Source organism: Sphingopyxis bauzanensis, from assembly GCF_002205675.1.
In the GTDB taxonomy this organism is placed as follows: Bacteria; Pseudomonadota; Alphaproteobacteria; order Sphingomonadales; family Sphingomonadaceae; genus Sphingopyxis; species Sphingopyxis bauzanensis.
The window spans coordinates 802,439-851,420 of the sequence record NZ_NISK01000003.1 but is presented as its reverse complement, the minus strand read 5'-3'; the positions used below and the strand labels follow the sequence as shown (position 1 = coordinate 851,420).

General features: G+C 62.4%; 42 protein-coding genes. 15 read left to right on the top strand and 27 right to left on the bottom strand.

What is annotated here, in order from left to right; genetic code table 11:
* Nucleotides 1-229 precede the first annotated feature (229 nt).
* From CDQ92_RS15410 to CDQ92_RS15390, 5 genes are all read right to left on the bottom strand, one after another.
* Nucleotides 230-1,159 (bottom strand): acyl-CoA thioesterase, encoded by a 930-nt coding sequence (locus CDQ92_RS15410; RefSeq protein WP_088442200.1) that lies wholly within the window; start codon nt 1,157-1,159, stop codon nt 230-232.
* A gap of 40 nt (nt 1,160-1,199) precedes the next feature.
* A complete protein-coding gene (nusG, locus tag CDQ92_RS15405; RefSeq protein ID WP_088442199.1) occupies nt 1,200-1,736 on the bottom strand; it encodes a transcription termination/antitermination protein NusG in 537 nt (178 codons plus the stop codon).
* Nucleotides 1,737-1,770: 34 nt separating this feature from the next.
* Nucleotides 1,771-1,968, bottom strand: a complete 198-nt coding sequence (secE, locus tag CDQ92_RS15400; RefSeq protein ID WP_088442198.1) for a preprotein translocase subunit SecE — start codon at nt 1,966-1,968, stop codon at nt 1,771-1,773.
* A 159-nt stretch (nt 1,969-2,127) separates the two neighbouring features.
* Complete coding sequence (locus CDQ92_RS15395; protein WP_158213872.1) at nt 2,128-3,480, bottom strand: MFS transporter; 1,353 nt, start codon at nt 3,478-3,480, stop codon at nt 2,128-2,130.
* 80 nt (nt 3,481-3,560) lie between these two features.
* A complete protein-coding gene (locus CDQ92_RS15390; RefSeq protein ID WP_158213871.1) occupies nt 3,561-4,196 on the bottom strand; it encodes a TetR/AcrR family transcriptional regulator in 636 nt (211 codons plus the stop codon).
* 109 nt (nt 4,197-4,305) lie between these two features.
* Here CDQ92_RS15390 and CDQ92_RS15385 point away from each other — a divergent pair, with 109 nt between their 5' ends.
* The 4 genes from CDQ92_RS15385 to CDQ92_RS15370 all read left to right on the top strand — a co-directional run bounded on the left by CDQ92_RS15385 (nt 4,306) and on the right by CDQ92_RS15370 (nt 11,148).
* Nucleotides 4,306-5,460 carry an efflux RND transporter periplasmic adaptor subunit gene (locus CDQ92_RS15385; RefSeq protein ID WP_088442195.1) on the top strand — a complete coding sequence of 385 codons (1,155 nt, stop codon included), beginning with the start codon at nt 4,306-4,308 and terminating at the stop codon, nt 5,458-5,460.
* A 6-nt stretch (nt 5,461-5,466) separates the two neighbouring features.
* Complete coding sequence (locus CDQ92_RS15380; protein ID WP_088442194.1) at nt 5,467-8,631, top strand: multidrug efflux RND transporter permease subunit; 3,165 nt, start codon at nt 5,467-5,469, stop codon at nt 8,629-8,631.
* Nucleotides 8,624-10,024: an efflux transporter outer membrane subunit gene (locus tag CDQ92_RS15375; RefSeq protein WP_088442193.1), complete on the top strand. Its 1,401-nt coding sequence runs from the start codon at nt 8,624-8,626 to the stop codon at nt 10,022-10,024. The genes CDQ92_RS15380 and CDQ92_RS15375 overlap by 8 nt, the downstream gene beginning before the upstream one ends.
* A gap of 62 nt (nt 10,025-10,086) precedes the next feature.
* Complete coding sequence (locus CDQ92_RS15370; RefSeq protein WP_088442315.1) at nt 10,087-11,148, top strand: DNA alkylation repair protein; 1,062 nt, start codon at nt 10,087-10,089, stop codon at nt 11,146-11,148.
* Nucleotides 11,149-11,289: 141 nt separating this feature from the next.
* On the opposite strand, the gene CDQ92_RS15365 is transcribed toward CDQ92_RS15370, so the two are convergent.
* From CDQ92_RS15365 to CDQ92_RS15355, 3 genes are all read right to left on the bottom strand, one after another.
* Nucleotides 11,290-13,326, bottom strand: a complete 2,037-nt coding sequence (locus CDQ92_RS15365; protein ID WP_373289578.1) for a transglycosylase domain-containing protein — start codon at nt 13,324-13,326, stop codon at nt 11,290-11,292.
* A gap of 99 nt (nt 13,327-13,425) precedes the next feature.
* Nucleotides 13,426-14,127, bottom strand: a complete 702-nt coding sequence (locus CDQ92_RS15360) for a UTRA domain-containing protein (protein WP_088442192.1) — start codon at nt 14,125-14,127, stop codon at nt 13,426-13,428.
* Nucleotides 14,127-15,476 carry a formimidoylglutamate deiminase gene (locus CDQ92_RS15355; protein WP_088442191.1) on the bottom strand — a complete coding sequence of 450 codons (1,350 nt, stop codon included), beginning with the start codon at nt 15,474-15,476 and terminating at the stop codon, nt 14,127-14,129. The genes CDQ92_RS15360 and CDQ92_RS15355 overlap by 1 nt, the downstream gene beginning before the upstream one ends.
* 29 nt (nt 15,477-15,505) lie before the next feature.
* On the opposite strand from CDQ92_RS15355, the gene hutI reads away from it, so the two are divergent.
* The 6 genes from hutI (at nt 15,506) to CDQ92_RS15325 (ending at nt 22,729) form a co-directional block, all read left to right on the top strand.
* The gene (hutI, locus tag CDQ92_RS15350) at nt 15,506-16,717 is read left to right on the top strand and encodes an imidazolonepropionase (protein ID WP_088442190.1); all 1,212 of its coding nucleotides are present in this window, start codon (nt 15,506-15,508) and stop codon (nt 16,715-16,717) included.
* Nucleotides 16,714-18,234, top strand: coding sequence for a histidine ammonia-lyase (gene hutH, locus CDQ92_RS15345; RefSeq protein WP_088442189.1), 1,521 nt, complete (start codon nt 16,714-16,716; stop codon nt 18,232-18,234). The genes hutI and hutH overlap by 4 nt, the downstream gene beginning before the upstream one ends.
* Nucleotides 18,234-19,037, top strand: a complete 804-nt coding sequence (hutG, locus tag CDQ92_RS15340; protein WP_088442188.1) for an N-formylglutamate deformylase — start codon at nt 18,234-18,236, stop codon at nt 19,035-19,037. Before hutH ends, hutG begins: the two co-directional genes overlap by 1 nt.
* The gene (gene hutU / locus CDQ92_RS15335) at nt 19,034-20,698 is read left to right on the top strand and encodes a urocanate hydratase (RefSeq protein ID WP_088442187.1); all 1,665 of its coding nucleotides are present in this window, start codon (nt 19,034-19,036) and stop codon (nt 20,696-20,698) included. Before hutG ends, hutU begins: the two co-directional genes overlap by 4 nt.
* A 101-nt stretch (nt 20,699-20,799) precedes the next feature.
* On the top strand, nt 20,800-21,549 hold the full coding sequence (locus CDQ92_RS15330) for a helix-turn-helix transcriptional regulator (RefSeq protein ID WP_229667016.1): 750 nt from the start codon (nt 20,800-20,802) through the stop codon (nt 21,547-21,549).
* Nucleotides 21,550-21,598: 49 nt separating this feature from the next.
* Nucleotides 21,599-22,729 carry an acyl-CoA dehydrogenase family protein gene (locus tag CDQ92_RS15325; RefSeq protein WP_088442185.1) on the top strand — a complete coding sequence of 377 codons (1,131 nt, stop codon included), beginning with the start codon at nt 21,599-21,601 and terminating at the stop codon, nt 22,727-22,729.
* Here CDQ92_RS15325 and CDQ92_RS15320 read toward each other — a convergent pair.
* The 5 genes from CDQ92_RS15320 to CDQ92_RS15300 all read right to left on the bottom strand — a co-directional run bounded on the left by CDQ92_RS15320 (nt 22,726) and on the right by CDQ92_RS15300 (nt 29,202).
* Nucleotides 22,726-23,763 carry an acyl-CoA dehydrogenase family protein gene (locus CDQ92_RS15320; protein ID WP_229667015.1) on the bottom strand — a complete coding sequence of 346 codons (1,038 nt, stop codon included), beginning with the start codon at nt 23,761-23,763 and terminating at the stop codon, nt 22,726-22,728. The genes CDQ92_RS15325 and CDQ92_RS15320 overlap by 4 nt on opposite strands.
* A gap of 70 nt (nt 23,764-23,833) precedes the next feature.
* Complete coding sequence (locus CDQ92_RS15315; protein WP_144035799.1) at nt 23,834-24,781, bottom strand: tetratricopeptide repeat protein; 948 nt, start codon at nt 24,779-24,781, stop codon at nt 23,834-23,836.
* Nucleotides 24,778-25,788, bottom strand: a complete 1,011-nt coding sequence (locus tag CDQ92_RS15310; protein ID WP_188682222.1) for a dipeptidase — start codon at nt 25,786-25,788, stop codon at nt 24,778-24,780. The genes CDQ92_RS15315 and CDQ92_RS15310 overlap by 4 nt, the downstream gene beginning before the upstream one ends.
* A gap of 154 nt (nt 25,789-25,942) precedes the next feature.
* On the bottom strand, nt 25,943-26,566 hold the full coding sequence (locus CDQ92_RS15305) for a helix-turn-helix domain-containing protein (RefSeq protein WP_088442311.1): 624 nt from the start codon (nt 26,564-26,566) through the stop codon (nt 25,943-25,945).
* Between the two features lie 194 nt (nt 26,567-26,760).
* Complete coding sequence (locus tag CDQ92_RS15300) at nt 26,761-29,202, bottom strand: TonB-dependent receptor plug domain-containing protein (protein WP_088442181.1); 2,442 nt, start codon at nt 29,200-29,202, stop codon at nt 26,761-26,763.
* A 122-nt stretch (nt 29,203-29,324) separates the two neighbouring features.
* Between CDQ92_RS15300 and CDQ92_RS15295 the strand changes: the two genes are divergently transcribed.
* From CDQ92_RS15295 to CDQ92_RS15285, 3 genes are read left to right on the top strand one after another with little or no spacing between them, the layout of a single operon-like run.
* Nucleotides 29,325-30,728: a metal-dependent hydrolase family protein gene (locus tag CDQ92_RS15295; protein WP_229667014.1), complete on the top strand. Its 1,404-nt coding sequence runs from the start codon at nt 29,325-29,327 to the stop codon at nt 30,726-30,728.
* A 47-nt stretch (nt 30,729-30,775) separates the two neighbouring features.
* Nucleotides 30,776-32,350, top strand: a complete 1,575-nt coding sequence (gene amaB / locus CDQ92_RS15290) for an L-piperidine-6-carboxylate dehydrogenase (protein ID WP_088442180.1) — start codon at nt 30,776-30,778, stop codon at nt 32,348-32,350.
* Between the two features lie 37 nt (nt 32,351-32,387).
* Entirely contained in the window at nt 32,388-33,380 is a 993-nt protein-coding gene (locus CDQ92_RS15285) for a tetratricopeptide repeat protein (protein ID WP_088442179.1), read from the top strand.
* A 339-nt stretch (nt 33,381-33,719) separates the two neighbouring features.
* On the opposite strand, the gene CDQ92_RS15280 is transcribed toward CDQ92_RS15285, so the two are convergent.
* Nucleotides 33,720-34,819, bottom strand: a protein-coding gene (locus CDQ92_RS15280) for an IS3 family transposase (RefSeq protein ID WP_373289577.1) whose coding sequence is annotated in 2 segments (ribosomal slippage) — nt 33,720-34,558 and nt 34,558-34,819 — 1,101 coding nt in all. Because the reading frame shifts where the segments join, the coding sequence is not laid out codon by codon here.
* A gap of 186 nt (nt 34,820-35,005) precedes the next feature.
* On the opposite strand from CDQ92_RS15280, the gene CDQ92_RS15275 reads away from it, so the two are divergent.
* The gene (locus CDQ92_RS15275; protein ID WP_229667013.1) at nt 35,006-35,860 is read left to right on the top strand and encodes a PDZ domain-containing protein; all 855 of its coding nucleotides are present in this window, start codon (nt 35,006-35,008) and stop codon (nt 35,858-35,860) included.
* A 173-nt stretch (nt 35,861-36,033) separates the two neighbouring features.
* Here CDQ92_RS15275 and CDQ92_RS15270 read toward each other — a convergent pair whose 3' ends face one another.
* From CDQ92_RS15270 to CDQ92_RS15210, 13 genes are all read right to left on the bottom strand, one after another.
* Nucleotides 36,034-36,399, bottom strand: coding sequence for a response regulator (locus tag CDQ92_RS15270; RefSeq protein ID WP_088442177.1), 366 nt, complete (start codon nt 36,397-36,399; stop codon nt 36,034-36,036).
* Nucleotides 36,400-36,619: 220 nt separating this feature from the next.
* Nucleotides 36,620-36,895, bottom strand: coding sequence for a hypothetical protein (locus tag CDQ92_RS15265; RefSeq protein ID WP_229667012.1), 276 nt, complete (start codon nt 36,893-36,895; stop codon nt 36,620-36,622).
* 413 nt (nt 36,896-37,308) lie between these two features.
* On the bottom strand, nt 37,309-37,461 hold the full coding sequence (gene ccoS, locus CDQ92_RS15260; RefSeq protein ID WP_088442176.1) for a cbb3-type cytochrome oxidase assembly protein CcoS: 153 nt from the start codon (nt 37,459-37,461) through the stop codon (nt 37,309-37,311).
* On the bottom strand, nt 37,458-39,593 hold the full coding sequence (locus CDQ92_RS15255; RefSeq protein WP_088442175.1) for a heavy metal translocating P-type ATPase: 2,136 nt from the start codon (nt 39,591-39,593) through the stop codon (nt 37,458-37,460). Before CDQ92_RS15255 ends, ccoS begins: the two co-directional genes overlap by 4 nt.
* Nucleotides 39,590-40,039 carry a FixH family protein gene (locus CDQ92_RS15250; protein WP_088442174.1) on the bottom strand — a complete coding sequence of 150 codons (450 nt, stop codon included), beginning with the start codon at nt 40,037-40,039 and terminating at the stop codon, nt 39,590-39,592. The genes CDQ92_RS15255 and CDQ92_RS15250 overlap by 4 nt, the downstream gene beginning before the upstream one ends.
* Complete coding sequence (gene ccoG, locus CDQ92_RS15245; protein ID WP_088442173.1) at nt 40,036-41,646, bottom strand: cytochrome c oxidase accessory protein CcoG; 1,611 nt, start codon at nt 41,644-41,646, stop codon at nt 40,036-40,038. The genes CDQ92_RS15250 and ccoG overlap by 4 nt, the downstream gene beginning before the upstream one ends.
* Nucleotides 41,633-42,544 (bottom strand): cytochrome-c oxidase, cbb3-type subunit III, encoded by a 912-nt coding sequence (gene ccoP / locus CDQ92_RS15240; protein WP_088442172.1) that lies wholly within the window; start codon nt 42,542-42,544, stop codon nt 41,633-41,635. Before ccoP ends, ccoG begins: the two co-directional genes overlap by 14 nt.
* Entirely contained in the window at nt 42,534-42,713 is a 180-nt protein-coding gene (locus CDQ92_RS15235; protein WP_088442171.1) for a cbb3-type cytochrome oxidase subunit 3, read from the bottom strand. Before CDQ92_RS15235 ends, ccoP begins: the two co-directional genes overlap by 11 nt.
* Entirely contained in the window at nt 42,710-43,462 is a 753-nt protein-coding gene (ccoO, locus tag CDQ92_RS15230) for a cytochrome-c oxidase, cbb3-type subunit II (protein ID WP_088442170.1), read from the bottom strand. Before ccoO ends, CDQ92_RS15235 begins: the two co-directional genes overlap by 4 nt.
* Before the next feature lie 11 nt (nt 43,463-43,473).
* On the bottom strand, nt 43,474-45,150 hold the full coding sequence (gene ccoN / locus CDQ92_RS15225) for a cytochrome-c oxidase, cbb3-type subunit I (protein WP_373289576.1): 1,677 nt from the start codon (nt 45,148-45,150) through the stop codon (nt 43,474-43,476).
* 81 nt (nt 45,151-45,231) lie between these two features.
* Nucleotides 45,232-45,948, bottom strand: a complete 717-nt coding sequence (locus CDQ92_RS15220; RefSeq protein ID WP_088442169.1) for a Crp/Fnr family transcriptional regulator — start codon at nt 45,946-45,948, stop codon at nt 45,232-45,234.
* Between the two features lie 96 nt (nt 45,949-46,044).
* Nucleotides 46,045-46,773, bottom strand: coding sequence for a Crp/Fnr family transcriptional regulator (locus CDQ92_RS15215; RefSeq protein ID WP_229667011.1), 729 nt, complete (start codon nt 46,771-46,773; stop codon nt 46,045-46,047).
* 233 nt (nt 46,774-47,006) lie between these two features.
* Nucleotides 47,007-48,281 carry an NnrS family protein gene (locus tag CDQ92_RS15210; RefSeq protein WP_158213870.1) on the bottom strand — a complete coding sequence of 425 codons (1,275 nt, stop codon included), beginning with the start codon at nt 48,279-48,281 and terminating at the stop codon, nt 47,007-47,009.
* Nucleotides 48,282-48,541: 260 nt separating this feature from the next.
* Between CDQ92_RS15210 and CDQ92_RS21200 the strand changes: the two genes are divergently transcribed.
* Nucleotides 48,542-48,682 carry a hypothetical protein gene (locus CDQ92_RS21200; RefSeq protein ID WP_158213869.1) on the top strand — a complete coding sequence of 47 codons (141 nt, stop codon included), beginning with the start codon at nt 48,542-48,544 and terminating at the stop codon, nt 48,680-48,682.
* Nucleotides 48,683-48,982: the final 300 nt, after the last annotated feature.

The following is a 48,982-nucleotide window of genomic DNA, read 5'->3' as shown; positions in this document are numbered from 1 at the left end:
CGGGTGGTCAGTACGCCGCCATGTCCATTGCCAGTCAAGTGACGGGTTGTCGCAGTCATGACGAGTGCGTTCGCCACCGCTGTGAGCAATCGCCAAGCGACTCCGCCTTCCAAGCGTCAATCAAGCGTGCCCGCATCATCAATCGCGCCCTTCCTCACTTCAGAAGAGAACCATTGATTCAACACTTCATCGCTTTGTCACCAACTTCTTTCACCCGATTGCCCTGGGCTCAGGCGGCGGGCGGCACCAGCCGCAGCAAGCCCTCTTGCATCACCGATGCGATCAGCGTGCCATCCTGGCGAAAGACGAGGCCGCGGTTGATGCCGCGCGCGCCGCCGGTCCAGTCGCTGTCCATCACATAGGCGAACCACTCATCGACGCGGATATCGTCATGGAACCACATCGCGTGATCGAGGCTGGTCGAAAACAGCCCGGGGGTCGACCAGGTGAAGCCGTGCGGCAGCAGCGAGGACGAGAGCAGCCCCATGTCGGACGCATAGGAAAGGAAGGCGCGGTGGAGCAGCGGATCGTCGCCGATCGGCGCCGCGAGACGATACCATTGATAATGCGCCGACGCCTTTTCGGTCGAGGGCGGCCGGAAACTGCGCATCTCGAACGGGCGGAGGCGCGCCATGCGATCGAGCTGCGCGTCGCTGACATTGGGATCAGCGGCAAGATTTTCGGTGAATTCGACGCATTGGTCGGGCGGCAGCAGGTCGGGCATCGGAACCTGATGCGCGGCGCCGGGTTCCGGGGCGTGAAAGGATGCGGTGAGGTTGAAGATCACCTTGCCATCCTGACGCACGACGACGCGGCGGTTGGCGAAGCTGCGCCCGTCGAAATCGCGGTGAACGCGGAAATGCAGCGGCTTGGCTTCATCGCCGCCGCGCAGGAAATAGGCGTGGAGCGAATGCGCCGATTTGCGCGGATCGACGGTGCGCGCCGCGGCAACCAACGCCTGCGCAATCACCTGTCCGCCGAAAATGCGGTCGCGGGTCGGTTTGCTGAAGGCGGGGAAGCTATATTCGTCGGGCGCTTCGGCGGGGACAAGATCGAACAGGCGAGTGACCGCGCCGACGACTTTTTCCGGCGAGAAAGTGGATTGAATTTCGCGGGCGCGATCGACGCGGGCCTGAATCTCGGCGGGAGTCAGGCTCATATCGTCATCCGTTCCCTGAGGGAGCGACAGCCAACGGCCATCACTTCATGCGTTCGACCTGTTCGAAGTCGAGTTCGACCGGGGTGGCGCGACCGAAGATCGACACCGACACCTTGACGCGCGCCTTTTCGAAATCGAGTTCCTCGACCAGCCCGTTGAAGCTGGCGAACGGACCGTCGAGCACCTTGACCTGATCGCCGATTTCGTAATCGACGCGGATTTCCTGCTTCGGACGGGCCGCAGCCTCTTCCTTGCTGTTCAGGATGCGCGCGGCTTCGGATTCGCTGATCGCCTGCGGTTTGCCCATCGACCCCAGAAAGCCGGTGACCTTCGGCGTATTTTTCACGAGGTGATAGACATCGTCGGTCATCGTCAGCTTGGCGAGGACATAGCCGGGGAAAAATTTGCGTTCAGCCTGCACCTTTTTGCCGCGCTTCACCTCGGTGACGGTTTCCACCGGCACTTCGACCGCTTCGACAAATTCGCTGAGGCCCATGCGTTCGGCTTCGGAAAGTACCGAATCGCGCACCTTGTTCTCGAAACCCGAATAGGCGTGAATGATGTACCAGCGCGCCATGTGTGTCCGTATCCTGTCCCTGTAACTGCGGCGATTAGCGCGCGAGCGACGTCAGCCAGCTGACGATCGCGTTGAAAACTGTGTCGACGCCGAGAAAGAACAGCGCGAGGATCGTCGTCATGATGAGCACCATGATCGTCGTCTGCAACGTCTCACGCCCCGTCGGCCAGACGATCTTCCGGGCTTCGGCGCGCACCTGATTGATGAACTCAGCCGGGCTGGTTTTCGCCATGTCGATCGTCCTGTCCTAATAATATTCTGCTTCGGGCCAGATGGGTTGCCGCGCCCCCCGCGTCAAGCGCGCTTTTGGGCAATAGTCCGCCCACCCTCCCCGAGCGTGTCGGCGAAAGGCGGAAGGAAAACGGCGCATCTGTCCGAATGAAAGCGGCCTTTACTGGCGCGCTGCGGCGATTGCAAGTGCAGGGTCGGCTTCGCGCGCTAGCGCCCGGCGCATCAAAAGGAGCAGTGCGATCATGATCATCCAGCTGATCGTCGGCTGGAGCCCAAAAACCAGATGCAGTTCGCGCGCCGCCGCCGCGCCATTTTTCGGATCGAAGCCGACGAGATCAAGCAGCAGGTAGCTGACCGCGATGGCGGCAGCGACGCCAAATTTCTGCATCAGGTTGAGCAGCGCAAACAGAAACGCCGAGCGATTGCGCCCGCAGCGCAGCGCATCGCCCGGGATGATATCGGCGAGCATCGAATGGGTGAAAAGCAATCCGACAAACCCGGTCCCGAGCATGATCGAAAAGCCCGCCGCCTGTCCGACCCCCTCCGGCCGTTGGAACAATGTGGCGATCAGCAGGCTGGAGATGAGCAGCCCCATCATGATCATCATCGGCGGCTTGCCGTAACGCCGCGCAAGCAAGGTCCAGACCGGCGACGCGATCGCTCCGCCGATGAAGCTGGCGAACAGCAGCACCGCGCTTTGCCCGTCGAGATCAAGCACCGCAGCGGCAAAAAAGACGAACAATGAGGTGAGCGACCCGAAGGCGAAGCTGTTGAGGAACTGCACCCCGAGCAGCAGCATCAGCGGTGGGAACGCCAGCGAGACGCGAAGCTCGCTGCGCCAGCCGATGCCGGGTTCGGCGACGACCGCGCGGGGCGGGACGAGACGGATCGCGTAAAGCGCGATCGGCACCATCAGCATGAACAGGCTGGCATAGGCCATGATGCGGCCTTGCAGGCTGACCCCCGGGATCAGGATTTGCGCCGCGGCGGGTGCCGCAAACGCCAGGATGAGCGCGATCTTCGCGAACCAGTCACGCATGCCATAGAGCAAAGCGCTGTCGCGCGGGGTGCGGACCAGTGCCGAGCCCCACGACAATTGCGCGACTTCGTACAGGCTGTAGCTGGAGTAAAAGAGCACCATCATCAGGAACAGCGCCGCAAAGGGCAGCCGGTCGCCGACCGTCACCAGCGCCAGCAGCAGCAAGGCGAGCGGCACGAGCGCAAGCAGCATCCAGCGGCGATGCGCGCCGAGCCCGGTGCGGACGCGATCGACCATCGTCCCGATCAGTGGATCGACAACCCCGTCCCAGATGGTAGTGAGCGAAAACAGCAGCCCGACCAGCGCCACCGAAATCACCCCGCCCTCGGCAATATAGGGTGGCAGGTAGACGCTGAATGGCAGGCCGAGGATGACCGTCGGCCCGGCGGTGGCGGCGTAGGCCGCGACGGTGCGCGGGCGCAGCGTGTCAGCCTGGCCGGGCTGGCCAGCCGATGGCAGGGCGGTACTGGCCACGATGCGATGCTCCCGATGCCGAAGGGAGCAGGCTTTCAGTTATTGACAGCCATGTCAACAGATGCGCGTTGCCTATGCCGCTAGACGATTTTGAAATGCGACAGGAACGGCTGGAGGCGCCAGTCGAGCTGGTCGTTGTCGAGCCATTCATCCTCGAGCCCCGCGAGCGTGTGGAGCATCGAATCGCCGATGACGATGCTGAGCAGCAGTTTCGCCGCTGCTTGGGGATCGTCGATTTCGGCCTGACCGGCCGCGGCCCATTCGGCAAACAGCGCCGACAGCTCCTCAATCGCCGGGACGTGGAGATCGCGATAGATTTGCAGCGCGAAATCGCGATCGCGCAAGCTTTCCGAAATCAGCATCCGCATCAAGGCGATGGCGCGCGGCGATTGCATCCGGTCGCATTGCCGATGCGCATAGCCCCTGAGCAATTCGACGTTCGACAGATCCGCAACTGCCATGCATTCGGCCGGCTGGCATCGGGCTTCATTGCCCCAACGCGAGGCAATCGCGTGGAGCAGTCCCTGTTTGTTGCCGAACAGATCATAAAGTGTGGCGAGCGATCCGCCCGACTGTTTGACGATTTCGGCGAGGCTGGTGCGTTCATAGCCCTGTTCGAGAAACAGCGCTTCGGCGGCGTCGAGGATCGCATCGCGGCGGCGTTCGCGCAGCGTTGGCGGCTCCATCGGGCATTCCAGCAAGTCGGACTGTACCATCCGTGATTCTCTCCCTTGTGCTTTTCTGTAATCTAAATTACATGGCGATTTGTGCAAGGCGTTTCTGCGCCCTCTACGTTTCATAATACAGCATTATCCAGGGGTTCTTATGAGTCGCGCTCGTTCCTTTGCCAGCGTCAGCGTTGCCGCGTTGGCCTTGTTGCTCACCGCCTGCGCGTCCGAAACGCCCCCCGCCCCGCCGCCGCCCGAGGTCACGATCGTCACCGTCCGGTCGCAAGCCGTGCCTAACGTCATCGAGCTGCCGGGCCGTGTGCAGGCGTTTCGCACCTCCGAAGTCCGCGCCCGCGTCGATGGCATCGTCGAACGGCGACTGTTCAACGAGGGCAGCTTTGTCCGCGCCGGAACCTCGCTGTTCCGCATCGACCCGCGCCAGTTGAACGCAACCTCAAATGCGGCGCGCGCACAGCTGGCCCGCGCGCAGGCAACCGCGGCGAACGCGCGGCAGGTTGTCGCACGCTATCAGCCGCTGCTCGCCGATCAGGCGATCGGCAAGCAGGAATATGACGCCGCGGTTGCGGCGCAGCGCACCGCCGAGGCCGATGTGCAGGCGGCGCAGGCCAATCTGGAATCGGCGCGCCTGAACCTGGGCTATGCGTCGGTCACCGCGCCGATTTCGGGCCGCGCCCGCCGCGCCGAGGTCACCGAAGGCGCGCTGGTCAGCGCCGCACAGGGCACGCTGCTGACGACGATCGAGCAGATCGACCGCGTCTATGTCAATTTCGGCCAGTCGAGTTCGGACCTGCTGGCAACGCGCCGCGACATGGGGTCGGGCAAGGTGAGCTCGCCGCAGCTTGAACGCGTCGAAGTGCAGCTCATCCTGGAGGATGGCAGCGCCTTTCCGGTCGTCGGCCACCTCGACTTCCTCGACCTGTCGATCGACGAGGCGACGGGAACCGCGGCGCTGCGTGCCGAATTCCCCAACCCGGCTTCTGCGCTGCTGCCCGGCCAGTTCGTCCGCGCCCGCATCTTTGCCGGGAACCGCGCCGACGGTATGCTGATCCCGCAGCGCGCCGTCCGACTGACCGCCGACGCCGCCAGCGTGATGGTGCTCGACGCCAAAAATATCGCGACCCCGCGGCCCGTAAAGCTGGGCTCGATGGTCGCCGGACAATGGGCGATCCTCGACGGACTGCGCCCCGGCGACCGGGTGATCGTCGACGGATTGCAAAAGGTCCAGCCCGGCCAGCCGGTGCGGATTGCGCCGCCCAAGGGCACGGCGTCGACGCCCGCGGCAAAGCGCTGATCTGACATGACCCCCCGCTTCTTCATCGACCGGCCCATTTTTTCGTGGGTCATCGCCATCGGCATCCTGCTCGCGGGCATCATCGCACTGCGCAGCCTGCCAGTAGAGCAATATCCGTCGGTCGCGCCGCCATCGCTGACCATCGGCGTCACCTATCCGGGCGCCGACGCCAAGACGCTCGAACAGAATGTCACCCAGGTCATCGAGCAGGAACTGAACGGGGTCGAGGGATTCCTCTACATGGCCTCGACCAGCGAATCGAACGGCACCGCGTCGATCAACCTGACCTTCGAGGCCGGGACCGACATCGACAACGCCCAGATGGAGGTGCAGAACCGGCTGCGCCGTGTCGAACAGCGGCTGCCCGAAGACGTCCGGCGGCAGGGCATCTCGGTGACCGAAGCCAATTCGGGCTTTCTGCTGATCGTCGCGATCACGTCGAAGAGCGGCAACACCGACCCGATGGAGGTCAACAACTTCGCCAACACGCGCGTGCTCGACGAGCTCCGCCGGGTGAATGGCGTCGGCAATGTGCAGGCGTTCGCGCCCGAATATGCAATGCGCATCTGGCTCGATCCGCAAAAGCTGGCGTCGTACAATTTGTCCGCCGCTGAGGCACTCGGCGCGGTGCAGGAGCAGAACAGCCAGACCCCGGGCGGCCAGCTGGGGGACCAGCCGATCGCCAAGGGCGCGCAGCTCAATGCGGTGATCACGACGCAGGGCCGCTTTACCAAGCCCGAGCAGTTCGAAAGCATCATCCTGCGCGCCAATCCCGATGGGTCGGCGGTGACGCTGGCCGATGTCGGGCGCGTCGAACTGGGGTCCGCGAGCTATCTCTTCTCGTCGGAGCTCAACGGCAAGCCGATGGCGGGCCTCGCGGTCCAGCTGACCCCCGGCGCCAACGCGCTCGCGACCGCCGAGGGTGTGCGCAGCCAGATGGCCGCGCTGGAAAGGGGTTTTCCGCCCGACATCACCTGGTCGATCCCGTATGACACGACGCCCTTTATCCAGCTGTCGATCGAAGAGGTGGTGATCACGCTGGTCGAGGCGATGGTACTCGTCTTTCTCGTGATGTTCCTGTTCCTGCAGAACTGGCGTGCGACGGTGATCCCGACCGTGGTCGTGCCGATCGCGCTGGCGGGCGCGTGCCTGGGCCTGTGGATGTTCGGTTTTTCGATCAATGTGCTGACGCTGTTCGGCATGGTGCTGGCGATCGGCATCCTCGTCGACGATGCGATCGTCGTGATCGAAAATGTCGAGCGGATCATGAACGAGGAGCATCTGTCGCCCTATGACGCGACGGTGAAGGCGATGGGGCAGATCACCAGCGCGATCATCGGCATCACGCTCGTGCTGATCGCGGTGTTCATTCCGATGGCATTTTTCCCCGGGTCGACCGGCGGCATCTATCGCCAATTCTCGATGACGCTGGCGATCTCGATCGCATTTTCGGCGCTGCTCGCGCTGACGCTGACCCCGGCGCTGTGCGCGACGCTGCTCAAGCCGCACGACGACACGGCACGCAAGGGCAAGATCGGCGCCTTTTTCGATCGCTTCTTTGCCCGCTTCAACGGCTGGTTCGGGCGCACCACCGATCGCTATCAGGGCGGGGTCGGCAAGATGCTGGCGTCGCCGCTGCGCTGGCTGGGCGTCTTTGCCGCGATGGTGCTGGTGACCGGCCTGCTGTTCACCCGTCTGCCCGGATCGTTCCTGCCGCAGGAAGATCAGGGCTATCTGATCACCATCGTCCAGGCGCCGCCGGGCGCGACGTCGCAGCGCACCGCCGAAGCAACGAAGCAGGTGAAGGCCTTCTTCGCCGAACAACCGCAGGTCGCGAATATCGTGCTGGTCAACGGCTTCAGCTTTTTCGGGCAGGGCCAGGCGAACGCGATCATGTTCACGCCGCTGAAACCCTGGGACGAGCGCACCGGCGATGGCGACAGCGCCGACGCGATCGCGGGCAAGGCGATGGGAACGTTGATGGGGATCAAGGAGGCGTTTGCCTTCTCGCTGAGCCCGCCGTCGATCCCCGAACTCGGCACGTCGAGCGGCTTTACCTTCAAGTTGCAGGACCGCGGCGCCAATGGGCGCGAGGCGCTGGTCGCCGCGCGCAACCAGATGCTGGGCGGCGCGATGCAAAGCAAGCTGCTCGCCAACGTCCGCCCCGAGGGGCAGGAGGATGCGCCGGTGCTGAAGGTCGATATCGACCGGATTCAGGCGCGCGCGCTGGGGCTGTCGATCGGCGACGTCAATGCAACGCTGGCGATCAGCTTTGGCAGCGCCTACGCCAATGACTTTACCCGCGAAGGCCGTGTCCTGCGTGTCCTGCTGCAGGCCGACGCCGCGAGCCGGATGACGCCGCAGGACGTGCTCGACCTGCGCGTGCGGAGCGCCAATGGCGGCATGGTGCCGTTCGGATCGTTCAGCAAAGCCGCATGGTCGGCCGAGGCGCCGCAGTTGCAACGCTATAACGGCTATCCGGCGATGACGATCTCGGGCGAACCCGCGCCGGGGCAATCGACCGGCGAGGCGATGGCCGAAATGGAGCGGCTGGCCGAGACGCTGCCGAGCGGGTTCGCGTTCGAATGGACCGGCATCTCCTATGAGGAGAAACAGTCGGCGGGGCAGATCGGGCTGCTGCTCGGGCTGTCGCTGGTGGTCGTGTTCCTGCTGCTTGCGGCGCTGTACGAAAGCTGGGCGGTGCCGGTGTCGGTGCTGCTGGTGGTGCCGCTGGGCGTGCTGGGCGCAGTGCTGTTTTCGATGTTCCGCGGCCTGTCCGCCGACATCTATTTCAACGTCGGGCTGATCACGATCATCGGCCTGTCGGCGAAGAATGCGATCCTGATCGTCGAGTTCGCGATCGAGCAGGAGGCCGAGGGCAAATCGACGCTCGATGCGGTGATGGAGGCGGTGAAGCTGCGTCTGCGCCCGATCATCATGACCAGCCTGGCGTTCATCCTGGGCATGGTGCCGCTCGTCATCGCCAGCGGCGCGGGCGCGGCGAGCCGGATTGCGGTCGGGTCGGGCGTGATGGGCGGGATGATCGCGGCAACCTTGCTCGGCATCTTCTTCATCCCGCTCTTCTATCTGTCGGTGCGCAAGTGGATCAGCCGCACACGGCCCCCTGCCCCGACCGAAAAAGGCCATCATGAGGAGCCCGGACATGCGTAAGTGGATCGCGCTGCTCGCGGCAACGACGCTTGCCGGCTGCGCCAATATGGCGCCGCCGCACGAGCGCCCGGCGCTGCCCACTGCGCCCGATTATCCGCAGGCGTTTGTCGGCGATGTGACGCTGGGCCAGCGCGCAACCGATGTTGCCTGGCAGGACTTCTTCGCCGACCCTCAGCTTGAAGTGCTGATCGCGCAGGCGATCGAGCGCAACCGCGATCTTGCGGTGGCGCTCGCGCAGATCGAGGAAGCGCGCGGACTTTACCGCATCCAGGACGCCGACCGTCTGCCGACGGTCGGTGGCAGCGCCGATGCCGCCCGCACCCGCGGGCCGTCGCTGACCGGCGCCGGGACCGACACCACCAGCCGCTATTCGGTCGGGGTCGGGGTGACGTCGTTCGAGCTCGATTTCTGGGGGCGGGTCAAGAATCTGTCTGAAGCGGCGCGCAGCCAGTATCTGGCCACCGAGCAGGCCGAGCGCGCGTTCCGCCTGGCGCTGGTGCGTGACATCGCGTCGACCTATTTCGCCTCGCGCGGCGCCGAGGAACAGATCGCGCTCGCCGAAGCGACGGTGACCAGTCGCAAGGAAGGGCTGCGGATCGCCAAGCGGCGGCTCGACGCGGGGGTGACCTCGGCGCTCGATTACCGCCAGTCGGAAACCTTGCTGACGCAGGCCGAGACGCAGCTCGCTAGCCTGAATCTCGGCAAGGCGCAGGCCGATAATTTCCTCGCCGTGCTCACCGGCGGACCGGTTGCCGGCCCCCTACCCGCACCGCTGCCGCTCGTCGCGCAGGGACAGTCGCCGGTGCTGACCGCGGGGTTGCCGTCGGACCTGCTCGTCGCACGCCCCGACATCCTCGCCGCCGAGGAACAGCTGCGCGCCGCGCGGGCGAATATCGGTGCGGCCCGCGCGGCCTTCTTCCCGTCGATCTCGCTGACGGGTAACCTCGGCTTCGCCTCGGGCTCGCTCGACAATCTGTTCAGCAATGACGGTTTCGGCTGGAGCTTTGGTCCGTCGATCAGCCTGCCGATCTTCGATTTCGGCCGCAACAAGGGCAATTTGACCGTCGCCGAGGCGCGCGAAAATATCGCGGTTGCGACCTATGAGCGCACCGTCCAAGGGGCGTTCCGCGAAGTTGCCGATGCACTCGCCGGGCGCCGCTATCTCGCCGAGCAGGTTGAGGCGCAGGAGCGCGGGACACTGGCGCAGCGGCAGATCGCCGACCTCGCGCGCAAGCGGTATCGCGAGGGGGTATCCACCTATCTCGAAGTGCTCGACGCCGAACGCAATCTGTTCGCCGCCGAACAGACGCTGATCGAAACGCGCCGCGCGCAGGTCGACAATCTGGTGACGCTGTACGTCGCGCTCGGCGGCGGGCTGGTCGAGCGACGCTGAAGGACGAGGCGATTTCGGACAACGCCCCTGCCCTGCTGAAGGACATATTGGGTCCGCAAGCGATGACGACGATCGCCGACGCGGGCGTGGCTGCTTCGCCGCGCTTCGATCGATCGGCATTCCTGAGCGTCGCCACCGACGGCCTCGACGCGCTGTCGATCATGGAGCGGGTGCGCCATATTGCGGACGCGCTACGCCCCGCGCTGCCCGCCGATTTTGCAGCGGCGCTGGGCGTCATCCGCGAAATGGCGCCGCGGCTGACGCACGGATTTCAGGCGGTAGCGGTGACCGAATATGTGGCGCGCTACGGGCTGGACGATTTCGACCGGTCGATGGACGCGCTCGCCAAACTGACGCGCTTTGGCACCGCCGAATTCGCGATCCGGCCCTTTCTGGCGCAGGATGCCGATCGCGCGCTGGCAGCGATGGCGCGCTGGACCGGCAGCGATGACGAGCATGTCCGCAGGTTGGCGAGCGAAGGCGGTCGCCCGCGGTTGCCGTGGGCGGCGCGGGTTCCCGCGTTGAAGGCCGATCCGACCCGCGCGGCGCATATTCTTGAGACGTTAAAGGCCGATTCCAGCCTCTATGTGCGCAAATCGGTCGCCAATCATCTCAACGACATTGCCAAGGACCGCCCCGACTGGCTGCTCGATCGACTGGCGGACTGGCCGAACGATGATCCGCACACCGCGTGGATCATCCGCCACGCACTCCGCACCCTGATCAAGCAGGGCGAGCCGCGCGCGCTGGCGCTGCTCGGCGTCGGCCATGGCGCAGCGGTGACGGTGCGCAAATTTGCGGTCGAGCCATCGGTAGTGCGGCTGGGCGAGCGGATTGCGATTAGCGTCGAAATCGTTTCGGATTCAGCGGAAAATCAGCCTTTGGTGGTCGATTATCGCGTCCATTATGCGCGGGCGGGCGGCAAGACTGCGGCGAAGGTGTTCAAGTGGAAGACGTTCGACCTCCCCGGGGGCGGGAGCGGGGGCGAGGCCGTCGCACTGCGCATCAACCAGACGATCCGCGATTTCAGCACACGGCGGCATCATCCGGGGCGGCACAGCATTGATCTGATCGTCAACGGACAGACGATGGCCACGGGTGGGTTTGAGCTGTTGGCGGACTGAGTGCGTTTATTCGAGGCTCAAGAAGATTCCTGTTTCCCCGCGAAGGCGGGGATCCATCGCCAGACGGTTCAAACTGCCGCTGGCCAGTGATGGGCTCCCGCCTTCGCGGGAGCGCAGCTCATTCCTGAACCCGCCCATCCCTCACGGCGGCGCGGGAACGGGCTCGGGGGGCGGCCGCTCGTTCGCGATCGGCACCCGCAAATCGATCCGGCTGCCGTTGATTTCGGTCGAGATCACCGCATTGCCGCCCTCAATCCCTACGCTGCTGTTGTCGCCGATTGGGATCGCACCGATGTCGGGAATGTCCTGTGGTTCGACCGGCCCGCGCGGGTCGGCCGGACGCGGCGGCGGCGCTTTCTGGCCGGAAGCCTGGGTCATGAAATCGCGCCAGATCCGCGCCGGCAATCCGCCACCCGAAATGCCGCGCAGCGGTGAATTATCGTCGTTGCCGATCCACACCCCGACCACCAGCCCATTGGCATAGCCGACAAACAGCGCGTCGCGATTGTCCTGGCTGGTCCCGGTCTTGCCGAAATTCGCCTGCGGCAGCCGCGCCGCGCGGCCGGTGCCGCGATTGACCGCGGCGCGCAGCATCTGTTCGATGTCGTCATGGACGCCCGACCCGAAGCGGCTGGGTCCCGAGATCAGATTTTCGAACCAGCCCTTTTCCTCGCCTTCGAACGCATGCGGGACGACGGGATAGCTGTTCGCTGCCACCGCGGCATAGGCCGCGGTCAGTTCTAGCAAGGTCATGCTCGAGGTGCCGAGGGCAAGGCTGGGGTCGCCCTTGGTCATTGGCGCGGTGACCCCCAGGTCGCGCGCCATGTCGATCACCTTGTCGTCGCCGACTTCGCGCAGCAGCCGCACCGCCGCGACATTGCTCGACGTCGCGAAGGCGTCCTCCAGCGTGATCGTTTTCGAATAGGCGCCGCCCGAATTTTTGGGACGGTATGACCCGGTTTCGATCGGCTGGTTGTCGATGACATCATCGGGTTCCCACCCGGCGCGCAGCGCGGCGAGATAGACGAAGAGTTTGAAGGTCGATCCCGGCTGGCGCCGCGCCTGCGTCGCGCGGTTGAACGGCGATGCGGCATAATCGCGCCCGCCGATCATCGCGACGACCTCGCCATTCGGGCGCATCGCGACCAGCGCGAGCTGCGCCTGGCCGACCCCGGCGCGGCTCGTCACGCGCCGCGCCGCCGCCTGCAACCGCGCGTCGAGCGTCGTCTTGATCGTCTGGCGCGAATAGCCGACGTCGCTGAGTTTGCGCGCCTCGGGCAGCGCCCAGTCGGCAAAATAGGTACCGGTCGGCAGCGTATTGCGCGCGCGTACATCGATGCGCGGGGTGCGGATCGCCTTCGCCTGCGCGGCGGTAATATAACCCTCATCGGCCATCGCGTTGACGACCAGCTTCATCCGCTTGGCTGCCAGATCGGGATTCTTGGTCGGCGCCAGCCGCGACGGTGCCTGCACCAGTCCCGCAAGCATCGCCGCCTGCGCGGGGGTCAGTTTTTCGGGCTGTCGATAGAAATAATGCAGCGACGCCGCGCGCAGGCCGTAGGTGTTGTCGCCGAAATAGGCGTTCGAGAGATAGCGTTCGAGAATCTCGTCCTTGGTCAGCCAGGCTTCGAGCCAGAAAGCGATCAGCGCCTCGCGCGCCTTGCGCCCCAACGTGCGTTTGGGCGTCAGGAAGGTGAATTTCGCCAGTTGCTGGGTGATCGTGCTGCCGCCCTGCGTCCGCCCGCCGCTGACATTGCTCCAGACCGCGCGCGCGATGCTGCGCGGATCGACGCCCATATGGGTGTAGAAACGCCGGTCCTCGATCGCAAGGAAGGCGCCGGTGACATGCCTCGGCAGCGCGCTCGCCTTCACCGGCGCATCGACGATCGCCCCCGATCGCGCGATCGGGGTGCCGTCGGAGGCGAGCAAGGTGATCTGCGGCGGCACAATCGGTTCGAGCGATTTCGACAACGGCGCGGTCAGCGCCAGCCAGCCGACGAGCAGGATAAACAGGATACAGAAAATGGCAAAGCCGCGTGAGATCCGGCGTAGCCATTTGCGACGGCGGCTTTCCGGTACAACCGGGGGCGGCACGTCGAAAACGGGCGCGCCGGGCATGGAAAGCGGCGGCGCGGCGGGCGCGGGATCGCCAGTTTTGGATTTACGGAACCAGGTCATGCTCAGCTACCGTATTAATATCGCAATACAGCATAAGCAAATGGCTTATGCACCGCTCGGCAGGACAGTGGGCAAATGTCCAAAGATACCGCGCAGAATTCAATCGCCTTCGCGCCGGGGCATCCCGGCCTGAAACTCGGCTACCAGATCGAAACGATCGCCGCGGAAAAGCTGACGGACATGCGTGACCGGCCGGTCGCCGCGCCAGGTGTCGCGTTCGAGCTGGAGGCAGGCGGCGCCGCTGCCCGTCGCCAGCGCTTTCGCTTCGGTTCGGGTGGCGGCGACGGCGCGCACGACATGGCGCGCCGAGGTCCAGGGAATATGCGCGAGCAGCCATGTTCCCGGCGCCTCGACGGCAAAATTCGCCTCCGCCGCCGCAGGGACTTCGGCGAGTTCGATGGTGCGGCGTTCGAGCGCGAAGGGTTCGTCGGCGGCAAAGTGGATTCCGTCGATCTGGAGCGTGTCGGCTTCACCGGCATTTTTGCGGCGGACGATCGCGCGCGCTTCCCAGCGATAGGTTTCGCCGCGCGCCGCGATCAGCTCGGCCAGATCGGGAACGGTCATCACCGCCGAATGCACCGGCGGATGTGCAACGAATGATCCCGCCTTGCGCCGCCGTTCGACCAGTCCTGCGGCGACGAGCTCGCCCAGCGCCTTGCTGACCGTCGCGCGGGCGCAGCCGTAGCGCGCCGCGAGCTCCTGTTCGATCGGGATCCGTGTTCCCGGTTTCCACTCGCCCGAGTGGATGCGGCCCTCGATATCCTCGCGGATCCGGCGCGCCGGGTTCGGCGCCGCGCGCATCACGCGACGATCCGCTCGACACTTTTGCGATAGGCGGCAGCGATGGCGCTGCGATCGACATGGCGCCCGCCTGCGACGCGCTTGACCCCGGCGCGCCAGACGCAGTCGATTGTCCCTGCCCTGCCCGCAAAAATCCAGCGGTCGAGCAGCGTCGCGTCGTCGGTTCCCGCAAAGCTCGGGTGGTCGAGGTCGAGCGAGACGATGTCGGCGGGCTGGCCGACCGCAAGGCCCGGCTCGACTCCCAGCGCCTGCCCGCCGCCGGCGAGCGCACGGGCGTAAAGATTGGCGCCGACGAAGGGCGATTCGGTTCCGGCGAGCAGCGCGCGGGCGCGATGCGCCAACCGCTGCGAATATTCGAGCGCGCGCAGCTCGCCCGCGGCGTCGATCAGGATATTGCTGTCGGTGCCGATCCCGAAGCGGCCGCCCGCCGCCAGATAATCGATCGCCGGGAAGATGCCGTCGCCGAGGTTCGCCTCGGTAATCGGGCAGAGCCCGGCAACCGCGCCGCTGGCGGCGAGGCGCGCCGCTTCATCCGCATCCAGGTGCGTCGAGTGGATCAGGCACCAGCGCGCATCGAGGGCGGCGTTATCGAGCAGCCATGCGACCGGCCGCGCGCCGCTCCATGCGATGCAGTCGGCGACTTCCTTTTCCTGTTCGGCGGCGTGGATATGGACCGGGCCGATCGGCGACATCGCGAGCAGCGCCGTCAGCTGGTCGGGCGCGACGGCGCGTAGCGAGTGCGGCGCGATGCCGATATTGGCATCGCCGACGAGTTTGGTCCGCGCGCTGTCGAGTAGCGCTGCAAAGCCGTCGATGTCGCTGAGAAAGCGCCGCTGTCCGGGGCTTGGCGACGCGCCGCCGAAATTGCCGTGGGCATAGAAGACCGGCAGCAAGGTCAGGCCGATGCCCGTTGCCGAGCTGGCGTCAACGATTGCGCCTGCCATTTCGGCGGGATCGGCGTAGGTCCTGCCCGCCGGATCATGGTGGAGATAGTGAAACTCGCCGACGCGGGTGAAACCGCCCTCGAGCATTTCGGCATAGGCCTGCGCGGTGATCGCGGCGACATCGTCGGGGGTCAGCCGGTCGAGGAAGCGGTACATGATCTCGCGCCAGCTCCAGAAATTGTCGTCGTGGCGGCTGCGGCGTTCCGACAGTCCCGCCATCCCGCGCTGAAAACCGTGGCTATGGACATTGCACAGGCCGGGCAGCGCTGCGGCGTGGCGCTCATCGCCGGGGGCGGCGCCGACACCGGTTTCAAGCGCGGAAATCCGCCCTTCCGTGACCGTCAGGCGTACATCGTGCTGCCACTGATTGTCGATCCATGCGCGCTGAAACCAACAAGCGATCATCTTGAGCCCTCATATTATGTCTAGACATAATGACGCATTCGCGAGATGTTGTCCAGATGGAGCATAGCTGGACCAACGCGCGACTCGCGACGATGACCGATGACGGGCTGGGACTGATCGACGATGGCGTCATCACGTCCGCGAACGGGCGGATTGTCTATGCCGGTCCGGCTGATGGTGCGCCGACGAAGGCCGCGAAAACCACCGATTGCGGCGGCCGGTTGATCACCCCCGGGCTGATCGACTGCCACACCCATCTGGTTCACGGCGGCAACCGCGCCAATGAATGGGCGATGCGGCTCGAAGGCGCGAGCTATGAGGATATTGCCCGCGCAGGTGGCGGCATCGTGTCAACGATGCGCGCGACCCGCGCCGCGAGCGAGGCCGAACTGGTCGACACGGCCCTCCCCCGCCTCGATGCGCTGATCGCCGAGGGGGTGACAACGATCGAGATCAAGTCGGGCTACGGCCTCGACACTGAAAACGAGCTTAAGATGCTGCGTGCCGCCCGCGCGCTCGGCGAACGACGCCGGATCCGCGTTGCGCCGACCTTCCTCGGTGCGCACGCGCTGCCCCCCGAGTATCGGGACAACGGCGACGGCTATATCGACCTCGTCTGCAATGAAATGATCCCTGCGGCGGCGGCGCTCGCGACCGCGGCCGATGCCTTTTGCGAAGGCATCGGCTTTTCGCCTGCACAATGCGAGCGCGTGATCGAAGCGGCGCAGGCGCATGGGCTGGCGGTCAAGCTGCACGCCGAACAATTGTCGGCGCTGAGCGGCAGCGCGCTCGCGGCGCGCCACGGCGCGCTGTCGGCCGACCATCTGGAATATGCGACCGACGGCGATGTCGCTACAATGGCGGCAGCGGGGACGGTCGCGGTGCTGCTGCCCGGCGCCTATTATTTCATGCGCGAGACCCAGCTGCCGCCGATCGCGGCGATGCGCCGCCACGGGGTGCGGATCGCGCTGGCGACCGACAACAACCCCGGCACTTCGCCGACGACCTCGCTGCTGCTCATGCTCAACATGGGGGCAACCATGTTCGGGCTGACGGTGGTCGAAGCGCTGCGCGGGGTGACGGTGAACGCCGCTGCCGCGCTGGGGCTCTGCGCCGAGATCGGCACGCTCGAAGCCGGCAAGGCGTGCGACCTCGCGATCTGGGACGTCACCGACCCCGCCGAGCTGGTTTACCGCATCGGCTTCAACCCGCTGCACCAACGTATCAAGGACGGACAATGATCATCAACCCCGGCGCGATGACGCTCACCGACTGGCGCGCCATCTATGAAGGTGCGAGCGCGACGCTGAACGCCGAAGCGTGGAACGCCATCGATGCCAGCGCCGCTGCCGTGGCGCGCATCGTGGCCAAGGGCGACCCGGTCTATGGCATCAACACCGGGTTCGGAAAGCTGGCGAGCGTGCGGATCGCGAGCGATGATCTGGCGACGCTCCAGCGCAACATCGTGCTCAGCCACGCCGCGGGGACCGGCGCGCCCTCGCCCGTCCCCGTTGTCCGTCTGATGATGGCGCTCAAGCTCGCGAGCTTCGGCGTCGGCGCATCGGGGGTGCGGCGCGAAACGGTGGCGATGCTCGAGACGATGCTGGCGAAGGGACTCACCCCTGTCGTTCCGTCGCAGGGTTCGGTCGGCGCGAGCGGCGACCTTGCGCCGCTGTCGCACATGGCCGCGGCGATGATCGGGGTCGGCGCGATCGAGGTCGGCGGTCAGACCCTACCCGCCGCCGAAGCGCTCGCGCTGGCGGGCCTCACGCCGGTCGAACTCGGGCCGAAGGAAGGCCTCGCGCTGCTCAACGGCACGCAATTTTCGGCGGCCAATGCGCTCGCGGGCCTGTTCCGCGCTGAAACCGTGTTCCAGTCGGCGCTGATCACCGGCGCGCTGTCGACCGAAGCCGCCAAGGGTTCCGACGCGCCGTTCGACCCGCGCATCCACGCGCTGCGCGGTCATGCTGGTCAGCGCGCGGTCGGCGACGCGTTGCGCGACATGATGGCGGGATCGGCGATTCGCGCTTCGCACGCTGTCGACGATCCGCGCGTGCAGGATCCCTATTGCCTGCGCTGCCAGCCGCAGGTGATGGGCGCGGTGCTCGACCTGCTGCGTCAGGCTGCGACGACACTCGGCGTCGAGGCGAATGGCGTCTCGGACAATCCGCTGATCTTTGCCGACACCGATGAGGCTTTGTCGGGGGGCAATTTCCACGCCGAACCTGTCGCCTTTGCCGCCGACATGATCGCAATGGCGATTTGCGAGATTGGTTCGATTGCCGAGCGCCGCATCGCCATGCTCGTCGATCCGGCCTTGTCGGGCCTCCCCGCCTTCCTCACCCCGCGCCCCGGCCTCAACTCGGGCTTCATGATCGCGCAGGTCACCGCTGCGGCGCTGGTCAGCGAAAACAAGCAGCGCGCCTATCCTGCCAGCGTTGATTCGATCCCGACCAGCGCCAATCAGGAGGATCATGTGTCGATGGCCGCGCACGGCGCCCGCCGCCTGCTCGAGATGGCCGACAATGTCAGCGCGGTGATCGGCATCGAATATCTCGCCGCGTGCCAGGGCATCGACTTCCACGCGCCGCTGACGTCGAGCGACGCGCTGGAGGCGGCGCACAAGCATCTGCGCGCCGCAGTGCCGACGCTCGAAGACGACCGCCATTTCCACCCCGACATGGAGACCGCGACCGCGCTGATCCGTTCGGGCAGCCTGGTTGCGGCGGTTCCCGTCGACCTGCCGGGCCTGAGCTAATGGACTGGCTGCGCGTCCATCGCGGCGACGCGCCGCTGGTCATCGCCTTTCCGCATGGCGGCACCGATCTCGCGGGACTTGACGCGCAGTTCGTCTCGCCTTGGCAGGCGCAGATCGACACCGACTGGTGGATCGCCGAGCTATACGCCTTCGCGGCCGATCTTGGTGCAACACTGGTCGCGACCGAGATTTCGCGCAGCGTCATCGACATGAACCGCGATCCCTCGGGCGCGTCGCTCTATCCGGGGCAGGCGACGACCGAACTGTGCCCGACGACGACCTTCGATGGCGCGCCGCTTTACCGTTTCGATCTGCCCGACGAGGCCGAGATCATTCAGCGGCTGCGCTTGTATCACCGGCCCTATCACGACGCGCTGACCGAGGAACTCGACCGCTTGCGGGCGACCCATGGCAAGGTCGTCCTTTACGACGCGCACTCGATCCGGAGCCGTGTTCCGCGCCTGTTCGACGGCGAGCTGGCCCAATTCAACATCGGCACCAACGGTGGCGCCACCTCAGCTCCCGAGCTTGAAACCATCGTCGCCAACATCTGTGCGGCGAGCGGTGGCAGTCATGTCGTCAACGGCCGCTTCAAGGGCGGCTGGACGACGCGCCACTACGGCCGCCCCGACAATGGCATCCACGCGGTCCAGATGGAACTCGCGCAGCGCGGTTACATGGCCGAACCCGATACGATCACCCACACTAACTGGCCCTCCCCTCTCGACCCCAATCCCGCGATCCGGCCCGTGCTGGAGCAAGTGATCGCCGCGACCCTCGATTTTGCGAAAGGACGACCATGACACGCCTCGACAATAGCCGCGTGATCCGACCGGCGACCGGCCCCGACATCACGGCAAAGAGCTGGCTCACCGAAGCGCCGATGCGGATGCTGATGAACAACCTCCATCCCGACGTCGCCGAGGCGCCGCACGAGCTGGTCGTCTATGGCGGCATCGGCCGCGCCGCGCGCGACTGGGAAAGCTATGACCGGATCGTCGAGACGCTGAAGCGGCTCGAGGGCGACGAGACTTTGCTCATCCAGTCGGGCAAGCCGGTGGGCGTATTCCGCACCCATAGCGACGCGCCGCGCGTGCTGCTCGCCAATTCCAACCTCGTCCCCGAATGGGCGAATTGGGAGCATTTCCACGAGCTCGATCGCAAAGGCTTGATGATGTACGGTCAGATGACCGCGGGCAGCTGGATCTATATCGGCAGCCAGGGCATCGTTCAGGGCACGTACGAAACCTTCGTCGAGATGGGACGCCAGCATTATGGCGGCGACCTTTCGGGCCGCTGGTTGCTGACGGCGGGGCTCGGCGGCATGGGCGGCGCGCAGCCGCTCGCGGCGGTGATGGCGGGCGCGTCGTGCCTCGCGATCGAATGCCAGCCGAGCCGCATCGAGATGCGCCTGCGCACCGGCTATCTCGACAAGCAGGCGGCGAGCATCGACGAGGCGCTGGCGATGATCGAAGCCAGCCACACCGAGGGCAAACCTGTTTCGGTCGGCCTGCTCGGCAACGCCGCCGACATCCTGCCCGAAATGGTCCGCCGCGGCATCCGCCCCGACCTGCTTACCGACCAGACCTCGGCGCACGACCCAGTCAACGGCTACCTCCCCGCGGGCTGGACTCTCGACGCGTGGTTTGCGAAGCGCGAGAGCGATCCCGCCGCGGTCGCCAAAGCCGCAAAGGCGTCGATGGCGGTGCATGTCCAGGCGATGCTCGACATGCAGGCCGCAGGCGTTCCGACGACCGATTATGGCAACAACATCCGTCAGGTGGCGAAGGACGAAGGCGTCGAGAACGCCTTCGACTTCCCGGGCTTCGTCCCCGCCTATGTCCGGCCATTGTTCTGCCGCGGCATCGGCCCCTTCCGCTGGGTGGCGCTGTCAGGCGATCCCGAGGATATCTACAAGACCGACGCCAAGGTGAAGGAGCTGCTCCCTGACAATAAGCACCTTCACAACTGGCTCGACCTCGCGCGCGAGAAGATCCAGTTTCAGGGGCTTCCCGCGCGCATCTGCTGGGTCGGACTCGGCGACCGCCACCGGCTTGGCCTCGCCTTCAACGAGATGGTGGCATCGGGCGAGCTCAAAGCCCCGATCGTCATCGGCCGCGATCATCTCGACTCGGGCTCGGTCGCCTCGCCCAACCGCGAAACCGAAGCCATGCGCGACGGGTCGGATGCGGTGTCGGACTGGCCACTGCTCAACGCCTTGCTCAACACCGCCAGCGGCGCAACCTGGGTATCGCTCCACCACGGCGGCGGCGTCGGCATGGGCTACTCGCAGCACAGCGGCATGGTAATCGTCGCCGACGGCACCCCCGAAGCGGCCAAGCGGCTGGAGCGCGTGCTATGGAACGACCCCGGCACCGGCGTCATGCGCCACGCCGACGCGGGATACGACATCGCGATCGACTGTGCGCGTGAGAGGGGACTGGACCTCCCCAGCCTGCGGTAAGTTCGATTGCTGCTGCGGGTTTAACGCTTGTCGCGCGGCACTCGGCTGTGCCAGCATGATCGCGCCGGATGCGTTCCCGGCCGATCATGTCGGAGGGATGTTTGACCGGCCCCACGTCGCAAAGCTGGGCTGCGATGCCCGCGCTGATTGCCGCGGTGCAGGCGGCGGGCGACGCAATCGGGCTGCCCTTCATCGCGGCGCAAGCCGATCTTGGCGACCCCGAACCGATGAGCGACGCGCATGGACGGCCTTATGCCGAGACCAGCTTTCGCTGGATCGATCCCGACCATGCCTATTGGCGCGACCGCAAGCTGGCGCTGCACATCGCTTTTCTGACCGCGGCGCGGCTGACCGCGGAGCCCTTTTATTATAGCGACGGCGAGTTGCGGTCGTGGCGCGCGACGCAATTGCTAGACGCGGTCGATTGCGAGCAGGCCAAGAATACCTCGAATTTCGGTGAGGCCATCATCGCGCCGGTGCATCTGCCGCGCGGGCTGGTCGGCGCGGTCTTCTGGTGCTCGCGCGAACCCGTCGGGGTTGCGGCGCTGTTTGACCGCCATGCCGGTGATCTCCACAATCTCGCGCTCAAGCTGGTCGCGACGCACAACGAAGCGCGCGGGCGGCCGCGCAATGCCACGGTGCCGCAGACGCTGACTCGGCGCGAGGTGCAATGTCTGCGCTGGGCCGCGGCGGGCAAGACCGATGGCGAGATCGGCATCATCCTGACGCTGTCGGTATCGACGGTGCGCTTTCACCTGCGCAACGCCGCGGCCAAGCTGGGCGCGACCGGGCGGGCGCAATCGATCCAGATCGCCGCAGGGCTCGGCTTCGTCGGCGCGCGGGCGGCCTGATGCAGGTGCCAGCTTGGCCTGCTGATCGCGCGGCGTACAAGGCGAGGTCATGGACATTCTGACCGATCCCGCCCTGATGGCCTTTCGCGACGAGGTTCGCGCCATTCTTGCCACCGCGCTGCCCGACGACTTGCGCCGCGCCGCCAGTCGCGCGACCAGCGTGTTCATGGACCCCGCTGTCTCGCTGCCCTGGCAGTCCATTTTGCACGCGCGCGGCTGGGCCGCACCCGACTGGCCCGCCGAGTTCGGCGGCCCGGGTTGGAGCGAGATCGAACGCTATATCTTCGCCGCCGAATCCGCGCGCGCCGGGGCACCGAACCTTGCGCCGATGGGGCTGAAAATGGTCGCCCCGGTGATCATGCATTATGGCAGCGCCGAGCAGCGCGCCCATTATCTGCCGCGCATCCTGTCAGGCGAGGATTATTGGTGCCAGGGGTTTTCGGAGCCGGGCGCGGGGTCCGACCTTGCTGCACTGCAATTGCGCGCGGTCCCTGACGGCAACGACTATGTGCTGAACGGGTCGAAAATCTGGACCACCCACGCGCATTTCGCGAACCGCATGTTCGCGCTCGTCCGCACCTCGAGTGAAGGCAAGCCGCAGGCAGGGATCAGTTTCCTGCTGCTCGACATGTCAATCCCGGGGATCACCGTCGAACCGATCCGCACCCTGGCGGGCGATCATGAATTCAACCAAGTCTTTTTCGATGAAGTGCGTGTCCCGCAGGCGAACCGGCTGGGCGGCGAAAATGAAGGCCGGTCGGTCGCCAAGCATCTGCTGACCTTTGAGCGCGGCGGCAAATATGCGCCCGGTCTGATGGCACGCCTTGCCCGGTTGCGTGCGCAACCGATCGCCGATCCGGTGCTGCGCGCGCAGCTCGACCGCGAGGCGATCGGTTTGCAGGCGTTGCAGGCGCTTGAGCTCAAGGCGATGCGCGGAGTCGGCGGCAGCGCCGCGCTCTACGCCTCGGCGCTCAAGATCCTCGGCACCGAAAGCGCGCAAAGGATCGACACGCTGGCGTGCGACATCGCTGGCCATGCGGCCTGGGCCGACGCCGCTGGGCAGGCGCCCGCCGAGCTGGCGGTTGCGGTGCCACGCTACCTCAATGACCGCGCGGCGAGCATTTATGCGGGATCGAACGAGATCCAGCGCGACCTGATCGCGCGGCTGATGCTGGGTTAAGCTGCCACTTCGGCAAACCGCGCCAGATGCTCGGCGCGCGGCCCCAACGCCGCGGCAATCGCCAGTGCGCGCTTGAAATGGCCGCCGAGGCTGAGCTCCTCGGTCAATCCCATCGCGCCGTGGATCTGGACTGCGCCCTCGCCGACGATACGAATCGCGTCGGCAACCTCGACGCAGGCGGCGCTCACCGTGGCGGTGCGGTCGGCGCGATCCTGATCGACCGCCAATATCGCCGCTTCGGTCAGCGCCGCGGCCTTCATCGCGGCCAGCTGCATATCGGCGGCGCGATGGCGGAGCGCCTGGAAGGTAACGATAGCGCGGCCGAACTGCTGGCGCTGACCGAGATAGTCGGTGCTGGCGGCGATCATGCGGCGGATCAGCCCGACCGCCTCAGCCCAGCGGCCGACGAGGATCACATCATTGACCCATTCGGCCAGCGCGCGCGCTTCGGCGCCCGTCGCTACCACGTTCCCTTCGCCCGCCTTCAACGTCAAGCTCAGATCGGCGGTCACGCTGCCGTCGTGCATGACGCGGTGGCGTTGCTCGACCTTGTCGCGATCTGCCGCGAAAAGCAGCACGGCATCCTTATCGGCAAGCACGAACAGGTCGGCCTCGGCGCCGCCTGCGACCAGCGCCGCGGTGCCGCGCACCGTCCCGCCTGCCTCGACGATCGGCATTGTCGCAGTCGATGCCGAGCAGATCATCGCCACGCGCTGATCGCCGGTTGCGAGGCCGGGCAGCGCCGCATGATCGGGCACCACCCGCGCGAGCAGCATCGTCGCCGCGGTATGCGACAGCCAGTCGGCCCCTGCCAGCGCCGGTCCCAGCTCGGCCATGACCACCGCAATGTCGATCGCGCCGCCGCCAAAACCGCCGTGCGCTTCGGGAACTGCGACCCCCGCCAGCCCGAGCGATTCGACCAGATCACGCCAGCCCGGTCGCACATTGTCGGCAAGGTAACGCTGCACGCTGTCGCGCAGCATTTGCTGCTCGTCGCCTAGCGGCAGGTCGAGGGCGGCGGTGGCATAGGTCACGTCGGATCTCCCGCTAACGTGATGCGGCATCCGGCCGACAGGGTCTAGCTGATTGGCGTGGCAGGGTCCTCTATCGCCTCGGCAATCGGTCCGGCGCAGCCAACTCGGCTTCCGACGGCCAATGACCCTGCGCATTTTCGGCAATGATCTCGGCCAGCAGCGCCTTCGCGCCCGCTTCGTCGCTCGCAAAGCGGCGCTCCATCGCGATCGCGAACTTGATCGTGCTGTCTTTGGTCGCGCCGACGTCGGCGGGCTTCAGCCGCCCCTGCATGATCTGGACCGCCTGATAATAGATGTCGTTCTCGATCAGTTTCAGCCCCGGTTCGATCGCGTCGATCGCGGCGCGCGCCTTGGCGTGTTCGCCCATCTTGCGATAGGCGATATAGGTCCAATAGGCGGTCGGCACGCGCATATCGTCGCGCGCAAAGTCGGCCGCCAGCGCCAGCGACTTCGCCATCCCGTCGACGACGGACTGATAGTCGCCGGTCGCGAAGCTGGTCTGGGCGTAATAATAGACGATGTTGCCGCGATAGGTGCTGATCGTGAGCCCGATCGGATTGGGCAGCCCGTCGGGTTCGAAGCTGTCGGGAGTGTCGCCCATCAACTCCAGCGCTTTGCTGTAATCGGCCAGCGCCGCATCGAACTGGCGCGCGCGGGTCAGGTCGCGGGCGCGAAAGCGGTAGAGCTTATAGCTGTTCGGAAAGGTCTTCAGCCCGTCGGAGAACGCGTCGACCGCATCGCAGATCCGTCCGGCATAGTCGAGGCGCCGTCCCAGCCAGATGTGCGAATCCTCGCGGTCGGGCGCGATGCGCAGCGCGGCGCGGGCGATCTCGATATCCTGATCGAGCCGCTTTTGCGTCGCCTCCGAAAATTTCGGCAGCGTCAGCGGGGTGCCGATGAGGCTGGTCGTGCATTGGCCCGCGCTCGTAGCGGCAGGCTGCGCCGCCACCGATGCCGGAGCCGCCGCGAGCAGGAGCGCCAGCACTATCCCTGCGCCGCCCATCAATCGCGCAGTCATCCGACCACATCCTGATAGATGCGGCGCACGTTGGTCCCCATGATCTTTTCGACGTCACTCGATGCATAGCCGAGCTTGCGCACCCCGTCCCACACCACTTCCATTCGGCGCGGGCCGTTGAGTTCGTCGATGAACAGCGGCCAGTCGTCGGCGTTGAAATTGGCACCCTCTTCGCGCTTCAGCTCGGCGATATAGGCATCGGTCATTTCGACAACACGATGGTCGCGGTCGCTGCCGATCGCGACATGGTCGGCGCCAGCGACCTTCACCGCATGGTCGATATGACGGAAATAGTCCGCAAGCGCGCCCTGGCGCTTCGTCGTCAGGAACGGCCGCATCTGGCAAATGCCGACCACCCCGCCCTTCTGCGCCAGCAGCCGCAGATTGTCGTCGGTGGTGTTGCGGACATTCTTGTGCATCGCCATGCAGGCAGTGTGTGAGATGATCACCGGATCGGCCGACGCGTTGATCGTGTGGGACATCGTCTGCATATTCGCATGTGACAGGTCGATCAGCATCCCGACCTTGTTCATTCGTGCCACGACCTCGCGGCCGAAATGGGTCAAGCCATTGGCGCCCAATTCCTTGCACCCGGCGCCCGCCCAATTCTGGTCGTTATAGGTGATCTGCGACGAACGGACGCCCAGCTTGTAGAAGAGGTCGATATTGTCGAGGTCGCGCCCGAACTGGGTCGTGTTCTGGAACAGATAATAGATGGCGATCTGGCCGTTCCGGCGCGCGACATCGATGTCGCTCGTGCGCGTCGCTTTCAGGAACAGCGCGGGATTGGCGGCGATATGTGCGTCATGGTCGAGCACCGCCTGGATCGCGTCCTCATAGGCATGGGCTTCGTAGGTCTTGGGATCGCATAATGTCACCGTGATCGCGTCGAGCCCGCTATCACGCATCTGGCCAACCAGCACCGCATCATATTCGAAGCGGACTTCGCCCATCGCGTCAAAGGTCAGCGGGCGCGCGGTCTGCTTCGCCGCCAAAGCGGGTGCCATTGCCACGGCGGCTGACAGTGCCGCCCCCGAAAGCACAAATTGCCGTCTATCCATCGCATCGACTCCCAATATTTTCTATTGGAAATTTATAGCCGATAAGAAATTTATTGCAAGCGATGCGGAAAACGCGATCCCGCCGCGCAGATCGGTGCGATCAGCCAGTGTTGACCCACAGCACGACCGCGTCCTGCTCGCTCGTCGAATAGGCGGCATGCTGCATGCTGCTGTCGATATAGACGCTGTCGCCAACCCCCAGGATCGCGGGCTCATAATGCTCGGTCTGAAAACAGATCTCGCCTTCGAGCACATAGAGGAATTCCTCGCCGCTGTGCTGCGACCAGGTTTTGAAATCCTCCAGGCTGCGCGCCTTGATCGTCGTCACGAACGGCAGGATCTTCTTGTGCTTCAGCTCGACGGCAATCAGCCGGTGATTATAGACCGGCGTTTCCATCGGGCGCCCTGCTCCGGCCAGCGTGATGCTGCGCCGCCCCGCGGCGTCCTGTCCGGTGTTGCTGGCAAACAGCTCGGTAATGTCGATGTCGAACCCCAGCGCCAGTTTCTGCACGACGTCAAAGGTCGGCGACATCTGGTCATTTTCGATCTTCGACAGCGTCGATGCGGCGAGCGAGGTCAACCGCCCCGCATCTTCCAGCGTCATCCCGCGCTCGCGGCGCAGCTGGTGCAGGCGCCGCCCCAGATGGAAACCTTCGGTTCGGGGCCGCTTCGATTGACGAACGGCGCCCAGAATTTCCGGCTCATCTGCTGTTCTGGGGGGCATATATCGGCGGTCCTTACCTTGGCCAAACAGTGCAAGATCGACGGATTCGGGATGGCAAGTCAAACCAGGCAGCCCCGTCCGCGTCACAATCCTATAATGCACAAATTTCCGATAGGCTACGGCGCTGACATTTCGCCCATGTCAGCGCCGCGTTTGCCCACCGGAAACCGTCCGTGTCTCGCGGAGTGCGCGGATCAGAACTTATATTTGGCGTTCAGATAATAGAAGCCGCCGGCCACACCGAACACGCTGTGGTTGTCGTAGATCAGGCCAGCGCGCGCGCGGGCAGGGCCGCGGCCCGGCGGGAAGATGTTGAAGAGGTTACGCGCGCCGACGCTCAGTTCCACGTCTTGGATACCGGTGTAGGAAATTTCGGCGTCGAACAACGTCACGGCCTTGCGCGGCAGGAAGGTCGCTCCATCCAGACGGCGCCAGGCGCCATAATGGATCGCGCGGCCCATCAGCGCAAAATCGCCGACCTTGGTTGTTGCCGAGAAGTTCCCGCGCCAGCGCGGCGTGCCGCGTTCGAATTCGGTGACGATTGCCGGGCTGAAACCCGGAGGCGGCGCCCCGCGCAGATGCTGTTCATTATAGTTCACTGCCAGGCTGAAGTCGGTCGAGGCATTGTCCGACCAACTGTGGCGATAGGTGCTGACCAGATCGAACCCGCGCACCCGCGTGTCCATTTCATTCTGGAAATAGCGCACCTGTTCGATGTCCGCGCCGTTCGGGAAGTTGATCGCGGCCAGCGCGGCCCGCTCAGCTGCGGTCGTATTGCGCGACGGCGTCAGCAACAGGCGATCGTCGACTTCGATCTGATAGAAATCGAGCGTGGTCAGGAAACCGTCGAGACCCGTGAACACCACACCCGCCGACATGTTGAACGAGGTTTCGGGCGTCAACGCGGCCGAACCGAACACCTGCGCCGCGGGCGAGCCCGGTACCAGCACGGCGTCGAGGATGAAACCGCCGATGCCGTCGAGCTGCGAGGTCAGGCTGGTGCCGAACACCTGCCCCGCCGCCGGGGCACGGAAACCGGTGCTGACCGAACCGCGCAAGGCAAAAGCATCGCTCAGCTCGAACCGGGTTGCGGCCTTATAGCTGAAGTTCGTGCCGAACTGGTCGTAATCTTCGTAACGTCCGGCAACCGACAGGTTCCACCAGGGAGTAATGTCGGCATCGACCTCGGCAAACACCGCATAGCTGTTCGAATCGAAGCTGCCGGCAAATTCCGGCGAAAAGCCCTGAAAGCCGTTCGATCCGGCGGGAAGATCCTGCAGCGGTCCGGTCAGGTAACTGGCGAGGTCACCCTCGCCGATTACGTAGGTTTCCTTGCGATGACTGGCGCCCGCAAACAACAGGATCTGGTCGTTCAGTTCATAGGAGATTTCTCCGTCAAACTGGATCTCGCGCTGGGTCAGCGACCCCGGCTTGAACGACGTCGGCGAATTTACCCCCATCGACGCATTGATCGTACCGCTGATGGTGTAATCAACGGTGTTGGTGCCATAGCGCGCCGACAGATCCCAGGTCAGCGGGCCGTCCTGATCGCGCAGGCCGACGAGGGCGCTGAAATCTTCGAGATGGCCGCCAAATTCCGGCGTGAAGCCACCCGGATAGACGCTGGCCAGGTTGAACTGCTGTGGGTGCGCCGGGCTAAGGTCAAAGGCCGAATTGGCATACGTGCCATGACCGCTCAGCCCGCCCGCAGCAAACGGCTGACGCAGACCGAAAGTCACCGAGCTTTTGCCGGTCATGTAATTGCCGAAGGTATAAAGCTCCAGCGCGTCGCTGAGCTCAATGCCCGCATTCCAGACCGACTTAAACGCCATGTAGCGCGGATCAAGATTGCCTTCGGGATGTTCCGGAACCCCCGGAACACCCGCCGCGCGCAGCGCGACGGCGCCCGCATGGCTGGCTTTGCGCGCATAAGCCTTGGCCTGGTCGGTATATTGGGCCGCCAGGTTGAAATAGGCGTTATCGCCAACCGGCACCGCGATATGACCCTGGATGTCATAGGTGCGGCCGCCCGACTGATAATATTCGCCGACCTGCGCCATGATCGAGCCGCCGCTGCGCGCCTTTTTCAGCTCCATGTTGATCACGCCCGCGATCGCGTCCGAACCATATTGGGCCGATGCACCGTCGCGCAGCACTTCAACGCTCGACAGCGCAATCGGAGGAATGACGTTAAAATCCTGGCCCTGCGAGCCAGAGGTCGAGGCGTGGCCGGTACCGATCTGGACGATCGAGGCGCGGTGACGGCGCTTGCCGTTCATCAGCAGCAGGACGTGGTCGGCGGGCGAGCCGCGCAGCGTGACCGGGCGCACGAACGACGAACCGTCATTGCCCTGCAGGCGCTGCGCATTGAACGCGGGCACCAGCGTGCGCAGCGCGTCGTTCACGTCCGAATAGCCGGTCGCGGTGATGCTTTCCGGCGAAATGACGTCAATGGCGACCGAGCTGTCGGTGATCGAGCGGTCCTTGCGGCGCGTCCCGATGACAACGATGTCGCTGCCGCCCTCATCGGTGTCGGCGCCGTCGGCTTCGGGCGGCGGCGTCTGCGCCTGGGCAACCGGCGTGATCGCGAATGCGAGCGCCGACGACAACAGCAGACGTGAAACGAACTTCGACATTATTTCCCTCCTTGGTAACCCATTATTGACCCTGAAAACCGCAAATTTCCGAGCCTCGTCTTATTCTTGATAATTTTCCTATCATAAATTTTATTGCCTAGCCAGCAAAATATTCCTATGTGGTGGCTCAAGGGCTGCGGCTGATCGCACTGGCCCGATCGCCGGAGAACCTTTACGTGATCGACATCGCCAACCCGTCCACCCGCGATCGGTCGCCGCGCCGCCTAGGTGCCTTGGGGGTTTCGGCGCTTGCCCTGATGCTATCCAGCCCCGCCGCGGCGCAGCCAGCGGCGCCTGTGCAAGACCTTGTTATTCATGCCGGCGCGGTGATCGCGGTTCCCGGTGAGCGCGCGCTCGGCCCGACGACGATCGTCGTTCGCAAGGACAAAATTGCTCAGCTTCTGCCGGGCCATGTCGATGTTGGCGATGCGCCGGTGATCGACCTCAAAGACCTGACCCTGTTGCCCGGCCTGATCGACACCCACGTCCATTTCAGCTTTTCGCCCGCGACGCGCAACTGGTCGGCGGCGATCGATACGCCCGAAGACGTCGCGCTGTTTTCCTTTTCCAATGCGAAAAAGACGTTGGAGGCGGGTTTCACGACGGTTCGCGATGTCGGGTCGGACGGCTACGCCATCCACGCGCTGCGCGATGCGATCAACGACGGGACGATCACCGGCCCGCGCATCTTTCTGTCGGGCACCTCGCTCTCGATCGTCGGCGGCCATGGCGACATGTCGGGGCTCAACCGCAAGACCACCGAGGCGCTGTTTCCCTATGACTATACCGGCGCATGCACCGGCGCGGTCGAATGCGCGCTGCGCGTGCGCGAGGCCGCGAAATATGGTGCCGACCTGATCAAGATCACCGCGACCGGCGGCATCATGTCGCAGCAGGCGCGCGGCCTGGGCCAGCATTTGAGCGACGAGGAACTGAACGCAATCGTCACCACCGCGCACAGCCTGGGCCTCAAGGTCGCCGCCCACGCGCACGGCGGACAGGGCGTCACCGCATCGGTCCGCGCCGGGGTCGATTCAATCGAGCATGGCACCTATCTCGACGCCGACACCGCAAAGATGATGGCGGCGCGCGGCACCTGGCTGGTGCCGACGCTCGGCCTGCTCGATTCGCACGGCACCTCCGACACCGCGCGCCTTACCCCCGCGGTGCAGGCGAAGATGGCCGAAGCGCGCAAGGTATCGGGCGACAATATCCGCCTTGCGGTGCGCTACAAGGTGAATATCGCCTTTGGCACAGACGCCGGGGTGTCGCCGCATGGCGAAAACGCGCGGCAGTTTCGCAAGATGGTCGAACAGGGGCCGATGACCGCGATGGCGGCGCTGCGATCGGCCACCGTCGATGCCGCGGCACTGCTCGGCCAGTCGGACCATCTCGGCACGATCGCGCCCGGCAAATATGCCGACATGATCGCAGTCGCGGGCGATCCGTATCGCGACGTCACCGTGCTGGAGAAAGTCGCCGTCGTCATCAAGGACGGTCGGATCATCGCCCGACCCGCCGACTGACCCACAATAAACGCAACAAACAACCGAAGAACTGGCAGAAAAGACATATGAACGCTCCCGAAAATATTGCGAAAATCCCGTCGACCGCGCTCTCCGCCTCCCCACTAGCGACACAGGTCGCAGCGACCTTTGATCAGCTGGGACTCTCTTTCGACGATCGCCTCGGGTCCGATCTTACGGTCTTTTCACCGATCGACGGATCGCAGCTCGCCGCGCTGCGCATGGATACCCCCGGCGACGTCGATGCCATGGTTGCGAACGCCCGCACCGCCTTTGCCGCCTGGAAGCTCGTTCCGGCCCCGCATCGCGGCGAACTGGTCCGCCGCTATGGCGCACAGGTGCGCGAGCATAAGGAGGCGCTGTCGCTGCTGCTGTCGATCGAGAATGGCAAGATCCTGACCGAAGCGCGCGGCGAAGTGCAGGAAGTCATCGACATCTGCGAATATGCCGTTGGCCTGTCGCGCCAGCTGTTCGGGCTGACCATCGCGTCCGAACGGCCCGAACATCGCCTGACCGAATATTGGCACCCGATGGGCGTGCTCGGCCTGATCTCGGCGTTCAATTTCCCCGCTGCGGTGTGGGCGTGGGGGACGACGGTGGCACTGGTCTGCGGCGACAGCGCGATCTGGAAACCGTCGGAGAAAACCCCGCTCACCGCGCTCGCCTTTGCAGGGCTGCTGGCGAAAGCCGCGGACGATTATGATCTGGCGCCCAATCATTTGGTGCAAGTCGCGATCGGCGACGCGCGCTGCGGCACCGCGATCGCCGATCACCCCGACGTCGCGATCGTCAGCGCGACGGGCAGCGTGCGGATGGGACAGGATGTCGCGGTGCGCGTCGCCGGGCGGTTCGGCCGATCGGTCCTCGAACTCGGCGGCAACAACGCCGCGATCATCGCGCCCAGCGCCGACCTTGACCTCGCGCTGCGCGGCGCGGTGTTCGCAGCGACGGGCACCTGCGGCCAGCGTTGCACCTCGCTGCGCCGCCTGATCGTTCACCACAGCATCCGCGACGCCTTTGTCCAGCGCCTGACCGCAACTTTCGCCACCCTGCGGATCGGATCGCCGCTTGACGATGCCACACATGTCGGGCCGCTGATCGACCAGATCGCCTTTGACGGCATGCAGCGCGCACTGGAACAGGCGCGGCGCGAGGGCGGCACCGTACACGGCGGCGAGCGCCTCGATCTCACGGGCGCCGCCGACGGCTATTATGTCCGCCCGGCAATCGTCGAAATGCCGCAGCAAAGCGCGATCGTGTGCGAAGAAACTTTTGCGCCGATCCTCTATGTGATGGGCTATGGCACCCTCGACGAAGCGATCGCGCTGCAGAACGGCGTGTCGCAAGGCCTGTCGTCGAGCATCTTCACCAACGACGTCCGCGAGGCCGAACGTTTCCAGTCGGCGCAGGGCAGCGACTGCGGCATCGTCAACGTCAACATCGGCACCAGCGGCGCCGAAATCGGCGGCGCCTTCGGCGGTGAAAAGGTCACCGGCGGCGGGCGTGTGTCGGGGTCCGACAGCTGGAAAAATTACATGCGCCGCGCCACCGCGACGGTGAATTACTCGGCGTCGCTGCCGCTGGCACAGGGCGTGAAGTTCGACCTCGACATTGATCCGTGAAATTACGCACAAGAAACAAGATCCTAGGAGAGTGAATATGATCCCCCGCACCCTGAAACTATTGGCGTCGGCAAGCCTGCTGATGCTCGCGACCCCGTCGCTCGCAGCCGCGCAGGAAGGCAGCTTCCAGGGCACCTCGCTGCTCGGCCAGCCGATGGTGACCAACCCCGACCGCAACGTCGGCGTCGCCGCGGTCGCCACGCTCGAACGCGCCGCGAAAGACGCCAAGGCGGCGTTCGAAAGCAACATGACCGTCGACACTGCGACCTGGTACGGGCGCATCCTGTTCTATCAGGGCTATGTCAGGGAATCGGCCGCGGTCTATGAAACCGCGCTCAAACGCTTTCCCAATTCGGGCAAGCTGATGCGCCACCTCGCGCACCGCCATTTCTCGCTGCGCCAGTTCGACAAGTCGGTCGAGGTCGGCCTGAAGGCCGCGAAGATTTACGAAGGTCAGCCGCTCGAACGCGAAAAGCCCGGCCCCGACTATTTCCCCGGCACCCCCGACGTCGTGCAATATTATCTCTATTACCACCTCGGCCAGGCCTATTTCGCCAAGCATGATTTCGATAACGCCGCCAAATGGTTCGCCAAATCGAGCGAATCGGCCGCGTTCAACCATGATGTCGAAGCGCGCACCGCGAACAGCTATTGGGAATATCTGTCGCTCGCGCGCGGCGGCAATCTGCGCGCGGCGCAGAAGGTGCTCGACGATTACGACCTCACCCTGTTCGAGGTGCAACCCGACGGCAGCCCGGACACCTATTTCGACGGCCTCCAGCTGTTCAAGGGCCATCGGTCACCCAAATCTTTCTTCAGCGCCGAAGACACCGGCCGCGCTTTCGCCACCGCCGACGGCGTCGCCGCATCGACCGCCTACAGCCTCGCCAATTATTACATCCTGATGGGCGAGGCCGAAAAGGCGAAACCTTGGCTCCAGCGGTCGATCAACGTCGACAGCTGGAGTTATTTTGCCCGGGTCCAGGCTGAGGCCGACTGGTTGCTGCTGTTCCCCGGCCAGCAACCCTGACGCGCTTAGCCCCCAAGAGCGGCCGTTCGCGCGCGTAGTCCCTGGCGCGCGGGAGCGGCCGCGAAGGTGGCGATCGTCGAGGCCTGGAGGTGGTGCACCATAACCAGCGAAGATGAGCACTACCGTTTTGCGATAGCCTTCTAAAATGGCGCAACGCTAACCCAGCGCGGAACCGTTCAGGTTCGTGGCATTTTTCAGATCCGCTATGACTGACAGCATTGTTTCAGCCATTATGACGTGCTCCCCTGAAATGTGACCGATTTTGAGTAGAGTCCGACACGAAGTGACCTGCACCCCGATGCTGGACCACTTGGCTGGCGGCCTGCCAGCGTGCGTGCATCAGGGCGGGCCATGTGCCGCTGATGCCAACATGAGCGATATCGGCGGTTTGTTGCCGATCGCGCTGTGGGGTCGTACTTCGTTGTAGTCTCTACGCCAAGCCTCGCATTTTCGGACCGCGTCATCCAGGCTCATGAACCAATGCTGGTTCAGGCATTCCGCTCGGAACTTGCCGTTGAAGGACTCGATAAACGCATTGTCCGTTGGCTTGCCAGGCCGCGAGAAGTCGAGCGTCACTCCTTTCATGTAGGCCCACAGATCCAGCTCGCGGGATATAAACTCGCTGCCCTGATCAACCCGGATCGAGGCTGGATAGCCGACCTCGGCACAGACCCGTTCCAGCACTTCCACCACATCCGGAGCGCGGAAGCGGAACCGCGGAACCACCGCCGGCGAGTAGCGGCTGAACGTGTCCACGACCGTCAGAACACGCAGCTTCGGACCGGTCGCCAACTGGTCATGGACGAAGTCCATGGCCCATACATCATTGACGCGGGAGGCCGCACAGCGGCCTTCCCTCAGCTTTGCCTTTACCCGTCGCTTCGGCGCCTTCTTGCGCAGTTGCAGACCCATCTCCCTGTAAAGCCGGTAAACCCGCTTGCCGTTGATCGCCCAGCCTTCGCGTTGCAGTAGGACATGGATACGGCGATAGCCGTACCGTACCCGCGTCTCCGCGATCTCCTTGATCCGTTGCTTGAGGTCGGCCTGATCGGTACCTTTGCCAACATAATGGTAGCTGGATCGTTCCGCCCGGAGCACGCTGCAGGCCCTGCGGATGCTGACCTGCCATGTACTGCGGACATTATCGACCAGCTCGCGTCGCCGATCAGGCCTCAGAGCTTTCGCGAGACGACATCCTGCAACATCGCCTTGTCCAGACTGAGATCCGCCACCAGACGTTTGAGCTTGGCGTTCTCGTCCTCGAGCTGCCGCAGACGCTTCATCTCCGACGGCATCAACCCGGCGTATTTCTTGCGCCAGTTGTAGTACGTCGCCTCGCTGATCCCGGCCTTGCGACACACCTCGCCGACCGACGTCCCATCGTCCGCCTGCTTGAGCACGAAAGCAATCTGCGCCTCCGAAAACTTCGATCTCTTCATCAAACCCTCCGTATTCTGGCCCTCCGATCATAACTGGAATTTTCCAGCTCGAAACGGTCCAGAATTCCGGGTGCAGGTCATTTGAGATATACAGGCGGAAGTAAGTGCGAAATTTTGGGGGAATGAAGAATGCGATTTGGGCGGCTAGTTTTTGTCGTAGCTTTGACGCATGTGTCGGCGCCGGCGTTGGCAGACGAATTCATGGCTGTGACGCCTACCGGCGCGGCGGAGATGCTATTTCCTAATCACGCCACTGAGGTTGTAGGGAAGCTCTCAAACAAATGCATCGACGCCCGTTGGACGGTCATATCGTCAAACCCGACTGATCTTGTCTGCGAGGCTCCCATGAACATGGGGCAGTCGGTGTTGGGGCAGATGCTCATGGGCAACAGCTACTCCACTCCTCCGCGTCGGTTCTTCCGTTTCAATGTCGCAGAGATCAACGGTGTGTCCCGAGTGCAGGCATCGGGATGGATGGAATTGCAGATGGCCTTCGGACAGATGAAGCGCACCGATTTCTCCGGACCGGAATTTCAGAACAGCATCTTTTCATTCATGAGCGCCGCCGGTGGAACATTCCCTGTCGGCACACGATTCCCGAACCACGTCATGATGGGATTCAAATCGGAAGATTACCCGATCGGAAAAAATGCGGCGCTGAGAGTTACCGAGGTTGATCCGGGAAGCCCTGCGGAAGCGGCCGGCATAAAGCCAAACGATATCGTGTTCTCAGTGGCCGGGAAGAAGTTCAAGCAATACGACGATTATCTGGACGCCACCGCCAAGGCAGCACAGACACCCACTTACGTTGTCGAACTGATGCGCGATGGTAAGCCCGTGAAAGTGACTGTCGCACGGGCGTTCCGTCCTGACTGGACCGACGTTGCAAAGCCAGCGCCAGATACGAGCCCGGCGGAGGTTAAAGTGGTGACTGCACCGTCGGTAGCCGACGAGTTGGGTAAGCTCGCGAAGCTCCGCGATGACGGCGTCCTGACAGATTCCGAATTTGACGCGCAGAAAAAGAAGCTGCTCGGTTTGTAGGCCAGTCATCGACAGGGACGAAGACCATCTCACGACATGCATGCGCGCGCAGGGTCTCCGAGCAAGCCTGAATGAACGTATCTCGGTGTTCACCAAATCGGCAGCAGGCCAAAGCGCAGCCATTCAGTCAAGGATCGACTGTCATCGGCCCGTGCGCTTTGGCTTCCGGCCTGCTAGGTCAGCGCCCTGCGTATAGCGCTCAGCATGATCTCCTTGTCGAATGGCTTTTCGATAAAATCGGTGACCCCCGCCTTCTTGGCCTTGATCGCGAGTGCAGCATCGGCATGACCGCTGATCATGATTACCGCGATAGCGGCACCGCGAGTTTTCAGCGTTTCAGCCAGCTCGATTCCGCTCGTGCCGGGCATCCGGACGTCGGTCACGACGCAAGCGCCTTCAAGCGGCGGCGAGTCTTTCAGAAATGCATCGGCCGACGCGAAACCTCTCGCGCCAACCCCGGCACAACAGAGAAGAAACTCGAGCGACCTCCGCGCACCGTCATCGTCGTCGATCACATAGACGATCTGGTCACTCGCCATTATCTGACTCCTCTTGGCCCATCCTCGGCAAATTGAAACTTGCTCGTCCGCCGTCCGCAGGGGCAAATCGGCCCAGATTTTACCGCCACGGGCTTCGATTATAGTTTTACCGTCTCGGTCACGCTCCTAGACCATGTTTGGCGCGGCTAAGGCGGAGCTGTTCGTTCAGCGTGTAGCATTTCCTCAATATCGAACTCACCAACCGTCAGGCTGCACGGGATTATCCTGCTGCATCGGTCACCGCATTCGCATAACCCTCGATAACGAAGATCCAGATCAATAGTGAAGCGATCCAGCCAGCGTTAAAAACAAGCAGGACAAGCCAGACGCGCGCGCGGGACGCGCGCCGCTTGCCGGGGCCTCGAACAATATCGTTCGAGGTATCATCCGAGAAAAGGCTGGCCAGGTCTCGCAGGTGCAGCACCAGCCAAATCCCAGCTATCAGGCTAAAAGTTGCTAGAATTCCAATGAGGAACGGGAAAAACCAGAGAGGCATGCTTTTTCCTTTCGGCGGTTGAGCTCAGACAACCGAGCTGAAGTTGCGGGACGAATTCTGACGATAAGTCTCAAAATGATGGCAATGGTGCGCACATATGACAGCCCATTCGGCGTTAGCGAAAGAATGTCGTTGCTTAAGAATGATAGACCACGCTCCAGAAATGACTGAACCTTTTGGTGAAGAATGACGACGCGTTCATTGCTCTCGAGCAATTTGTTTGCGGCTGCACGACGCGTGACAAGCTTTTGCCCAACAGGGCTCCGGTTGATGGGGTTTGTCGACTGGGATCGGTATCTCAATAGTGCGGTTCCCCAGATCGGAACATATGACCACATGCAGGGTGGGAACGGGGGCCGGTAACGGACCAACCATGACGGGTAACAACGTCAAGACTGCCAAGCCGGAAAGGTTCATTCTTTTGGCTCCTCGTCGTCAATCAGGATGCGGTTGGCGGCTCCGTCGAGATCTTCGAATTGGCCGTTACGCATGGCCCAAAAGAACATTGCCAGACCGGCACCGCCAAAAGCGAGCGCGACCGGGATCAGGTAAGCCAAGACATTCACGTTGGCTGGTGTTTCGTGTCTCGTGCCAGTCGAAGAGAATTGCCTACGACCACAAGTGAACTAAGAGACATTGCGATCGCCGCGATCAGCGGCGTTAACAATCCAGCGATAGCCAGAGGCACAGCCACCACATTGTAGGCAATAGCAAAACCAAAGTTCTGGCGGACGATGCGCATCGTCCGGCGTGCGACTTCGACCGCGAGTGCGACTGGCATTAGCCCCCGGCCGAGGAAGACGGCATCAGCCGCCTGTTGACTGACATCGCTCGCACTGCTGGGCGCAATAGACGCGTGCGCCGCGGCCAAGGCCGGTCCGTCGTTGATCCCATCGCCGACCATCAACGGGCGATGACCTTCTTTCCCTAACGCGTAGAGCAGCGTCAATTTGGCTTCCGGTCGCATCTCCGCCGCACTGGTAATACCAAGTTCGCGCGCCAATGCGTTTACGGACATTTGCCGATCACCGGAAACGATGCGGCTGTCGATACCGCAAGTCTTGAGCGCGTGGAGGGTCTCGACCACATCTGGTCGCATTGGATCTAAAAATTGTATATCAACCCTGTCTTTGCCGATCCGAAGAGTGGAGGATAACCCGCCGCCTAAAATTTCGGTTCGTTCCAGTGCGACACGGGTGTCTCCCCAACTCCCGCAAATTCCTGTCCCGCCTGTTTCGGAAAGCGAGCAGACGACCGCCGGCGTTACACCTTCGGCCTCGAGGGCGCGGGCGAGACCTCGGCTTAACGGATGCCGGCTAGACTGGGCCAGCGCGAGAGCAATCGATTTACGTTCGCGCGAGAGATGCCGAATCTCTGGGACCGGCTCACCGATCGTCAGCGTTCCCGTTTTATCGAAAAGCGCGATATCCACTTCGGCGAGTCGTTCAAGCGCGCTACCGTCCTTTACGAGCAGCCCACGTCGCGCAAGGACTCCCGATGCCACCACATGTGCGGCTGGAACTGCCAGCCCCATGGCGCAGGGACACGTGATTATAAGCACGGCGATCGCAATAACCAGTGACTGGTGCAATCCGACGCCGGCGATCATCCATCCGCCAAATGCCAGCAGCGCCAGGGTGTGGACTGCAGGTGCATATAGCCGCGAAGCGCGGTCTGCGATCCGAACATAGTAGCTGCGAGACTGTCCAGCCTCGTCCATCAATCGTGCGATTTCAGCTATGACGGTATCGGACGAAGCTGCGGTAACGCGCACACGAATAGGATCGCCCATATTGATTGCGCCAGCGTGCACCGCGTCGCCAAACCCTACGGCTTGCGGGATGCTTTCGCCCGTCAGCATCGCGTTGTCGATCGAGCTCCTGCCCTCTTCGATAACGCCGTCGGCGGCAAGTGCTTCGCCGGCTGCGACGAGCATAAGCATGCCTGGTCTTAAGTCTTCGGCGGCTACCGATTTTGTAGATCCGTCCTGTGCAACCACGCGTGCGGATTTGCCCATACGCGACAGCAGTGAACCGATCCCGGCCCGGGTTTTGTTTCGCATTGTGGAGTCAAGCGCGCGGCCAACCAGCAAGAAAAACAACAGCATGACTGCGCTGTCGAAATAGGCATGTTCACCGCCGGTTGCAGTCTCGTAGACGCTAAGTCCCGTTGCAAGCAGGACGCCGATGGAGATTGGCACGTCCATATTGGTTCGGCGATGTCGCAGCGCCATAACGGCGCTGCTGAAGAACGGGCGGCCAGCATAGGCGACAACCGGAAGCCCGATGAGCGCCGATAGCCAATGGAACAATTCGCGAGTGACCCCTCCTGCCCCCGACCAGACGCTGACAGACAGCAACATGATATTCATCATGCCAAAGCCTGCGACGGCGACCGCACGCAGTAGGGTGCGGCTTTCAATGTCGTCTTGGCCGAGCGGATTGGTCGCGGCGGGCTGGGCCTCGAAGCCAAGTCTTCCGAGTGCGGCAACCAATGTCTCCGCGTCCAGAGACCGATCGTGTCTGACAGCGACCCGCTTCGCCGAGAAATTTACCCGCGCCGCATCTACGCCATCGACTTCTTGCAATCCTCGCTCGATCTTGGCGATGCAGCCGGCACAGCGAATTCCGGGAACCGTAAAACGACTATCGGTCAAGCCGACGTGATCGATTTCGTCGGGAAGCGAAAGCGTGGTCACGGCATTTGCTCTTCGCTCGCCCAGGTGCGGCCATCGGGGGCCGAAAGTGTCAGCCTGACGATCCAGCGACCGGCAGCGAGAGGTTTCAGCGAAACGAAATTATCAGGTGTGGATTCGATGAAGCTCAGCGGAGTGGTGTCTGGTTTGCCGAGCGGCCGACGGGCGATCGCTTTAATGGTAACGCCATCGGGTATGCCGGTAGTTTTGACTAAGAGATGGTTGTTTTCACTCATCAACATTTGAGCGTTCCATCCAAGCGCCTTCTGGCGCTTCGCTGCCTCTAGCCAGCCGTTGAACTCCTGGCTCGCGACATAGGAGTTTTCAACCACCACCCCGCCAAATCCTCGCACCGCGAGCGTGGCCATAAAAAGATTTACCGAGATGATGATCCCGAAGCCGGATACAATGATCACGGCCATGTGTTTACCAGTGAACTCGTTTTTCATTCGCCAACTTTCGGCGTGTCGAAGCGCGCTTTGGTTTCAACGCTTTCCTTCTGTTCGTCCCGCGATGTCAGCCGGAAGCTGAAGTCATCCGTGTCTGTCCCAGGTGGAGCTATGACATAAGCGCGGACTGCGAGAACCTGATCTGCTGGCACCGTTTTAATCTGCTTGCGCGCGGCCCCATCACGCCCCGTGGTGTCGATCCACATAACCGCATCGGGAAGACCTTGAAGTGCAATCTCCATATCGCGCGGTCGGCTCTCCATGTTCCGTAGTTTGAGCGTGTAGGAATTACGCACCGATCCATCGCTCATCAGAATGTAGGGCGGATTGCGGTCGGGTGTGACCGACAAGCCCACATGACTGCGCACGCCCAGGGCAAAAAGCATTGCAAAACCGATGCTTCCCCAAATGAGAAAGTAGGCGACGGTTCGGGGTCGCAGCAAAGCTTTCCAGGGCGGCCGCGTGGCTTCCCCGTTCGCTTCTTTCTTACAATCATCAAGGGTTGCGTAGTCGATCAGACCGCGCGGCCTTCCGATTTCTGCCATGACCTTGTCGCACGCGTCAATGCAGAGCGCACACGTGATGCAGCCCACTTGCGGTCCTTCGCGAATATCAATGCCGGTTGGACAGACGGCGACGCACTGCAGACAGTCAATGCAATCGCCGAACTTTTCTGGCTCACTCTTCGCCTTCTTGACGCTGCCGCGTGGTTCGCCTCGCCAGTCCTTATAAGTTACGAGAAGCGACTTTTCGTCCATCATGGCGGTCTGGATCCGCGGCCAGGGACACATGTAGATGCAGACCTGTTCCCGCATGAAGCCGCCAAGCGTGAATGTAGTGAGTGTCAGGATCGCGACCGTGATGTATGCCGCAGATGCCGCCTCACCGGCCCAAAAGTCGCGCACAAGTGTGGGCGCGTCGGCAAAATACATGATCCACGCGCCGCCGGTCCAGAACGCAATTATGAGATAAATCGTATATTTGAACGCGCGCTTCCCGAGCTTCTTCGGTCCGAGGGGGGCGGCGTCCAACTTGATACGGGCGTTTCGATCGCCATCGACGAAGCGATCCACATGCTGGAACAAATCCGTCCAGACGGTCTGCGGGCACGCATATCCGCACCATGCTCGACCCACAGCACTCGTGACCAGAAAAAGACCGAGGGCGGCCATGATAAGTAAGCCTGCGACGTAGTAAAATTCGTGCGGCCAGATTTCTATGCCGAACATGTAGAACCGTCGATTTGCCAGATCGATCAGCACTGCTTGATCGGGAGCGTAGGGTCCGCGATCCCACCGGATCCATGGGGTGCCGTAATAGATCGCCAGCGTCACAAACATGACGAACCATTTAAATCGGCGGAAGGGACCATCGACCCGCTTGTTGTGAACCTTTGTGCGTTTTTCGAACAGCTTGGCCGGAAGGTGCTGGCGCGGCGGTTCGTGTGGTTCGTGGCGACGCGTGGCCGCCTCCGGTTCGGCTACCGCGCTGGATACGGGCTCGTTGGTTTTGGCAAGACCGCCCTCAACCACGACTGTCGGTTCGCTGTCCTCGCCTTCGCGACGAGGAGGTGCGCTCGACGCGCGGCTGGGGTCACGGTTCGGCATCGACCTTAACTGCGGGATCCGCAGCTACCTCGACAAATTCTTCGCCGCCCCCAAGCGACCAAACATAGGCAGAAAGCATCTTGATAGTGACCGGATCTAGACGGTCGCTCCAATGTGGCATCCGCCCCATCTTAGGCTTCAGGATTTGGTTGCGGAGCTGCTCATGCGAACTGCCGTAGAGCCATATTGCGTCATTCAGACGCGGAGCACCTAGGTCGCGATTTCCTTCGCCGACCGTTCCATGACAGACCGAGCAATTATCTTGGAAAGTCTGCGCACCCAGCGCGTTGCGAGACCCTCGTCCACTCAGCGAAAGCACGTGATTTACCACGGCTTCCAGTTGAACAGGCTCGAATACGCCGTCGAACGGTGGCATGATACTGGCGCGGGTTTTTTCCACACCGGGCGCCCGTATACCATTGGTCAAAGTATATTCGATTGCCTTGATATCGCCGCCCCACAGCCAATCGTCGTCGTTGAGATTAGGGTAGCCAAGTGTCTGGCTACCCGCTGCGCCCGAACCATGGCACTGCGAGCAATGAACCTGAAAGGCAGACCGTCCGCCAGCGACCGCTTGAGTGAACATTTTGCTATTTTCGGGCAGCCGTTCGATTGGAATGCGCGACAGTTCCTCGCGCATCGTTACACGCCCTTGATCAACGACGCTCATTTCTTTGGCAAGTTCGCCCCGGCTGCTCCAGCCAAGCACGCCTTCGGTGGCCTTATCAACAAGCGGCCAGGCGGGATAAAGGATGACGTAAACGATGCCCCACACAATGGTAAGGTAAAGTGTCCAGAGCCACCACCGCGGCATCGGGGTGTCGAGTTCCTCGATGCCATCCCATTCATGTCCGACGGTCTCGGTGCCGGTCGGCCCGTCAATGCGCTTATTGACCATCGTTGCGTCCGTCAAACTCGTCTTCTGCGAATATGGAGTGTGCCGCTTCCCGACTGGGTTGTTTCGCACCAGGCCTGAACACCCACAAGCAAAGGCCGAAGAACAGAACCATCAGCGCGACCAAGCCATAGCTGTCCGCAAAATGCCGCAAATGATCGTAGAGGCTCATCGACCTTTTTCCTCTGCGAGTTTCTCCTGAGCTGCCGCGCTGTCGAGATCGACAAGCGTTCCGAGCATCTGCAAATAAGCGACAAGCGCATCCATCTCAGTCAGGCTGCTCGGATCGCCGTCGAAATCGCGGACCTGCGCTTTGGGGTAGCGTTGCTGCAAATCTTTTACATCGCCGCCGCTCTCGGGATCTGCTTGCAAGGCCATATCCAGATTCGCCTGTCGAAGGTCTCGATCCGAATAGGGAACGCCGACACGGCGCAGAGCGACGAGCATATCGCCGGCGACATCGGCGTTAAGAGGTGTATTCGCCAAGAAAGAATATGACGGCATAACGCTTTCCGGCACCACGCTCTGTGGGTCTTTGAGGTGCTGAACGTGCCATTCGTCTGAATAGCGGCCCCCGACACGTGCCAGATCGGGTCCAGTGCGCTTCGATCCCCATTGAAACGGGTGGTCATACATGCTTTCCGCGGCAAGACTGTAGTGGCCATAGCGCTCGACCTCGTCGCGGAACGGGCGGATCATCTGGCTGTGGCAAGAATAGCAGCCTTCGCGCACGTAGATGTTCCGGCCCGCCTGCTCGAGCGGCGTGTAAGGACGCATGCCCTCGACCTTCTCGATCGTGTTGTCCATCCAGAATAGTGGCGCAATCTCGACGATGCCGCCGATGGCTACCGCGATAAAGGATCCGATCGCAAGCAGGTTGACGTTCTTTTCCAGCTTCTTGTGCTTGGAGGCAAGACTCATGACGAGCTATCCTATTCGGCTGGTTCGGGGGTTATTGGGCGCGCAATCGGCCGATCCTTGTCCGGATCATAATGTGGCATGGCACCCATTGGCACTTCTTCGCGCAGCCGGCCGACGATTGTCATCCAGATGTTGTATCCCATGATGACGGCTCCGCCGAGATACATCACGCCGCCGACGGCGCGTATGATATAGAGTTCGTGGAGCGCTGCGACAGTTTCGGCGAAGCTATTCACGAGATAGCCATCGGGGCCGTATTCGCGCCACATCAGCCCTTGGGTAATGCCAGCCACCCACATGCTGGAGGCGTAAAAAACAATCCCCAGCGTTGCGAGCCAGAAGTGCCAGTTTATCATTCGCAAGGAATACATCCGCTCGCGTTTCCACAAGCGCGGGACGAGGAAATAGACCGCTGCAAAACTGATAAGACCGTTCCATCCAAGCGCGCCGGAATGCACGTGGCCAACAGTCCAGTCGGTATAGTGCGAGAGGGAGTTGACCGCCTTGATGCTCAGCATGGGACCCTCGAAGGTCGCCATGCCGTAAAAAGCCATCGCCATCACCATCATGCGAATTATGGGATCGGTGCGAACCTTGTCCCAAGCGCCGTTAAGCGTCATCAGACCGTTGATCATGCCGCCCCAGCTGGGCATCCACAAAATGACTGAGAACACCATGCCGAGCGTCTGCGCCCAATCGGGAAGCGCCGTGTAATGCAGATGGTGAGGCCCTGCCCAGATGTAGAGAAAGATCAGCGACCAGAAGTGGATAATCGACAGTCGGTAGCTGTAAACCGGCCGCTCGGCCTGCTTCGGCACGAAGTAATACATCATCGCCAGGAAGGGCACGGTCAAGAAAAACGCGACGGCATTATGTCCATACCACCACTGGGTCAGGGCATCCTGCACCCCGGCAAAGGCGGAGAAAGACAACGAGCCATTCCACGCAACCGGAACCGCCAGATTATTCACGATATGCAACATGGCGATGGTTATGATGAAGGAAAGATAGAACCAGTTCGCCACGTAGATGTGGGGCTCTGTTCTGCGCACCAGAGTTCCTACGAAGACGATCAGGTAAGCCACCCAGACGATCGTCAGCCACAGGTCCACATACCATTCAGGCTCTGCATATTCGCGGCTTTGCGTCACACCGAATAGGTAACCCGAGGCAGCGAGAACGATGAAAAGCTGATAACCCCAGAAGACGAAGCGAGCCAGCGACGGAAATGCCAGTTGCGCGCGGCAAGTGCGCTGCACGACGTAGAAGCTGCTCGCGATGAGGATGTTGCCACCGAAAGCGAAGACCACTGCCGACGTGTGAAGCGGTCTTACCCGGCCGAAGTTGAAATATGGTTCGATGTTGAGCTGCGGAAAAGCCAACTGCGAGGCGATGAACACGCCAGCGAGCAGACCGACGATGGCCCAAAACATGGTAGCCAGCACGCCCCATCTGATCGGATCGTCATCATACCGCGATGGTCCGTCAGGCATTTGGAAGAACCCGCGCGCTTTTCCCATCGGATCGAAGCGGGCCACCGAAATCCACATGAGGACGAATGAAACGATAGCGATGATGGTTGCATGGGCTGCGAAACCGCTGTCGCGCGCTGTGGCAGCAAAGACTAACGAGATTAAGAGGACGCCGAACCAAAGGCCCGCCCGCCCCAAGGCTGCTTCCACTTGCATCTCTAACTCCGAATAGATTTACGATGTCATAGGCAGCTAGCCTGGCTTATGCATTGACCTAGGTCAAATTGCCGAAAATTATCAGGTAGTGCAGGACGCTTGGACGGCGCGTTCGCTAAGCCGGGCCATATCGAGTATCGTGATTTTCGATCTGCCATACGTTTTGATGATCCCGTGATTTCGCAAGGCGGTCAGCTGACGACTCACCGTCTCGATGGTCAATCCCAAACAATCGCCGATCTCGCGACGTGACATGGGCAAGTCCAGCGCAATGATTTTCGGGCCTACCACCCCGATCCTGTCGACCATTGAGACAAGAAAGCTTGCCAGTTTTTCTTGTGCTGTTTTGCGGCCTAGAAGAACAGAGGCATCACGAGCTTGGTCCAGTGCTAGAAAGGTCCGTTCGACGATTGCGCTGCTCGTCGCCTCGGTGACTTTTGTGATAAGATCGCCTGCCGGAAACGCCAGTAGACGACACTCCGTGAGAGCTTGGAGTGTGTATGGCGTGTGCGATGTAACCGAGAGTATGAGCAATTCGCCTTCAAAACAGAATGCGACGATTTGCTCACGGTCCGCCCCTACGTGACCCACCAATTTGGCGGCGCCCTCTGAAACAAATATTGCAGTTCTCTGCTCCTGCTCGCGCAGCTCCGCTGCCTCTCCGCGCGCCAAGTGAAGCGGACGCCCACAGGACTGCAGGAAACTGATCGATGATTCGGGTAGATCGGGCGATCGCAGCACATCCATGAAGTGCTGAAATGGGTCGGCATGCGGATGGTTCAGCGATTTCGGCTTCATGGGCCGATCCGATCACATTCGTAGCAGGACACGTCATTGATTCAGGTCAAACTACTGCATTTTGGGACCAGCCTCCGCTGCGCGGTTGCCAGCCGGTTATGCAGCGAGTTTTTCCAGCACCCCCCTCTTGCAAATAGTGACTTTCCTGCGACCGCGAATTTCGATGATCCCGTCTTCGCGCATTTTCGTTAACTGGCGGCTGACCGTTTCGATAGTCAGGCCCAGGATATCGGCGATCTGTTGACGCGACATCGGCAACTCGAAGCGATCGATGTCAGCATCCGCGGAATTTCCGCACCCTGCAGCAACGGAGCGGGCGCCGATTTCCAATAGCAGAGCGGCCAGCCTTTCTTCGGCGTTCATGCGGCCGAGAAGCAGCATCCAGCGCCGTGTTCGGTCCAGTTCGCTTAACGTGCGCTCGAGCAACTTATGTTCGAGCCTGGAGTGATCGAGCGCAAAGCGTTCGAAGTCGGTGCGCCGGAACACACAGACGACCGTTTCGCAAAGGGCCTCTGCATTGTAAGGGGACGTGTTGCCAAAGGGCCGGCCGAGGAAGTCCGAGGGATAAGCTAGTCCGAGGATTTGCTCGCGGCCGTCGCTGGTTTGGGTCGAAAGTTTGAGAACACCGGACACCACGTTTGCAACGTAAACCGCGTCGTCGCCCTCCCACATCAGCGATTCGCCTGCCTCCAATCGCCGCCGTCGACCGATCTTGTTGAGCAGGGCGATCTCGTAGGTTTCGAGATCAGCGCAGATTGCTCTGTTGCGCACGGTGCAAGCTTGGCAAAAATTCAATTCGTCTTCAGGGGCGGGCGCTTCCATCATCCACACCTAGGCTTCGTCGCCTAGCTTGCCAAGCTACCCTGCTGGTCCTCCGGCGCCAGCATCCGCGAAACGGCGCAGGGGCGAACAGAGCGCAATTCTCTCGAGATCGAGAACGGGTCACAGCGACATCCAGCGCGAGGATTTTACCAGGAAGCAGCGAATCACGGAGTCATAACGCGTGAGTGCGCCTTTGGTCAGTATCGCGAACTAAGCCGGCGACCCGCGACGCGAGATCACGATCTTTCTTCCGATCCCTTTTTATTAGATTCCGAAAACAGGATTGGAATATATTCCAGCAAGAACAACCCAAAAGCTGCAAACCACGCGAACGCAGCCAGTATCAGCGTTATTCTCTGTTCCTCGATCCCGAGCGCAGCCGACACCCTCATAACTGCCGCAATGTTGATCAGCACGAAGGCGATTGTTGTCAGTTTACTCGCCGCAAGTTCTCGTCCTGTGTGGCCCAAACTGGCCCTGCTCATCACCGCGAGGATCATGGTCGCCATCGCTCCTGCCGTAAGAGCATGAATGGCCGCGGTTTCCGAAACCAACGTCAACTGCGCCAACGCAAGGAGGAACAAGCCCGCTGGAAGCCAGAGGTAGCCTACGTGCAAGATGCTCAATAGGGCATTCGACCGGCATCTCCATCCCTGCCATCTCACAAGTCGAACAAAGTGTGCGATGGCTGTGGCAATCAGGCCCACACCAGTTGGCACTGACGATGGCCAGAACAACCACAACATCAGGGCAAGTGCGGTGAAAACAAGCACAACCTTGTCGAACCGATCTGGCTGAGTGGGCATTGGTTCCCCGGCGTGTTGGGCCATCAGCCAGTTCCGGGTAAAACTGGGCACGATCCGCCCGCCGATAACCGATATGAGAAAAACGACCAGCGCCAATCCGCTTTGCCAGCCAATTTTTGTCATTTCCAGAAGTCCTGCCATTGCGACCCGGTCGACCAGATCGGCAATACCGAAAAGACCGATCACCGCCACGATGGGAAAATTGCGATTTCGACTCTTTATAATTTCCCGTGCAAGCAACAGAGCCAAAAGCACGTAGAACCCGGGCTCTATGATAAGGAGCAAAAGATTTTCGGGGGAAACCAAGAATGGGAGCAATCTGCCTGCCACCCATATTCCGAAAAGCATTGCCAGAGGCCCGCCCGCAATGGGGAGTCGACCAGTCCAATTAGGAACTGCAGTTAGCGCAAAACCGGCAATTGCCGCCCCCACAAATCCGAACAGCATCTCATGGCGATGCCATGCAAGTGGATCTTCAAAAAGTTGCGAGTGAGCGAGATCGAAGAGGATCATTATCCAGACGGCCAGGGATATTACTGCCCACGCAGCTGCGCCGACAAAGAATGGTCGAAATCCGCCGCGCAGTAAGGCAGGACTCTGCGCCATGCGTTTCCTGCGAAGCTGCAATCGATCGGTGTTATTGAGCACGAGCGGTCCTTCACAAGGGGGTATCTTCCAACCTAAGCCGCGTTCCGTTTCGTTCATTGACATACCGCAATTACGAAGATGATCCCGATCGACATTTGATAAATTTCGGTCTGTGCGCGTGAAGCTGCCAGACATGGCGACGAGTTTAATTTATCGTCATTGCTGGCGATGGGTCGTCTTGGTGAGGTGCCAGATAAGAAAATGAACGAACTTTGAGGTTTCATGTGGATTGCGTTCGTAAACAAATCCTAGAAGAGATCGTGTGCCGTGACAGCAAGGAAACTCGGATCAGGATCCTTCGCTATCAGATGGTAAGCGTGGAAAACGCCCCGCAAGGCGTGCGCGAACGCCCCGGTGCTCAAGGTTGGGAGACGATTTTCGGCGAGCAAGTCAAATTGATTGATAAGAATATCTACCAGCTCGTTTCATCTGGCGAACTGCTGGAGCGATCATCTTGAACTCGTCGATGATCGCGAGCGTTCCGCGTGATACGTGAGTTCCTCATATCGACTAAGCGGCACGAATTCACATTCGAGAGATGTCAATGTGGATCGGCGTGCAAAAAGGACCCCTTTAGCGGGGTGATCGGCGTCTAAAAGGGACCCCTCATTTCGATGGTTTAAGCAGCCGGCTGGATAATCAGGCGGCGAGATCGGGATGTTGGTTTTGGAGACGGTGGTTCGGATTCGGCGCGAGTATGCCGGTGGCAAGGCGATCAAGGCGATCGCGCGGGATTTGCGTGTGTCGCGGAAGGTGAT

What these genes read in the sequence shown, in the direction of transcription:
- CDQ92_RS15410 (WP_088442200.1), bottom strand. Translation starts at nt 1,159, where the DNA reads ATGAGCCTGACTCCCGCCGAGATTCAGGCCCGCGTCGATCGCGCCCGC.
- nusG (WP_088442199.1), bottom strand. Translation starts at nt 1,736, where the DNA reads ATGGCGCGCTGGTACATCATTCACGCCTATTCGGGTTTCGAGAACAAG.
- secE (WP_088442198.1), bottom strand. Translation starts at nt 1,968, where the DNA reads ATGGCGAAAACCAGCCCGGCTGAGTTCATCAATCAGGTGCGCGCCGAA.
- CDQ92_RS15390 (WP_158213871.1), bottom strand. Translation starts at nt 4,196, where the DNA reads ATGGTACAGTCCGACTTGCTGGAATGCCCGATGGAGCCGCCAACGCTG.
- CDQ92_RS15385 (WP_088442195.1), top strand. Translation starts at nt 4,306, where the DNA reads ATGAGTCGCGCTCGTTCCTTTGCCAGCGTCAGCGTTGCCGCGTTGGCC.
- CDQ92_RS15380 (WP_088442194.1), top strand. Translation starts at nt 5,467, where the DNA reads ATGACCCCCCGCTTCTTCATCGACCGGCCCATTTTTTCGTGGGTCATC.
- CDQ92_RS15375 (WP_088442193.1), top strand. Translation starts at nt 8,624, where the DNA reads ATGCGTAAGTGGATCGCGCTGCTCGCGGCAACGACGCTTGCCGGCTGC.
- CDQ92_RS15370 (WP_088442315.1), top strand. Translation starts at nt 10,087, where the DNA reads ATGACGACGATCGCCGACGCGGGCGTGGCTGCTTCGCCGCGCTTCGAT.
- CDQ92_RS15365 (WP_373289578.1), bottom strand. Translation starts at nt 13,326, where the DNA reads ATGACCTGGTTCCGTAAATCCAAAACTGGCGATCCCGCGCCCGCCGCG.
- CDQ92_RS15360 (WP_088442192.1), bottom strand. Translation starts at nt 14,127, where the DNA reads ATGCGCGCGGCGCCGAACCCGGCGCGCCGGATCCGCGAGGATATCGAG.
- CDQ92_RS15355 (WP_088442191.1), bottom strand. Translation starts at nt 15,476, where the DNA reads ATGATCGCTTGTTGGTTTCAGCGCGCATGGATCGACAATCAGTGGCAG.
- hutI (WP_088442190.1), top strand. Translation starts at nt 15,506, where the DNA reads ATGACGCATTCGCGAGATGTTGTCCAGATGGAGCATAGCTGGACCAAC.
- hutH (WP_088442189.1), top strand. Translation starts at nt 16,714, where the DNA reads ATGATCATCAACCCCGGCGCGATGACGCTCACCGACTGGCGCGCCATC.
- hutG (WP_088442188.1), top strand. Translation starts at nt 18,234, where the DNA reads ATGGACTGGCTGCGCGTCCATCGCGGCGACGCGCCGCTGGTCATCGCC.
- hutU (WP_088442187.1), top strand. Translation starts at nt 19,034, where the DNA reads ATGACACGCCTCGACAATAGCCGCGTGATCCGACCGGCGACCGGCCCC.
- CDQ92_RS15325 (WP_088442185.1), top strand. Translation starts at nt 21,599, where the DNA reads ATGGACATTCTGACCGATCCCGCCCTGATGGCCTTTCGCGACGAGGTT.
- CDQ92_RS15315 (WP_144035799.1), bottom strand. Translation starts at nt 24,781, where the DNA reads ATGACTGCGCGATTGATGGGCGGCGCAGGGATAGTGCTGGCGCTCCTG.
- CDQ92_RS15310 (WP_188682222.1), bottom strand. Translation starts at nt 25,788, where the DNA reads ATGGCACCCGCTTTGGCGGCGAAGCAGACCGCGCGCCCGCTGACCTTT.
- CDQ92_RS15305 (WP_088442311.1), bottom strand. Translation starts at nt 26,566, where the DNA reads ATGCCCCCCAGAACAGCAGATGAGCCGGAAATTCTGGGCGCCGTTCGT.
- CDQ92_RS15300 (WP_088442181.1), bottom strand. Translation starts at nt 29,202, where the DNA reads ATGTCGAAGTTCGTTTCACGTCTGCTGTTGTCGTCGGCGCTCGCATTC.
- amaB (WP_088442180.1), top strand. Translation starts at nt 30,776, where the DNA reads ATGAACGCTCCCGAAAATATTGCGAAAATCCCGTCGACCGCGCTCTCC.
- CDQ92_RS15285 (WP_088442179.1), top strand. Translation starts at nt 32,388, where the DNA reads ATGATCCCCCGCACCCTGAAACTATTGGCGTCGGCAAGCCTGCTGATG.
- CDQ92_RS15270 (WP_088442177.1), bottom strand. Translation starts at nt 36,399, where the DNA reads ATGGCGAGTGACCAGATCGTCTATGTGATCGACGACGATGACGGTGCG.
- CDQ92_RS15265 (WP_229667012.1), bottom strand. Translation starts at nt 36,895, where the DNA reads ATGCCTCTCTGGTTTTTCCCGTTCCTCATTGGAATTCTAGCAACTTTT.
- CDQ92_RS15250 (WP_088442174.1), bottom strand. Translation starts at nt 40,039, where the DNA reads ATGAAAAACGAGTTCACTGGTAAACACATGGCCGTGATCATTGTATCC.
- ccoG (WP_088442173.1), bottom strand. Translation starts at nt 41,646, where the DNA reads ATGCCGAACCGTGACCCCAGCCGCGCGTCGAGCGCACCTCCTCGTCGC.
- ccoP (WP_088442172.1), bottom strand. Translation starts at nt 42,544, where the DNA reads ATGGTCAATAAGCGCATTGACGGGCCGACCGGCACCGAGACCGTCGGA.
- CDQ92_RS15235 (WP_088442171.1), bottom strand. Translation starts at nt 42,713, where the DNA reads ATGAGCCTCTACGATCATTTGCGGCATTTTGCGGACAGCTATGGCTTG.
- ccoO (WP_088442170.1), bottom strand. Translation starts at nt 43,462, where the DNA reads ATGAGTCTTGCCTCCAAGCACAAGAAGCTGGAAAAGAACGTCAACCTG.
- ccoN (WP_373289576.1), bottom strand. Translation starts at nt 45,150, where the DNA reads ATGCAAGTGGAAGCAGCCTTGGGGCGGGCGGGCCTTTGGTTCGGCGTC.
- CDQ92_RS15220 (WP_088442169.1), bottom strand. Translation starts at nt 45,948, where the DNA reads ATGAAGCCGAAATCGCTGAACCATCCGCATGCCGACCCATTTCAGCAC.
- CDQ92_RS15215 (WP_229667011.1), bottom strand. Translation starts at nt 46,773, where the DNA reads ATGATGGAAGCGCCCGCCCCTGAAGACGAATTGAATTTTTGCCAAGCT.
- CDQ92_RS15210 (WP_158213870.1), bottom strand. Translation starts at nt 48,281, where the DNA reads ATGAACGAAACGGAACGCGGCTTAGGTTGGAAGATACCCCCTTGTGAA.